This window comes from Dactylosporangium sp. NPDC049742, from assembly GCF_040674675.1.
Lineage (GTDB): Bacteria > Actinomycetota > Actinomycetes > Mycobacteriales > Micromonosporaceae > Dactylosporangium > Dactylosporangium maewongense.
The window spans coordinates 65,685-115,502 of the sequence record NZ_JBFANF010000039.1 but is presented as its reverse complement, the minus strand read 5'-3'; the positions used below and the strand labels follow the sequence as shown (position 1 = coordinate 115,502).

Below are 49,818 nucleotides of genomic sequence, written 5' to 3'. Positions count from 1 at the left end.
CCCACGCCAACCCCTGGATCTGGGGACGGCCCGCACCACCGAACCGCACACTCCGCCACAAGTTCGTGTACCACCTTTAACGAACGTTGCACTAGTGCTGTGACCACTGATGTTCACCGGGTTGGTGGTGTTGTGGTTCCTCGCCGCACGGGTGCGTCGAGCGACTCCCCACCGTGATGGGGTGGGCCTCAGCCGGCCAAACCGACTCCTGCCGCCCCCATCATGTTCACCGTCGCGTCGCCGGGTGTGGCGGCATGACGGTGCGGTGGGGGTCGGCGGGGGTCACGCCGGGACAGTCCGGCACCGGGAAGGTGTCGTCCTGCTCGACGGTGCGTGAGCGCCTGCGGCAACACTGCTGCTGCCGCTGGGGTGCTGGTGCCGCCGCCCGCGGAAGCCCCGGTATGCCCCGGGTGCGGGTGGCGATGGTGGCGGCCGCGAACAAATCACGGTGCCCGGAGAGATTGCGATGCCGGCAGGTCATGGTCCGACCGGCCGGTTTGGTGATCTTCCGGCGGCAGGTGGGGCAGGTTGAGGAGGTGCCGCGTTCGTCGACGAGATGGACGGTGATCCCGGCGAGTTCGGCCTTGTCCCGCAGCACGGCGATGGCGCGGCCGACCTGCCACTGCCGCAGCCGCAGGTTGTGCCGGCGCCCCGCGGGCAGGTTGAGGACGCCGCGGGGGTTCGCCGACGGTCAGCGTCCCGATCCGCAGCCGCACCGCCCAGTCGATCACGGTCTTCGCCGCCTCGTGCTGTGCCTGCCGGATCCTGCGCTGGTGCCGGCCCTCGACGAGGCGGGCGCGGCGGCGGGTCTTGCGCCACCGCCACGACCCGCGCTGCCCGGGTTTCGGCGCCCGGCCGGCGGTCGCTCGACGCCGCTGTTTCGTGTCGGCCAGGTGCATGCGATGCTCCGCCCGGACCGCCCGCCCGGACACCAGTAGCCCGTGCCCGCCGGGCCCGGCGACCGCGTGCGGGTGGATGACACCGAGGTCGACGCCGGCGACCCGGGCCGGGTCCGGACCTGCGCCTGCCGGGTGCACGGTGACGGGGGCTTCGGCGGTTGACCTCGACCCACAAACCGGCCACCCTCAGCCAACAGGGTCACCGACCGGACCTGCTCCGGCGGGTACGGCACAACCCGGTCCAGGCGCAGCCACAGCGGCGCACACCCACGCGTGACCGGCAGCCGCAGGCGCCGCCCGTCCAGGGTGAAGGTGCCGTGGTAGTAGCGGACCGGCAGCAGACCACGTCGCCTGCGCGGGAACCGCGCGGACAGGTCCCCGGCCTTGCGGCGCTTCGCCGCCGTGAACCACGCATCCGAATACCGGCGCGGCACCGACCTGGCCCCGATCGAGTCGAGGTCACCGAAGGTGCCTGGCCCGGCCGTGGACAGCTCCCGGCACAGCGCCTGATACGACACCACCGGCGGCGCGTCATGCCGCCACGGCCAATGGTTGACCTCCAGCACACACGCCCACACGTCGCCAGCCGAGCGCAGCAGCCCGAAGCACCGCTCCCGCTGACCACGCGTGGTCCGCAACCCGACCCGGCAGGTGCGATGCACCACCCGAGCAGCAGCAGGATCACGACGGCGAGGCATACGAACACTCAAGCACGGGGGTACGACAGAAAATCCCGGCCGATGTCAGGGGCACGATACTAGCAACTGCGTTGCTAGTTGCGGTACTGTCCGACACATGTCGGTCAGTCGATCCCTGCTGGGTCTGCTCGAAGGGCAGCCGCAGTACGGGTACACGCTGCGCCAGCGGTATGACCGCTGGTTCGCCGGCGGGCATCCGGTCGCCTCCGCCCAGGTGTACTCGTCGCTGCGCCGGCTCGCCGACGCCGGGCTCACCGAGCAGGTCGGCGTCGAGCCCGGCGGCGGCCCGGACCGGCGGCTCTACGGCATCACCGGCGCCGGCGTCGAGGAGCTGGAGCGCTGGCTCGCCGAGCCCGAGCTGCCCGACCTGCGCGCCGCCCGGCAGGTCCTGTTCGCCAAGATCGTGGTCGCGCTGCTGACCAGCCGGCAGCCGCAGCGGATCCTGGAGCGGCAGCGGCAGACGCACATGGCCCGCATGCGGCAGCTGCGCGAGGTCCGCACGGCGGGCGAGCCGATCGAGCAGCTCGACGCCGACTTCGAGATGTTCCACCTCGAGGCCGACCTGCGCTGGATCGACGCCGCCGGGCCCCGCATCGACCGCATCCGGGCGAGTCTCCAGGAGCACCCGTGCTGACGGGCCGGGGGCTGCGGCTCGCGTTCGGCGCCGCGCAGGCCCTCGACGACGTCGACCTGTCCGTCGCGCCGGGCGAGGTCGTGGCGGTCGTCGGGCCCGCCGGCTGCGGCAAGTCCACGCTGCTGCACGTCTTGTCGGGGGTACTGGTCCCCGACGGCGGCCTGGTCACCTTCGAGGGCCAGGAGCTGAACGGGCTGTCCGACGACGCCCGCAGCGCGATCCGCCTGCGCCGCTTCGGCTTCGTGTTCGAGTCCGGCGACCTGATCCCGGAGCTGTCCCTGCGGGAGAACGTGGAGCTGCCGCTGCGCCTGCAGGGCCGCCGCGACTCCGCGGCCGGGCTGCTCAAGGAGCTCGACCTCGTCGACGTCGCCGACCGGTTGCCCTGGGAGGTGCCCGACGACCAGGTGCTGCGGGCCGCCGTCGCGCGGGCGCTCGTCCACGACCCCGCCGTCGTCTTCGCGGACGAGCCGGTCATGGCCGTCGGCGACGCCGCCGGGGAGCTGCTCCTCGACGCATTCACCGGTGCGGCCCGCCGCCGCGACGCCGCGATCGTGCTCGCCACGCGGCAGGCCCGCGTCGCCGCGTACGCCGACCGCACCGTCTTCCTCCACGACGGCCGGCCCGCCGACTCCCCGATCTGAGGACTTAACGCTTCCCCACGATGGATCCGGAGGATTTCTGACTCAGGCCGCATGCAACCCGCTCCAGGAGGAGGTGATCGCATGTCTTACGCCATCAACATCAGCACGGTCACGCTCTGCCGTGGCGAGGATGACCCTCGCAGCATTCTCGTCGCGTCCGGCGGTGTGACCGCAGGTCGTGCAGACGAACGTTCGCACACCCAGCCCGAGTGGTTGCGTGGCTCTTGCGAAGCACCCGGAACAGGTCATGGTCGTGTAGGCGGGCGGCACCAGCACCACCTTCCGGCCCGCCCGCGCGCCACGTTCGATCAGCTCCCGCTTCGCCGCGCCGATAGCGGCGTCGGCGGCCTTGCGCGCCATCGTGGACCTCGCCAGGAACACGGGCTTGAAGTCCTCCACAGCGATGATCTGATGGTTGTCGACCACGCTCTTGGCCCAGATGCGGGCGGTGTGCCGACTCTGCCGGGCGACCTTCCTGTGCAGCTTCGCGGCCTGCCGTCTCGCCCGCAGGTAGCCGCTACTGCTGGCGTGGCCGTTCAGCGGTCGGCGGCGGGCCATCCTGCGTTGCGCTTTCGCCAGTTCAGCGGCGCACCGCTTGCGGAACCCGTGGTGCGGCAGGTCGTAGGCGGGGTTCGTGGTCGTCGCGGTGGTGGTGACACCCCAGTCGATGCCGATCGACCCGGTCACCTCAGGCGCATTCGCGCTTTCGCGGCGGACGACGAACGACGCGTACCAGTGCCCGAGGCAGTCCTGGAACACGCGAACACTGGACGGCTCCGACGGCAGGTCACGGGACCACACCACCGGGATGACGATGCCGCCCGCGAGCCTGAGACGCCCGCCGTTGAGCGTGAACCCACGCACCGTGTAGTCCAGCGTCGGCAACGTCTTCGAGCGCTTCTTCGGGCGGGGCCGGCCCCTGCCCTTGATCGTGAACGAATGCGTCAGGGCGAGGCCATAGGTTCGCAACACCTGCTGCTGCACGACCTGCGACCCGCTGCGAAGCCAAGCATTCCTGGCCCGAGCCTCGGTGAGGAGTCTGCACAGTTTCGCGAAGGTGGGCTTACGGCCGCTGCGTTGCTGGTGAACGGCTTCGTTCCACAGCCAGCGACAGCGGCCCCACTCGGCCATGAGCGCGGCAACCGCCGTCGCACCCGGACGCAGACGGTAGGTGTACCGCACCACATCTTCCACACGAAACAGCATATGACAACAAGTTGTAGCGAGCCGGGACGGACGAGGTCAACCCGCGGCTGCCGGCGCTGTGAACCAACTCGTACTTCGTCGCCACGACCGGCGGCGCAACCTTGGAGGTCGTCAAACGCTACGTCGAGCATTGGCGCAACGCCTAGAGCACTTCCGTGCCTCCCCAAGGCTGAAGCCGAGGGCTTCTCGAGAAACTTCAGGTGACATGGCACCCGACACGGAACCCTGGCTGCGGCTCGGTGTCCGGCTCACGTTGACCGGCGGGCGCCGGGCGTGGGCCCGGATGGCGGTGATGGCGTCCGGCACCGCGATCGGCGCCGTGCTGCTGCTCGGCGCGCTCGCCGCCCCCGGCGTCATCGCGGCGCAGGACCACCGCGAGACCGCACGCGACATCATCGCGGGCCCGGTCGACAAGGACGGCGGGACGCGCTTCGCCATGATCCAGGACAGCATCGGCGGGCGGGAGCTCGTCCGGTTCGCGGTCGCGGCCATCGGAACCCGGGATCCGCAGGTGCCACCGGGGCTGGCGAAGCTCCCGCTGCCGGGCCAGGCCGTCGTCTCGCCCGCGCTCGCCGAGCTCATCCGCACCGACCCGCGGGCCCGCGCCCGCTTCTCGCAGCGGGTCGTCGGCACGATCGGCCCCGCCGGCCTCGTCGCCCCCGACGAGCTGCGCGCCTGGGTGGGTGTCGACCCCGCGGCGCTCGCCGGCGCGCCCGTCATCATCGGCTTCGGCCCCAGCGGCGAGCCGCCCATCCCGTGGGAGAAGTACCAGGTCGGCGAGCGGATCGTCACCACCGCGCTCACCCTGTTCCTGCTGTTCCCGCTCGGCGTGCTGCTCGCCACCTGCTCCGCGGTGGCCCCCGGCGTGCCGAGCCGCCGGTCCGCCACGCTGCACCGTATGGGCGCCAGCCGCCGCCAGGCGGAGCTGGTCGAGGCGGCCGAGATCGGCGTCGTCTCCGCGCTCGGCGCGCTGCTGGGCACCGGCGTGTTCCTGCTCCTGCTGCGGCCGCTGTCGGGCGGCTGGCACCTGGGCCGGTTCCACTGGTTCGCCGCCGACGTGCACACCCCACCCGCGATGATCGCCGCGGTGGTGGCCGGGCTGACGCTGCTCGCCGTCTATCTCGACGACTACGGCTGGCCTCGGCCGACCCTCGATTCTCCGGCTCCGCGCCCGAGCGCGGGCCGTCTGCTCACCCCGGTGCTCGGTGTGGCGTCGGCGGCATCGGTACTGGTGCCGGGGTTGCCCTTCGCGGCGCAGGCAACCCTCTTCACCTGCGGCATCCTGCTGTGCGCCGCGGGCCTACCGGCGGCGGTGCCCGTGCTCACCGCCTGGCTCGGCCGCCGCCTCGCCGCCGTGGGCCCGTTGCCGGTGCGCCTGGCCGGCCGGCGCCTGGACCACACGCCGTCCCACGCGCCGCGGCAGGTCGCGTCGGTCGCCGTGGCGATGTTCCTGTCGGTGGTCGGCCTCGCCGCCGCTGCCGGCTACGCCGAATGGACCGGCCCGAGCCCGCGCAACGGCACCCCGGAGGCGACCTACGTGATCGTCGGCCCGGAGGCCGGGCTGGCGGAAGCACCCGGCGTCGACCGCGTGATCGGGTCGTCCGGCGACGGCGGACACGCCACTGTCACCGTCTCCACCGATCCGGCCGACGCTGAGGCGTTCGCCGCGTACGTCGCCGCGCACCTCCCGGCGACCTACCTGGAGCGAGCCGGCGACGTCCGGCCCGTCCCGCTCGGCGGGCCGCTGGAGTCGGCGCACGGCTTCGACCGCTCCGCCGGGCTGGTCCTGCTGTCGGTGACCCTCGCCGTCGCCGCGCTGCTCGCCGGGGCCGCGTTCGGGGTCGGCGCCATCGAACGGTTCCTGCAGCACCGCCGGCGCAACGCCCGTCTCCTCGTCCTCGGCGCGCCGTGGCGCACGGTCGCCGCGGCGGAGTTCCTGGCCGCCGCGGTCCCGCTCGCCGTCGCCCTGGCCCTGGCCTGCGGCTGCGCCGGCGTCGTGCTCGCCGCCTGGACCCGGACCCTGTCACTGTCCACATCGGACATCCTGGGTGCCACTGCCCCGGCGCTGTGGGTCGCGGCCGCGCTGCTGGGCGTCCTGGCCGCGATCGCGCCCGCCGCCGTCCGCCGCCGGGCCACCGCCACCGACCTGCGCCGCGCCTAGGATCGGTAGCATGACGATCCTGGTGACCGGCGCGACCGGCAACGTGGGCAGGCTCGTGGTGCGGCGGCTCGTGGCACAGGGAGCGCGGGTCCGCGTCCTCACCCGCTCGCCCGGCACGGCACGGTTTCCGGATGGCGTCGAGGTGCTCGGCGGTGACCTCGACGACCCGGCATCGCTCGCCGGCGCGCTCGCCGGGGTCTCCCGGATGTACCTGTTCCCGGTCGCCCGCACCGCCCGTGACGTGGTGGAGCTGGCGGCGCGGGCCGGCGTCGAGCGGATCGTCACCCTGTCCTCGGGCGCCGTCACCGGCGGCTACGACACCGACTTCCACCTGCCGGTCGAGCGGGCCGTCGAGGGCTCCGGCCTGCGGTGGACGCACGTGCGCCCCGGCGAGTTCATGCTCAACAAGCTGTGGCTGTGGGGACCGTCGATCCGCGCCGAGGGCGTCGTCCGCGAGCCGTTCCCCGACGCCGCGTGGTGCCCGGTCCACGAGGCCGACATCGCCGACGTCGCGGCCGTGGCCCTGCTGGAGGACGGGCACCACGGCAGGGCGTACGACGTGAACGGCCCCGCGGTGATCACCCGCCGGGAGCAGGTCGACGCGATCGCCGCGGCGACCGGCCGGCCGGTGCGGCTCGAGGTGGTGACCGCGGGGCGGGCCCGGGAGCTGTACCGCGCGCAGGGCGGTTTCGCGGCGGCCAACGCCGACTTCCTGCTCGGGTTCGAGGACTACTCCGGCAACGCGCCCGCCGCCGAGGCGGCCTCCACCGATGTCGCGGCACCCTCCGCCGGCGTCGAGGCCGCCGCGCCGGTCCCGGTGGAGCTGCCGACGGCGACGCCGGTGACCGGGCGGGCGGCCCGCACGTTCGCGGAGTGGGCCCGCGACCACGCGGCGGACCTCAGGGACCTCAGCTGACGACCGGCGTGTTCTGGCAGGCGGTCAGCAGCCAGCGGCCGTCCTCGAGGGCCATCACGTAGACGGGGCTGCCCTCGGCGGCGCCGTCCGGCGACACCGTCGTCTGCCGGACCCGCGCAGCGGCCACGTCGGGCCGGATGAACAGGACGTCGACCAGCTCGTACGTGACGGTCGTGCCGCGCATCGCACCGGGCAGCACCTTCCGCGTGAACTCGCCGATCTCGTCCCGGCCGGTCAGCCGCTTCCCGTGCCCCGTGGTCCAGACCGCGTCGTGGCGGAACAGCGCGACGAAGTCGTCGACCGCCTCCCGCCGCTGCGCGTCCTGCACCCTGCCGACGACGTCCCGGATCGCTGCGATCGCTGTGTCCATGCCGGACACCCTCCGACCTCAACCGGGCTTCAGGTCAAGCCCCGTCGGCGGCGAACGCGTCGTTGACGGTGGGGAAGATGGCGACGCGCTGGTCCAGCCCCGCCAGCATGAGGATCCGCAGCTGCAAGGTGCCGGAGGCGACGATGAGGCACAGCCGGAGCCCCTTGGCGCCGCAGGCGTCGGCGAACTGCAGGAGCAGCCGGACCGCGGCGGCGCTGAGGAACTCGACGGCGAGCAGGTCGACGATGACGAGGCTGGGCGGCGGCATGGACACCACCGCCGCCCAGCAGTCGGTGTGCACGGCCCAGCTGGTGTCGGCGTCGACGTCGCCGACGATCCGCAGGATGAGGGCCTCGGGGGTGACGACCGGTGTGACGATGGCCCGGGCACGGTCAGATTCCATGGTTCACCGTTCTGACGTGCTGAGCAGAGCCGGTCGTGGTGCCGATCCTCAGTCGGCCTCGGGGTCGAGTGTGTCATGGTCGAGGGCGACCAGCGACATGATCGTTTCCGCGGGAGCCCCACGGGCGCGTAGAGCCGCAGGCTCGTGTCGTTGTCGCGGTGCAGCGCGGTCAGCCGGTGCAGTGCCGCGACGCCGGCGCTGGCCAGACGGGTGACGCCGGTCAGGTCGACGGTCAGCGACCGGGTGCCGGTGGACCCGGCGTTGCGGATCGCGCGGTCGAACTCGGCGACGGTGGCGGCGTCGACCGGGCCGTCGATGCGGATGCGCGGGTCCGGCGCCGACGGCTGCTCCAGGACCAGCAGAAGCTCGGTGCGGGCGGGCGGCCGGGCGGACGCCCAGGCGAGGTCGCCGGCGGTCAGCAGCCGGGCCGGCTGGCTCACCTGGTGCGACACGGTGGCGGTGGTGCCCTGCTCGTCGTGCTCGATGCGCAGACTGTCGACCAGCTGGGAGGTCATCTGCAGGCCGAGCCCGCGGTCGGCGGACGGCAGCAGCTCGCGCTGCAGCGCCGTGATCACGTCGCGGGCCTGCTCGTACCGGCGCTCGGCATCGGCCGTCCGCTGCTGTTCGGCCTGCCGTTCCCGCACCTGCTCAGTCACCTCGACCACGTCGGCGTCCACCCCGACCACCTGACCATCCGACCCGTGCCGCGGGTGCAACCTCAGGTCGACATAGGAATCGACCTGCTCCCCCGTGTCCTGCCGGGTCAGCTGCGCCCGGAAGTTCCGCACGTACACCTGCTGCCCCGTTGCGAGCACCCGGGCGCCCGATCGGGCGACGATCCGGTCAGCCGGACAGGACGGCGGACAGGGCGCTGGCCTGGGTGCGCCAGTCCGCGGGGGCGGACGAGGAGGCGGCCCAGCGGGAGCTGACCCGGTTCAGGGGGTCGCGGCCGTTCCACACGGTGTTCGCCTGCGTGGTGCGGAACGACTGGAACTGGGTGCCCGCCTCCGCCAGGTACCCCATGAAGATCCCCTTGAACTGCTTGCCGTTGTCGTCGCAGGTGGACGGTGCGACGTCGCAGGCCTCGGTGAGCACGCCGGAGCGGACCAGCGGCGAGGCGAGCGCGGCCGTGCCGAGCTGGCGGGCGCGGTCCTGGTAGGCGGCGGTGCCGGTGGCGCGGTAGAGCTCCATGGCGGCGCCGATCGCGAGGCCCTGGTTGTAGCTCCACACGGTCTGCCCGTTGTTGGCGCAGCCGGTGGTGAGCCCGTCGTTGACCAGCCCGGAGGCGTTGATCATGCCGCTGGCGGTGAACCAGTTCCACGACGTGACGGCGCGCTGCAGCCAGGTGGTGTCGCCGGCGAGGCGGTTGTGCAGGGCCGCGGTGAGCCGCACGTACAGGCCGATCGTGACCGCGTTCTTGTAGGTGCGTTCCCGGTCCCACCACACGCCGCCGCCGCAGGTGGACGTGTCCCAGAAGCCGTGGACGTAGGCGGCGATGGTGACCGCCTCGTCGAGGTAGGCGCGGTCGCCGGTGAGGTCGTAGGCGGCGACCCAGGTCAGGCCCCACCAGGCGCTGTCGTCGATGGAGCGGCTGATGAAGTGCCCGTCGATCGGGTCGGAGGAGCGGGCGCCGGCCGGGAACGCGACCCGGTTCACGTCGAACGTCCGGCGGACCGTCCACAGGTATCGGGTGTCGCCGGTGCGGCGGGTGTAGTCGATGACGGTGCGCAGCGCGACGGCGGAGTTCCACCAGCTCGACGGCCACCACGCGGTGTTCGGGTCGTAGGAGTGCATCAGCGCGTCGGCCATCGCCGAGGGTCGGTTCGAGGACGGGCGCGCCCACGCGGTGCAGGTGACGGATCCGGCCCGCCCGCAGGCCCGGATCGCGCCGCCGTACAGCAGCGACACGGGATCGGCGGTGTTGAACCTGGCGGTGCGCGCCGCCGTGGTGCGGCCGAGCAGCGAGCCGCCGGGCCAGGACGCGCCGGCGTCCCACGAGCGGTCCAGCCACACCTCGTCGCCGGCCTGCCCACCCGACATGGTGCCCCACGCCATCCCGGCCGCGTCCAGGTGCAGCCCGAACGTCCGGCCGTTGAGGCTGGTCGTCCTGACGGTTTCGGCGTCGGTACCGCCGGAGGCCCCGTCGCACGTCGGTGCGCACAGCGGCAGGTGGCTCCAGCCGGTGCAGGTGACCCCGCCGGCGTCGCCGCACGCGCGGATCACGCCCCGCTGGTGGTGCGACGGGTCGCCCGCGTTGTACATGAGGGTGCGCGTGCCGGTCCAGGTGCCCGGGATCGACGCCTTGCCGAGCAGCCCGTCCCAGGTGGCGCCGCCGTCGAAGGACCGGTCGAGCCACACCGAGTCGCCGACGACGCCGGCGTCGATGCTGCCCCACGCCATGCCGTCCACATCGGACACGTGCAGCACGAGGCGGCGGCCGTTGATCACGACCGTCGGGACGGGGAACGTCTCCTGCCGGGCGAGGGACGGGTCGCGGGTGTCGCAGTACAGCGCGCAGATCGCGGCCGCGGCGTGCGCGGCCGGCCCGGGCAGCACGATGAACCCGAGCAGCAGCAGGGATACCAGGACACGTCGCATGAGGTCACCTCAGCACTCTGACATCGGTGGTCGTCAGGGCCCGGTTCCAGACCCTGACCCGGTCGATCTGGCCGGGAAGGAAGTCGGCGGCGGCACCGTTCCACCTGCCGCGGCCGATCGCGAAGGCCCCGCTCGAGGCCCACGCCGAGGGTTTCGTGGCGGTCGCGGCGAGGACGCCGTTGACGTAGAGGCGCAGCTGCCCGGCGGCGGCGTCGCGGACCCCGACGAGGTGGGTCCAGCCGCCGGCCTGCGGCGGGAACGGCGACACCGCGCGGGTCGCGGCGGCGCCGGCGGTGTCCGAGGCGAGCATGGCGAAGGCCCACGCGTTGTCGGCGGCGGAGTACTGCAGGTAGAAGCCGCTGCCCTGGGCGCCGTCCTGGCTCAGCACGGTCGCGAAGTTGGCGGTGGACGTGAGGTTGACCCACGCGGCGACCGTGAAGCTGCCGGCGGTGTCCACAAGGGACGCGGCGGTCGCCGCCGAGCCGCCGGTGAGGGTGAGGGCGCCGCCGCTGTACGTGGCGCTCCCGGACAGGGTGAGGCCGGTCTCGGCGGCGTCGAGCTCGAACGCGCGGACCAGGCCGGCATTGTTCCCCGCGGCGGCGGCGATCTCGGCGGCGGTGAGCGCGTGGCCGAACGTGACGACGTCGTCGACGCCGCCGATGAAGAAGTCGGCGGGCGCGCCGTTCCACTTGCCGCGGCCGACGGCGAGCCCGCCGGTGGCGCGCCAGGCGGTGGTGTAGCCGACGCTGCCGTGCGGGACGCCGTCGACGTACAGGCGGAGCTGGCCGGCGTCGGCGTCGTACACCCCGGCGAGGTGCGTCCAGGCGTTGAGCGTGGGGACCACTGTGGACAGTGCGCGGGTCGCGGCGGCGTTGTCGGTGTCGGCGGCGGGCATCGTGAAGGCCCACCGGTTGTCGGCGGCGGAGTACTGGAGGTAGAAGCCGGACAGGCGGGTGCCGTCCTGGCTGACGACGGTGCGGAAGCCCGACAGGCTGCCGGGGTTGGCCCGGGCCATCACGGTGAAGCTCGTGTCGGTCCGCGCGACCTGCCGGGCGGTGACCGGCGCCGTCGCGCCGGTCAGGTTCAGCGCGCCGCCGCTGACGGTGCCGCCGGCGCCGAGGTCGTTGCCGTTGCCGCTGGCGTCCGACGGCCCGGTGGTGAAGGGCCACGCGCCGGTGAGACCGTTCGGCACGGACCGCAGCGACATCAGCGCGAGCGCGCCGCCCATGACCGGCCGGGCCGCGAAGCCCTGCTGGTTGCCGGAGTCGGTGTCGTGCCAGTCGGAGAACGGCACCCGCGACGTGGTGGTGTCGGCGTACAGGTACGCCTTGGCGATGAGCGCGTCGCGGGCGGCCGGCTGCGCGGCGAGGAAGCCGGCGGTCCACAGCTCCCAGTCGACCTTCGTGTACCCGTGCCGCGGGTCGAGCGGCACCCCGTAGGCGTGCTGCTGCGACAGGTACCAGGCGGCCTCCTCCGCGGCGATCGCCGGCGGGACCAGGTTGGTGCCGAGCAGCCGGTCGGCGAACCCGTTGTACTTCAGGCTCCACGTGGTGTCGGCGCCGTCGTAGGTGAGCTTCAGGTGGGTGCGGCCGCCGTTCTGCGCCATCGTCGCCCACTGCCCGATGTAGGCCTTCGCGGTGGCGGCGTAGGTGGTGGTGACGCCGGCGGCGCGGGCGATCGAGTCCATCGCGGCGATGCCGACGATGCCTTTCAGCGCCAGGTTGACGCTGTGGGCGATGAAGCCGGTGAAGTCGTCGGTCTGGTTCTGGTTGCCGGGGTCGGGCAGGTTCGCGACGAGGTAGTCGGCCCACTGCCGCAGCTTCGCCAGGTGCGCGGTGGCGTAGGCGGTGGCCTTCGCGGCGGGCATCCGGGCGATGAGCGCGGCGACCATGATGAGCATGTTCGCGGACTCCTCGACCGGCATGTCCTCCTCGTCGGTGCCGATCCGGCCGAACGCGTTGGGGTAGACGCCGAGGTCGTGCGGCGCGTGCGGCTTGTCGAAGCCCCGCAGCTCGGTGTAGTCGAACAGCGGCGCGAGCAGCAGCTCCAGGTAGCGCGGGCTGAGCGCGAGGTACGCGGGGAACGCCGGGTACATGACGTCGACGGTGCTGAAGTCGCCGTTGGACGAGATCTCCTTCAGCGTGACCCACGGCGCGCCGCCGCGGCTGACGAGCTCGGTGCCGCCGAACGCCTGCCGCAGCACGAGCGAGCACAGCGCCGCGTACTGGGTGCCGCCCGCCTGCTGCGCGGCCGCGGTGACGGCGGCGTCGGTCGCGGCGGCGCCGGCCCGGGCCGCGTCGCGGTCGGCGCGGAACCAGCGCAGCATGTCCTGCCAGGTCGCCCACTGGGTGCGCCAGTACGGGTCGAGGTTGGCGCCCAGGTAGGACACGGCCGGCGTGCGCACGTGCCCGATGACGCAGACGACCGCGGGGCTGCCGGCGGCGCCGACCTGGCCGAGGTCCCGGCTGAACGCCAGGACTGGCCACGCGTTGTTGATGGCCCGCGGCTGGTTGCTGTCGGCGGTGTTGAGCAGGGTCGCGTTGCCGGCGCCGCGGGCGCGCACGGTCGCGTCGGCGCCGGTCTGCCAGGTGAGCCCGGCGACCTCGTCGGTGGAGAAGACGACGGTCCCCCAGGACGCCTGGTCGCCGGCCTCGCCGAGGACCGTCGGACCGGTCGGTGCGCAGGTGTGGACCCGCTGGTCGCCGACGACGGCGGTGCTCCAGCCGATCTGCTTCGTCCGGTCGCCGTGCGCCCACTCGCCGGAGATGTCGAGGTAGACGCTGACGGCGTGGCTGCCGCCGTCGGCGGCGGTCGCGGTGACGCTCAGGTAGCTCATCGGCACCGACTGGCGGCGCAGGTTCGCGGGGTCGACCGGCGACAGGAACTCGACCTCGAGGCGGACCGCGCCGGCGGTGATCGTGAACGTGGAGCGGGTCGCGGTGACGACGAGCGCGGTCTGCGTGGCGAGGGGCCAGCCGCCGCTCGGCGAGCCCATGAACACGAACGGCTGGCCGTCGACCCGCACGATGCCGGTCATCGCGGTCGCGGCGCCGGCCCAGAACGTGGGCCAGTTGCCGGGCAGCGTGTCGGCGCGCAGCCACGTCGACAGGTACGGCGACCGGACCGCCAGGGGCGTGGCCGGCGGCCGGATCGGGCTGAACGTGGACGCCGCCAAAGCACTGGCCGCGTCGGCGTCCAGGGTGACCCCGGCCGCGCCGGCCAGCCCGGCGAGCGCGGCGAGCCGGAGGACGTCCCGGCGGGACGCGTGTGGCATCGATGTCACGTTGGGCTCCCATGGCGGTGGAAGGGCCGACGGATTCGACATCAGCAAACAATTCCACACGCAAACTGTCAACAGTCCTTATCAATATTCACGAAAGCCGACGGCCACCCGCGCGACAGCGGCCGGCCCGGCGGGGTTCGTACGATCCGCCCGTGGAACGCGTCGCGGTGGTGTACAACGACCGGTCCGGGGCGTTGCTGGGCGGGGACCCGCCGGCGGAACGGCTCGTCCGGCGGTTCGGCGAGTCGGGCGTGACGGCGCAGGTGCGCGCGTTCGCGCCGGAGACCCTCGGCGCCGACGTCGAGGAGCTGCTGAAGGGCGGGCCCGACGCGGTGTTCGTCGCCGGAGGGGACGGCACCGTCCGGGCCGTCGCCGAGCGCATGCTGGGCGGCGACGTCCCGCTCGGGGTGCTGCCGGCCGGCACGATGAACGTGCTCGCCCGCGACCTCGGCGTGCCGGAGGACCTGGACCGCGCGATCGGGGCGCTCCTGGCGGCGCCGGTCCGCCGGATCGACGTGGCGACGGTGAACGGCGTGCCGTTCCTGTGCAGCTCGACGCTGGCGATGATGCCGCACCTCGGGCGGCTCCGGGAGCACGCGCGCGGGCGGCGCGGCGCCGGCACGGTGCGGCTGCTCGGACGCGGTTGGCGGCTGCTGCGGCGGTACCCCCGGCTGCGGCTGACGATCGACGTCGACGGGCGCGTGTACGAGGCGCGCACCAGGGCCGTCGTGATCTCCTGCAACCCTCTCGACGCCGGGCCGGCCCCGATGCCGGGCCGGCAGCGGCTCGACGCCGGCACGCTCGCCGTCTACGTCACCGAGGACCGGACCGGTTGGGACCTCCTGCGGGTCGCCGGCAAGCTGGTGCGGGGCACCTGGCAGCGGGATCCGGGGGTCCACACGTACATCGGCGAAACCGTGCGCGTGAAGACGCCGGCGCTGGCGATGATGAGCGTCATGAGCGACGGCGAGACCGCCCAGCTGACGGTGCCGCTGCACTACGAGCTGCGGCGGCGCGCGCTCGCCGTGCTCGCACCGAGGGACCGGCCGTGACGACGATCGCGCAGATCTCCGACCTGCACTTCGGCCGGCACGTCCCGGCCATGGCGCAGGCCGTGCTGGCCGAGCTGCGCGCCGCCGCGCCGGCGCTGGTCGCGGTGTGCGGCGACCTGACCCAGACGGCGAGCGACGCGGAGTTCCGGGCGGTCCGCGCCTTCCTCGACGAGCTGCCCGCCCCGGCGGTCGTCGTCCCCGGCAACCACGACCTGCCCGGCTGGCGGGTGTGGACGCGGTTCGCCCGGCCGTGGCGGTCGTGGCGCCACCACCTCGGCACCGACCCGGACGGCCTGGTCACCTGGTCCGGCGCCGGCGTCACCGCGGTCGGGGTCACCACCGCGCGCCGGTGGGGACCGCACCACGACTGGTCCCGCGGGCGGCTCGACGCCCGGCAGATCGCCGCCGTCGCCGCCGCGTTCGACGAGACGCCCGGCGGCGACCTGCGGGTGCTCGTCGCGCACCACCCGTTCCTGCTGACCGCCGCCGGGCGCGCCCGCGGCCTGGTCGGACGGTCCAGCCCGGCGCTGCGGCACCTGCGGGGGCGGGCGGACCTGCTGCTCGGCGGGCACGTGCACCTCGCGTACAGCGGCCTCGTCGACGGCCTCGTCGTCGCGCAGTCGGGCACCGCGTTCTCCGACCGCCTCAAGGGCGAACCGAACAGCTTCAACCTGATCGAGGCCACCGGCGACCGGCTGACCGTCACGGCCCGGCGCTGGACCGGCGACCGGTTCGAGTCGGGCCGGCACGACGCGTACACCCGCGACAACCACCGATGGAAGACCATCGCTTGAACGACGCTCTACAGTGTCGGCATGGCGTTGCGGGGTCGGCAGGTGCTCGTGCTGGTCGCGGCGGTGGTGGCGGCCGTCGCCCTCGCCGTCGCGGGGATCGTGCTGGTCGTGGCCAAGGTCGGCGGCGGGGCTCCCGTGAGCGTGACCGCGACCGCTACCGGGGACGGCGACCTCGAGGTGACCCGGGCGCTGCTGCGGGCCCGGATGAAGGCCGCCAAGCTGCGCGACCCGTCGGTGACCCGCGACGGCGACCGCAAGCTCGTCCTGACCGCCCGCGGCGCCACGGCCGCGCAGCTGAAGGCGCTGACCGCGCCGGGCCGGCTGCACTTCCGGCGGGTCGCCGCGGCCGCCGACGGCTCCGGCGCCGCCACCTCCTCCCTGCCCGCGCCGACGTCGACCCCACCGGTCGCCGCGTCCCTCGGCGACGCCTACACCGCGGCGTCCTCGGTCACCACCGAGCAGGAGGCGCAGGCGCTGCCGGCGTCGGTACGGGCGGCCTTCGCCTCCTTGCCGCCGGCGGACGTCGCGACCCTCCCGGCCCGGATGCGGCTGCTCATCCCCGAGATCCGCTGCGAGCAGCTCTCGGCCCGCCCCGCCGACGTCGCCGGCGAGCCCGTCGTCGCCTGCGAGGGCCCCACCAAGATGCTGCTGGACCCGGCCACCATCACCGGCGCCGACATCGCCTCGGCCGACGCCGCCCGCTCCGAGCAGGGCATGTGGGTGGTGGTCGCGTCGTTCCGCCCCGACGCGCAGGCCAAGTTCACCAACCTGTCGAAGCAGCTCTTCGACGCCCAGGAGCGCCTCGCCATCGTCCTGGACAACACCGTCATCTCCGCCCCGCAGATGGCCGGCGTCATCCCCGGCGACGTCCAGGTCACCGGCAACTTCACCGAGTCCAAGGTCCGCACCCTCGCCGCCCAGCTCAGCGGCGGCGGCGAACTCCCCGTCACCCTGACCGTCGGCTGATCCCGGCGGCGGCTGGGCCCGGCGAGGTCCTCGCGGTGCTGCTGCTGGACCTCGACGGGTTCAAGCCGGTGAACGACACGCACGGCCACGCCGCCGGCGACCTGATGCTCACCGCCGTCGCGCGGCGCTTCGCCGCCGCCGTGCGCCCCGGCGACACCGTCGCCCGCCTCGGCGGCGACGAGTTCGGCGTCGTGCTCGCCGCCCTGGGCTCGCCGGTGCAGGCGGACGAGATCGCCGCCCGCCTGGTCGCCCGCGCCGCCGAGCCGGTCCCGTCCGACGGCCGCGACCTCCGCGTGGGGGCCGGCGCCGGCATCGCGCTCGCCCGCGGCCCCGGCCACCCGCCCGACCGGCTGCTCGAGTCCGCCGACGACGCCCTGTGCGAGGCGAAGGCCGCCGGCCGCAACCGGGCCCGCCGCGCCAGGACGACGGTCCCTGAACGGCGCGGGCTCAGCTCGGGTCGGTAGGGGGGCGGCGTTGCCAGGCTCGGGGGGCGGTCCACTTGCGGAGCATCGCGGCGAGGCGGAAGGCGAAGACGAACACGGCCGCGGCCACCGCGACGGCCGGCATGGGCAGGCCCGCCTCGTGGGCGGCGGCGACCGCGACGGCTCCCGCGGCGGCGGGGATCGCGTACAGGTGGGTGTCGGCCTTGACGAGGGCGGGCGTCTCGCGGGCGGTGATGTCGCGCAGCACGCCGCCCCCGACGGCGGTCGTGATGCCCAGCAGGACGGCCTGGATGGGGCCCAGGTCGTGCTCGAACGCCTTCAGGGTGCCGGTGACGCAGAACAGGCCCAGTCCGGCGGCGTCGAAGACGAGGACCGTGAAGGACAGGCGCCGGGCGAGCGGGTGGATGAAGAACGTGACGGCCGCGGCGGCGAGGGGGATGACGAGGTAGGTGAGGTTCGCGAACGCGGGCGGCGGCGTGTCGCCGATGATCACGTCGCGGAGAATGCCGCCGCCGAGCGCGGTCAGCAGCGCCAGGATCACGATGCCGACGACGTCGAACCCCTTCTGAATGGCCATGAGCGCGCCGGAGGTCGCGAACACGTACAGCCCGGCGAGCTCCAGGACGATGACGACGGCACCTGCTGACATGCCGACCAGTGTCGCCGGTTCAGAAGTTGTGGTCGGCACCGACCGGCAGCAAAAGGCTCCTCGGGGTGCGGCGCGGGCGGCCTGCTGTACGTCACCGTCGAAGGCAGACCCGTCGCGATCCTGTCACCGGTCACCGGCGGGGACGTGCCCGGCGCCGCACGGCTGGAGGGCGCCGTCCGGCACGTCGTCGTCTCCGGCGGCCGGATCTGGACCACCGACGGCACCACCCTGCGCGCCTACAGCCCCTGAGCCGGCCCGCGCGTCCGCGTCCTGCGGGGTGCGGGCGCCGGTCCGGGTGGCGCCGACGCCGGCGGTGACCACCAGGGCGACGCCGACGACCGCCACCGGTCCGGGCGCCTGGTGCAGCAGGAGCGCGCCGGCCACGAGCGCCAACGCCGGCTCGAGGCTCATCAGCGTGCCGAAGGCGCCGGCGGTGAGCTTGCGCAACGCGTACATCTCCAGGCTGAACGGCACGACGCTCAGCAGGACCGCCAGCCCGAGCCCCGCGGCGAGCACGGGCCAGGAGAGGCCGGCGACGACCGCCGGGCCGGCGACCACGGTGGAGACGAGACCGGCGACGGCGGTGGAGACGGCGAGGCCCGCGTAGCCGCTGACGTGGTCGCCGACGTGCTGGGTCAGCAGGATGTACCCGGCCCAGCACACGGCGGCCGCGAGGGCGAACCCGATGCCGGCCGGGTCGGTGCCGCCGTGCCACGGCTCCGTCAGGAGCACGACGCCCGCGCCGGCCAGGACGGGCCAGACCAGCGTCGCGCGCCGGCCGCGGACCGCCGCCACGCCGAGGGGGCCGAGGAACTCCAAGGCGGCGGCGGTGGCGAGCGGGATCCGCGCGACCGCGGCCATGAACGACAGCATCAGGCAGGCGGTGACGACCCCGAGCGCGACGGTGGCCAGGAGGCTGGCGCGGGTGAAGTCCCGCCGCCGCGGCCGCACCAGCACGAGCAGGAGCAGCGCGGCGCAGACGAGGCGCAGGCAGACGGCGCCCGACGGGCCGACGCTGTCGAACAGGCCGACCGAGGCGGCCAGCCCGATCTGGATGCAGACCATGGAAGCGATCGCGGCGAACATACCGCGAAGTAGACGCCATCCGGATCGTCCACGTCCACGTGTGATTCGCTGATGTACCGTTCGCAAATGCTGAACAATGACCGCCTGCTGCTGCTGGCGGAGCTGGCCCGGCTCGGCTCGATGCGGGAGGTCGCCGACGAGCTCGGCACCACCACCTCGACGGTGTCACAACAGCTGGCGGTCCTCGCCAAGGAGGCCGGCACCGCCCTGACCGAACCCGACGGGCGACGGGTCCGCCTCACCCCGGCGGGCCGCCGGCTGGCCCGGCACGCGGTGACGATCCTCGCCGCCGTCGAGGCCGCGCGGCTGGACCTGGACCCGTCCGCCGAGCCGGCCGGCACGGTCCGCGTCGCGGGCTTCGCCACCGCGATCCGCCGCTCCCTGCTGCCGATCGTCGCCGCCATGCCGTCCCGGCACCCCGCGCTGCGCGTCCTCATCCACGAGCACGAGCCGGCCGAGGTGCTGCAGCTGCTCGCCGGCGACCGGGTCGACCTCGGCCTCACGTACGACTACAACCTCGCGCCGGCCCCGCTCCCCGACACCGTCGAGGCCACCGCCCTGTGGACCAGCGAGTGGAGCCTCGGCGTGCCCGCGGGCCGCGCCGTCCAGGGCACCGCGCTGGAGGTGTTCCGGCACTTCGAGGGCACCCACTGGCTCGTCAACTCCCGCAACACCGCCGACGACGACGTGGTCCGCACCGTCGCGTCGCTGGCCGGCCACACCCCGCTGATCGCCCACCGCGCCGACAGCCTCGACCTGATCCAGGACCTGATCGTCGCCGGCCTCGGCATCGGCCTCCTGCCCGCCGACCAGCCCACGGTCCCCGGCGTCACGCTGGTGCCGCTGCGCTCCCCCGAGGTGACGATGCGCGCGTTCGCCGTGACCCGCCTCGGCCGCCGCGCCTGGCCGCCCCTCGCCGTCCTCCTCGACCTGCTGGCTACCGCAGCGCGCTGAGGACCGCCGCCAACCGGCCGCGGGGCCGAGGTTGTCCCAGTCGACGACGACCAGGGCGCCGTCCGGGTCGCTCAGGACGTTCTCGGGGTGCAGGTCGCGGTGGCAGACGACCAGGGCGCCGGCGCGGCCGGGGTCACGCCGGCGGACAGGTCGTCCACGGTTCCCCGGCGCTCGGCGAGCGCGTCGGTCCACCGGCCCGCGGTCGCCGGCCAGGAGCTTGGGACCGGCGGACACCTGGATGTCGCCGGTCCAGTCGTACGCCTCGCGGGCGTGCCCGATCATCGCGGGTTGCCGGCGCCGTCCGTGCCGTCGGGCAGGGCGTGGCCGGTGGTGCTGTCGACGTGGGCGGGGACCGTGCCGTCGTGGCGGTCGCCGGTGGTGACGGTGCCGGTCGGCTCGAACATGAGGATCGCGCCGCCCGGGGACGACGGGCGGTGCTCGACGCCGCGCGGCACGACGAACGTGTCGCCCTTGTGCAGCCGCACGACCCGCTCGCCGTGCTCGTCGCGGACGGCGACGTCGAACTGCCCGTCGAGCACCAGGAAGAACTCGTCCGTGTGCTCGTGCACGTGCCAGACGTGCTCGCCGAGGGTGTGCGCGATCCGCACGTCGTAGTCGTTGACCCGGGCGACGATCCGCGGGCTGTAGACGTCGTCGAAGGAGGCGAGGGCTTCGGTGAGGTTCACGGGCTGCATGCCTCCCATGCTCCACCCGCCGTCTTGTACGTTCCTTACGTCGCCTGCTGGGCCGCGATCTGGATCAGGTTGCCGCACGTGTCGTCGAACGTGGCGACGGTGACCGGGCCCATCTCCGTCGGCTCCTGGGTGAAGACGACGCCGAGGGCGCGCATCCGCTCGTACTCCTTGTGCACGTCCTCGACGGCGAACGACGTGAACGGGATGCCGTCCTCGATGAGCGCCGCCCGGAACGGGGCGACGGCCGGGTGGTTCGCCGGCTCGAGGAGCAGCTCGGTGCCGTCGGGGCGTTCCGGCGACACCACGGTCAGCCAGCTGAACTCCCCCATCGGCACGTCGTGCTTCTTCACGAAGCCGAGCACCTCGGTGTAGAACTTCAGCGCCTTGGCCTGATCGTCGACGAACACGCTCGCCATGTTGATGATCATGTTTGCTCCGGCTCTCTCGGGATCAGCCACCGCTCGACGATCTCCCGCAGCGGGCGCGTGTCGAGGTGGTGGTACTTGTACCGCCCCTCCCGGCGCGCCACGACCAGCCCGGCCGCCTCCAGGAGCTCCAGATGCTGGGAGATCGCCTGGCGCGACGAGCTGATGTGGTGCTTCATGGTGAGGCGGCTACAGAGTTCGAACAGTGTCTGCCCGTCGCGGTCGGTCAGCTCGTCGACGATCGCGCGGCGGGTCGGATCGGCGAGCGCCTTGAAGACGTCGCCGCTCATCTCGCTCATGACCCACTCATGATAGGCAAGCAGCTACTTGCATATCAAGTCTCACAGCACCGTCGGTGCCGTGATCGTGAACCGCGCCTCGACCCCCGCCCGCACCCGCTGCCGCTGCGGATCCAGCTCGAGCGGCGCCGGTCCGCCGTACGACGCCCGCTTCATCGCCCCGGCGTCGTACCCCAGGACCTGTGGGAACGACTCCGAGCCGCGGCTCAGCCCCGGGTCGGACAGCTCGAGGAGGTCGACGACCTGCGCCCCGAGCGCGTCGGCGTACTCCTTGCCGCGGACGATCGCATCGGCGACCGCGTCCCGCCGCACCTCCTTGAACACCGGGCTGTCGGGCCGCAGCGACCACACCGGCCCGTGCACGTGCGTCTGGTCCTGGTTCGCGACGGTCAGCAGCATCTCCCCCAGCGCCGCGAAGTCCTTCATCACCACCGTGGTCGACACGCTGCCGGAGTACGCGGTGACCCGCTCACCCTTCTTGCCCATCTCCGGGTGTACGTGCAGCCCGCTGGTCTCCCGCCGCTCGATCCCGTCGCCGTACCGGTCGAACAACCCGCGCAACGCCTCGACCCGCTCCCGCAGCCGCGTCAGGGTCGCCTCCCGATCCTTGTCCCGCGCGACCACCGTCACCGTGAACTCGGCCAACTCGGGGTCGACCTCACGCACCGCTTCACCACGCACCGCAACCACCGTCATCCCGCGAGCCTAACCACCACCCGCCCCCACCAGCGCCCCACGATCCCGCGCGATTCCGGTAGCCAGAGCCAGCAGAACGATTCGGGATCATGAACTAGCGACGCGAGAGCTGAGTGCCTCACCGACCTCATGGTCGTCGCTCGCCGTCATGCCGCGCGGCGGCGAGCGCGCCAAAGTCCGCCAGCAGGCCGATACGCAGCGCGGCGCGGGATGCCTACGGCCCCTCCACAGCCACACCTTCCGTCACTCTTCGTAGTGAAAGACCGGGTGACCCGGCGCGACAGCTGCCCCGCCGTCTGCGCCGCTTCGCCCGCGCAGGCGCGGGCCGCCGTCCGTCAAGCGGGCCAGTCGTCAGGCGGGCCCAGTCGTCAGGGCGGACCCAGCCGTCAGGCGGGCCAGTCGTCCAGGACGTAGCGGCGGATGAGGGCCGCGTGGGACAGCGGCGTCGACAGGTCCGTCACGTCGCCGTTGGTCGTGTAGTCGAGCAGGACCACCTCGCCGCCCTCCGCGAGCCGCCGCAGCTCCCCGACCTGCTCCGCCGCCCGGTGCTCCAGCACCCAGCGATACACCGGTAAGTAGATCTGGCGGCGGGCCGTCTCGTAGTCCAGCAGCGTGTCACCCGTCAGCCCGCGCCGGTGCCCGTGGACCTGCCCGAACCGGCGGACCGTCCGCTTCAGCCCGGTCATGCCCGTCGCCGTGAGCTTCGCCGGGTCGACGTCGGCGGTGTCGAACACCTTCAGCGCCTGCCAGATGCCCTCGACCGACGCCCCGTCCGTCCCCGGGCTGAACGGCACCGGGATGCCGCCGTGCGGATAGAACGGGCTGAGCCGCACCCACGGCTGCGGCCCCCGCGACGTCACGTCCAGCACCGTCGCTCCCGGGAACGCCGCCGCCAGCGAGGCCGCGCCCCGCCGCCTGCTCGCCACATGCACCGTCATGGAAACACCCCTCCCCGTCACACGCATCATGCCCAGGGGGTACGACAATTTTGGGATGGATGATCCGTACGACCTGGTCAGGTTCGTGGTCGCGCAGGAGGACACCTACGACGACGCGCTCGACGAGCTGCGCCGGGGGCGCAAGCGCGGCCACTGGATGTGGTTCGTGTTTCCGCAGGTGGCGGGGCTCGGGTCGAGCCACATGGCGCAGCGCTTCGCGATCTCGTCGCTGGACGAGGCCCGCGCGTACCTGCAGCACCCGGTCCTCGGTCCGCGCCTGCACGAGTGCGCCGAGGCGATGCTCGGTAACACGGAGGCGACCGCGCGGCAGGTCCTCGGCGACATCGACGCGATGAAGCTACGCTCGTCGATGACCCTGTTCCAGCTCGCCGCACCGGAGGACAACGTCTTCGCCCGGGTCGTCGACCGCTTCTTCGACGGTGCCCCCGACGCCGAGACGATCCGCCGGGTCTGAGTCAGGCGGGGCGTTCGAAGGGCAGTGGCATGCCGGCGGCGTCCAGGACGCGGACGTACCCGTCGACGATGGCCGCGAGGTGGTTCGCGGCGTAGGCCAGCTCCTCCTCCGCGGCGGCGGTGTCGCCGGAGCGCAGCAGGTCCAGGGCCCGCTGCACCTCGCCGGTGAGGACGGACAACGAGTCACCCTGCACCAGGACGCCGGGGTGGCGGCGGCCGGGCAGTCGTAACACCGCGTAGTTGTGCTGACCCGTCATCATCTCGACCTCGACCCGCGCCACCTCCCGATGGTACGGCGGGTGCACGCCGGAGCAGGGTCGAGGCGCTGGCACGTTTCCGGGATTTGTCGGCGTACGGAGTTGCCTACCTTCAATTCCAACAGCACACAGACTTTTCCAGGGAGCACACGATGAGCGACTTCGACTACGGCCACATCGAGACCGGCGAGAACCACGAGGCGCTGGACCAGCTGCACCAGGTCGACGCCAGCGAGCAGAACTACGACTCACAGTTCGGCGTGTACGAGCAGGACCACGCCTCCGCCGAGAGCACCAGCTTCGACCAGGGCCACCACATGTCGTACACCGACCCGAGCGGCGCGCAGTACGAGGAGTCGGACTACACCTCCTACGACCACAGCGCGGCTGAGACGGACCACGTGTTCGCCGCGGAGGGCTCCGAGTCGGCGTCCTCGAGCGAGTACCACGAGCTCGACGCTCTGCAGGCCCGCCTGGACAGCGCGTTCGCCTCGGCGACCCAGATCAGCGGCGTCTCGGCGTAACACCAAGCGAAACCCCTGGCGTGAGGCCGGCCACCACCACGGTGACCGGCCTTCGCCATGCCCGCGCTTAGGACGCGTGGCCGGCGGGTATCGCTGACCCATGGCGCAGTATGAGGTCAACGAGGACGCGGTGGCGTACGCGCGGAAGCTGATCGACGCGCGGCAGTACGTGCTGGACAGCGACTGGGGCGCGGCGCAGCCCAAGGCGGCCGACGACAACGCGTTCCTGGAGAAGCACACGTGGGACGAGTACGCGCGGTGGCATCTCGGGCTGACCGTCGGCCCGGGTGAGGAGACGAAGGCGCGTTACGCGTTCGCCTACGGGGACCTGCGGCGGCTGCACCGCACCGGCCTGATCGCCTGTGTGTACCGGGCGTCGGAGTGGCGCCACAAGGAGGTCGAGCTGGCCGCGCACGACCTCCTCCAGTACCTCGACGAGAAGACCGCCAAGTAGCGCGGAGCTACGGCAGGCGGACGAACGCCACCACGTTCTCCGTGCGCGGCAGCGCCTGCAGGTGCACGGAGACGCCCGTGTGGCCGGCGTTCACGACCTGGTTCCCGCCGATGTACAGCATCACGTGGCCGCCGTTGTTGGTGAAGACGAGGTCACCCGGTTCCAGGGCTTCCCGGGTCACCCTCTGTCCGATTTTGATCTGATCGTACGTGATGCGGGGCAGCTGCACACCGGCGGCCTGCCAGGCTCGCATGACCAGCCCGGAGCAGTCGAACGTCTCAGGTCCAGCGGTCGCGAACTTGTACGGCTTGCCGACCTGCGCCTTGGCGTAGGCGATCGCGGTGGCGGCCCGGGCGGCCCGGGTGGAGCCGGTGATCGTCAGCGTCTGACCGATCCTGATCAGGGTCGAGGTGCCGAGGTTGTTGAGCCGCTGCAGGTCGGCGACCGTGGTCCCGTTGCGCCGCGCCAACCCCCATAGCGTGTCTCCCGCCTGTACGACCACCGTCTGCGCGACGGGTTGAGCGGGAGCCGGCGCCGCGTGCGCGACCGCCGCCGGGGCGAGGGCAGCTACGGCCGCGGTGAGGACGGCTGATGCCTTGAGCCAGGGTGCATCCATGCAACGGAACATAACGAGCCATACTTGGAAATGTCCCTCATATCCGAATATTCGCATCAGCGGGCGGGCGGCCGCGTTCGAAGCGGTGGAACGCCGCCCAGCACGCCGCGAGCACCACCGCGAACGCCGGCAGCCACAGGATCCGCGCCGCCATCCACCCCGGCGTGTCGGGGATCGTGTGCAGGCCGGGCCGGGTACCGTCGACCAGCAGCGACACCGCGATCATCGCCGTCTGGTGCCACAGGAACACCGTCATCGCCGACAGGTTCAGCAGCGCGACGCAGGCCCACACGACCGGCCGGCGCAGCACCGCCCGGAGCGGCTCGAGCAGCAGCAACGCCAGCCCGCACTGGGCGAGACCGAAGGTGACCGCCGCGAGGGTCGGCGGGTTGAGGTTCGACAGGCCCTCGCCGGGCACCCCGACCATCGACGCGGGGTAACCGAACCAGCGGATGAGCACCGCCGTCGCCACGGCCCCGCCGGCCAGCAGCGTCCAGCCGGTCCGCCGTACGTCGAGCGCGCCGCGGGACCAGGCCGCACCGAGGCAGAACGGCACCAGCCACCCCGCGGCCAGGTTGACCCAGCCGAGCCACTCGGGGCCGAGCGGGCCGAAGCGCAGCACGTCCACGGCGATCACCACGCTCAGCGGCCACTGCCAGTGCAGCCGCGACACCAGCGGCGCGACGGCGGTCAGCGCGGCGAAGACCAGCAGGAACCACAGCGGCGACAGGACCAGTTTCACCAGCGTGTGCACGGTACGGTCGGCGGCGCCGGCGGCCAGCATCGCCGTCACGACGACCGCCCACACGCCGAGCAGCGGTGGCACCGGCCGCAGCAGGCGGGTCAGCCGCGCCGCGAGCCACCGGCGGTAGGGCAGCGTCCGCGGCCGGCCGGCGGTGTACCCGCCGACGAGGAAGAACACGGCGAGCGTCTGGAACAGCCAGGACACGGGTGCCAGGTCGGGCATGAACCGCAGCGGGCTGGCGCCGCGCACCTCGCCACCGTCGGTGACCAGCGCCGTCACCATCCAGTGGCCGAGCACGACCCCGCCGATCGCGAGGGCGCGCAGCCCGTCGACCGCACGGTCACGGGTCGGCGGGGTCCTGTCTTCCAAGCGCTGCGCAAGGGCGAGCAAAGCCATGCGGCGACGCTACGGTTGACGCACCCGCACCGTCGTCACGCTGCGGGACTGCATCGCAGTACCACCCCGGTACTACATCGCTGGACGGCGTCCGGTACCAAGGTGGGCATGAATCGTCTCTGGTGGTGGTGCGGCGGGGTCGTCGGCGCGGTCGTCCTGGTGACCGGATACCTGATCGCGACCGACTTCCCGGCCCGGTCCGACGCGCTCGCGGCGCGCCAGCCCGGCACGTGTGGGCTGCTGACCGCCGGCGCGAACGCCCCCTACGGTGTGGTCGCCTCCTGCATGATGCTCGGCCGGCGCACCCCGCCGGGCGGCGACCCCGACGGCACCGTGTTCGTCGTGCTGGAGACCGACCGCGGGCCGGTCGCGCTGCGCGTCGAGTACAACGGCGAGGGCGACGCGTACACCGCCGACGCCGTGGAGATCCCGGCCTATCTCGCGCCCGGCATCTCCGGCGACCTCGGCAACCGCATCAAGGACGGCATCAACCAGCGGGGCGGCCTGCGCGCCGAGCCGTGGCGGGTGCACGGCTGAGCACCGGGCGGCTGAGCACCGGGCCCTGGGACCCAGGGCCAAAGACCTAGGAGTCCGCCAGCCCAAGGCCCGAGGCCGCGACCCACCCGCCCGTGCCAGGCTGAACCCATGGAAACGCAAGCGAGCATGACCAGGCTGCTGCACCCGCACGTCGCACCCCAGGCGGGCGGGGCGCCGCTGGTCACGCCGATCCACCAGACCAGCACCTATGAGCTGCCCCGCACCGACGAGGCCGCGCGGATCGCGGCCGCGGTGGCGCCCACCGGCTACTACACCCGGTATGGCTCGCCCAACGCCCGCGAGGCCGAGGCGATGCTCGCCGACCTCGACGGCGCCGAGGCGGCCCTGCTGGTCGGCAGCGGCATGGCGGCCGTCAGCGCCGCCCTGCTGTCCACGGTGGCCGCCAACCCCGGTGAGATCCTGGCCCAGAAGAGCCACTACACCGGCACGCTGACGCTGCTGCAGGAGATGCTGCCCGCGTTCGGCCGGCAGGTGCGGCTGGTGCCGCAGGAGGAGCTCGCCGCCGCGGCCGGCAAGGAGACCCGGGTCGTCTACGTCGAGACGCCCAGCAACCCGACGATGAGCCTGACCGACCTGCGCGCCGTGCGGGCCGCCGCCCCCGACGCGATCATCATCGCCGACAACACCTTCGCCACGCCGTACAACACCCGGCCCCTCGACTTCGGGGTCGATCTGGTCGTGCAGTCGGCCACGAAGTACCTCAACGGGCACAGCGACGTCACCGCCGGCGTCGTCACCGGGTCGGCCGCCCTGATCGCGAAGGCGTGGGAGACCGCGCGGGTCCTCGGACCGGTCTGCCATCCGTTCGAGGCGTGGCTGCTCGCCCGGGGGCTCAAGACGTTCCCGCTGCGGATGGCCCGGCACAACGCCAACGGGCTCGCGGTCGCGCGGTTCCTGGCCGAGCATCCGGCGGTGCGGGCCGTGCACCACCCCGGGCTGCCCAGCCATCCGCAGCACGACCTCGCGGTCCGGCAGATGCGCGGGCACGGCGGCATGCTCGCCTTCACCGTGGCGGACGCCGATGCTGCGGTAGGGGTGCTGCGCGCGACCAGGTTGTGCCGCAACGCGGTCAGCCTCGGCGGCCCCGAGACCCTCATCACGCACCCGGCGTCGCTCGTGTTCGCGCACCAGAGCGCCGAGGAGCTCGCCGCGTCGGGGGTCGACGCGACGATGCTGCGGCTGTCGGTCGGACTCGAGGAGCCCGAGGACATCGTCGCCGACCTCGCCGCCGCTCTGTCCACAGTGGACTGATGATCCAACTGGCAAGCGGTGGCAAACGGTTGTCGGCGTGAAGAACGCGCTGCTAGCGTCGGGTTTCATCCCCATTGGAGATGCTCGATTCCACCGCCAAGGAGTTGCTATGAGCATCAGGTCCATGCTGCCCCGTGCCCTGCGAAGTCCGGCGCGGCGCGTCCTCACCGTCGCCGTCGCGGCGACGGTCATCGCCACCATCGGAGGGCTCGGCACCGCGGCCGCGGCGGACGACCCGCCCCGCACCCAGTACCACGAGATGCACGCCAACTGCACCGTCACCCACCGGCTCGGCGACGACCCCATCGTGTTCCCGGGGCTCGCCGGCGCCTCCCACAACCACTCGTTCATCGGCAATCCCGCCACGAACGCCAACTCGACCCCGGCGTCGCTGGTCGGCGGCGCCACCTCCTGCGAGGACCAGGAGGACGCGTCCGGCTACTGGTTCCCGACCCTGCTGCAGAACGGCAACCCCGTGCTGCCCGACAAGCCGACCGTGTACTACAAGTCCGACGTCAAGGACTACCGCACCGTCAAACCGTTCCCGGCGGGCTTCAAGCTGCTCGTCGGCGACGCCCGCACCCCGGACGCGGCGCACTTCACCGGCAACTGGCAGTGCCCGGGATACAAGGGCAACGAGATCCCCGCGTCCTGCCCGTCGGGCTCGTCGCTGGTCGTCCGCATGACGGCGCCGAGCTGCTGGGACGGCGTACACCTCGACACCGCCGACCACAAGTCACACATGACGTGGCCGGTCAGCGGGGTGTGCCCGGCCACGCACCCGGTGCCGCTGCCGATGCTGGAGATCAAGCTGCCCTACAAGCTGCCCGGCGGCAACACGTCGAACCTGGCGTATTCGTCGGGGGCCAGCTACACGTTCCACTACGACTTCATGAACGGGTGGGACGCGGCACGGCAGGCGTATCTGGTGACCTACTGCATCAACGGCGGGCGCCAGTGCAACGGCTACGGGGAGGACCCGAATAAGCCCTGATGAGACGGGCCCGGAGGCGCGACCGGCCTCCGGGCCCCATCCGGCACGTGTTCGTTGGCGACCCGGGGAATCCGGTCGCCATCGTCGCTCGGGGCGGCATCCCCGGCGTCGCTCCGGAGGCCCGGCCCGTCCGGGATGCGGCGGTGGGTCCCCGCGGGGCGGAGACGCGGTCACGGTGTTCCTGTCGGCGTCGGCGGCTGCGGTACGGACGGCGCGCCGCCAACGGCGCTTGACTATTTCGGGTTGAGACGAAATAGTCGGGGCGTGACGGAGGACGACGCTGATGAGGTGTTGCGGGCGTTCTCTCATCCGGCGCGGCGGGAGATTCTGCGGCACTGCTGGCACGAGCGGCAGTCGGCGGGGGCGCTCACGGCCGCGTCGGGACTCGCCGCGGCCAGCGTGTCGGAGCATCTCAAGGTGCTGCGCAAGTGCGGTCTGGTGACGCTGCACAAGGAGGGCACATTCCGGTGGTACAGCACCGACCGGGCCCGTGTGGCGGACCTCGCCGCCTGGCTGCATGACTTTCCCGATGCCACGCTCGAGGAGCAGCCATGACCAGCCCGATCGTCCACTTCGACATCCACGGCGCCGCGCCTGAGAGCGCGCAGCACCAGTTCTACGCCGGCCTCTTCGGCTGGCAGGTCAGCCCGCGCGGGCCCGGGTACGCGCAGGTCAGCACCGGCGAGGGCGGCCTGCGCGGCGCGCTCGTCGACGCCGAGACGCCCTCGGTCACCGTGGGCGTGGCCGTGCCCGACCTCGACGCGGCGGTCGCGCGGGCCGTCGCGCTCGGCGGCGCCGTGACGATGCCGCCGACCGACAACGGCTGGGTCGTCAAGGCGCAGGTCACCGACCCGTCCGGCAACCCGGTGACGCTCATCCAGGACCGGGCCTAGGAGATCGCCGCCACCAGCTTCGGGAACGTGCCCTTCCCCACCTGAATCAGGCGGCTCTGCAGGTCGCGGACCTGCGCGTCGGTGAGGGCCTTCCCGCCCGCGCCGACGATCAGCGTGATGGTGCAGACCAGGTTCGAGTCGACGCCGACGAGCGTGAACGTCGGCGCGGCCGGCTGCTGCAGGTCGGCGTAGGTGAACGCCTGCTCCCCCACGCCCGGGACGTCGGTCACGGTGCCGTTGAGCGCGGCGGAGTCCCGCAGCTGCTTGGCGACAGCGGAGCCGGAGGCCAGGTCCTTGTAGACGGTCGGCATCGCCATCACCGACGCCGTCGTCACCGTGTTGCCCGACTTGTGCATCCGGCTCACCGTGCAGGAGGCGGTCCCGGCGTACGTGTTCAGGTTGCGCGACGGCGTCGGGTCGCCGACGGCTGCCTCGTACTGGCTGGTGATCGCCGTCAGGTCGATGGTGGGGCAGATGTTCTGGGGCAGCTTCGTCATCTGGAACCTGCCCGGCCCGCTCGCCTGCCCGCCCGTCGTCGAGGTGCCGCCCGGCCCGCCGCCGCCGCCCTTGTCGCCGTTCTTGAGCAGCACGTACGCGACCACGCCGCCACCGAGGAGCAGCACGACGACGAGGATGAGCCCGAGGCCCACCGCGATCCCGCCGGCCCGGCCGCCGCCGCCGCTGGCCGGACGCTGACCCGGCGGCTGCCATCCGGGTGCCGCCGGTGGCAGCGGGGTGGGCGTCGCCGACGGTGGCCCGCCGGGCGTCGCGGACGTGGGCGCGGACGCGTACGGGCTGGCGGACACCGGCATCGGCGCCGGTCGCATGCCACCGGCGACGGTGGAGTCAGGGAACGCGGCGGCGGGCATCCCGCCCGTGTACGCGCCGGTGTCGTAGATCCCCGTCGTCGGCGGCGCCGAGGTCGGGCGCCCCGGGAACGGCCCCGTCGCGGGTGGACCCGACGTGGAGCCTCCCGGGAACGGCCCCGTCGTGGGCGCACCCGACGTCGGCCCTCCCGGGAACGGCGCCGTCGTCGGCGGACCCGCCGCCGGGCCTGCCGGGAACGGCGCCGCCGAGAACGGGGTGCCGGACACCGGGGCGCCGGTGGTCTGGTGGCCGGGCTGGAACGCGACCGGTGCGGGCGAGGCCGGCGCCGCCCCCGGGAAACCGTGCGCACCAGTAGGCTGCGTCCCCGCCGGCTGGAACGGCTGCTGGCCCGGACCTGGCCGGTTCGGCGTCGCGGGCAGGCCGGACACCGGGGATCCCGGGACCGCGCCGGCCGGGCTGCCCGTCGCATGCAGGGCGCCTTCGGCGACGACGAGCTCCGGCTGCTCGGCGACGATCGGCGCGATCCCGATCGACTCGTGCAGCATGGTCGCCACGAGCGGGATCCGGCTCGACCCGCCGACGAGGAACAGCCCCGCGATCGCCGACGCCGGCACGGCCGCCTCGGTCAGCAGCGACCTGGTCATCGAGACCGTCTGGCGCAGCACCGGCCGGGCGAGCCCCTCCAGCTGCTCGCGTCCCAGCGGCACCTCCTTGCGGAGCGCGGGCACCATGACGACCGTGCCGCTGGCCCGCGACAGCATCTCCTTCGCCGAGCGCACGTCGTCCCACAGCTGCCGGCGGCCGGCCGCGTCGGACCACAGCGTGCCGTACGTGGCCTCCAGGAACGCGACGACCGTGGCGTCCACGTCGAGCCCGCCGACGTCGTTGAGCCCGTCGGACGCGACCGGTTCGAAGCCGTGCGGCGACCGCCGGAGGACGGTGACGTCGCAGGTGCCGGCGCCCAGGTCGTACACGACGACGCAGGCCCCGACTGGCACCTCGCCGCCGCGGGTGGCGGCCAGGTAGGTCGCCGCCGCGACCGGCTCGCCCACGAGGTCCACGTCGGCGAACCCCACCTGCCGCGCCGCGTCGACCAGCACCGCGCGCCGGCCGGCGCCCCAGTTGGCCGGGTGCGTCAGCGTGACGGCCGTGACCGGCCCGGCGACCCTGGCGGCCTCCGTCGCGACCCGCTGCAGCACCGCCGCCACGAGCTCCCGGACGCCGACCTCCGCGTCGCCGAGCAGCACGCTGGTGTCGTCGACGCGCCGCTTCGGGTTGGGCTCCAGCCGCTCGGGCGCGCTGCGCGCCAGGTGCGCGGCGTCCCGGCCCGTGTGCAGCCTCCCGTCCGGCCCGAGCAGCACCGCCGACGACAGCAACGGCGACCCGTCGAACAGCAACGGCTGCACCCGCCCGTCGGGCCGCCGCAGCATCGCGATCGTCGTGGACGTGCCGAAGTCGACCCCGAGCCGGAAACCTGTCACGGTCGGCGAGCCTAACCGGTCCCACCACCCGGCGGTCGCCGGACTGTCCCCCACCTGACGCGGCGGAACAGTCCCCCACCGGACACCGCGAAAGGTTCTGGCGCAGATTCCGGATGCGGTTACAGCGCGTGCTGTGTCGCCTCAGAAGGTTAGGTTGATCGAGTGGGTTCACTCGAGGCGGGCTACCGCGAGAAGATGCTCAAGAGCTGTGCAGGGCGGGTGGCCCGGAACGGGTGCAGGTACCGGCGTACGGTCTTGTCACTGCCGCGATAGCCCATGGCAGTGATCTCTTCGCTGAGGCGGGCAGCGTCGGTGTGCCCGGCGTCGAGCCGCTCGTTCAGACATGGCTTGAACCGATCGAACAGGCTGCCGCGGTTGCGGGCCTTGGCCAGCAGCTCATCGAGGCTCTCCGCGCGGGCGAAGCGTTGCACGGTCTTGCGGTCCAGCCGCAGGGCGCGGCGGATCTCCGAGATCGACTCGCCATCGGCGAGCATCTGTTGGACCGCCGCGTACGCAACTGCCCCACCGGACGCCGCGGCTGTCCCAAGGGGCACCGCGAGAACTGCCTCCACCGGCCACCCGAGGTCACGTCCAGGGGCCTCGACCGCGCTCCTACCAGCCGAGCGTGCCGGGGCCTCCCTTGATCGGGCCGGTGATGTCGCTGGTGAGCCAGCCGCCGTAGAAGTCGCCCGGCTGGGGGGTGACCCGCTCGCCGTCGACGGTGCACTCGTCGAACCTGGACGGGTAGAACGCGAGCATGCCCCGCAGTGCCTCGTAGCCGCTCGACGGCTCCTCATACGACCACGCGCCGCCGGCCACCCCCGCGACGTCCCAGTAGGTGGCGACGCCCTTGAACTCGCAGAACGTCTGGTGCCGCGTCGGCTGGAGGGGCACCGCCACGTCGGCGGGCGGCACGTAGTACACCGGAGGATGCGACGTCTCGAGCACCCGCAGCGCCGCACGCGTGTCCGCGACGACCTGCCCCGCGTGCCGGACGACGATGTGCCGCGCCGTCCGCTCGACCCGGGGAGGCCTTGGATAGTCCCACACCGACTCCGTCATACCCCCATCATGCCGCCCAGGTACGACAGAAAACCCGGTAGCGTGCGGGAATGGCGACCGACCGGGCGGATCTGCTCCGCGAGCTCAACGGCGACGTGTGGCAGCCGCTGCGGGCCGCGTACGCCGCCCGGGACGCCGAGGCGTTCCTCGCCCTGCACGCGCCCGACCTGATCCGCGCCAGCGCCACCAACCACACGATCTTCGGGCTGGAGCGGTACGCGGCGCAGGTCAGGCCCTGGTTCGCCGGGCTGGCGGCGCGCGGCGACCTCGTCGAGATCACGTTCCGGTTCACCGAGCGGCTCGTGAGCGCCGACCTGGCCGGCGAGCGCGGCGTGTTCAGGATCGTGCTGCAGCCGATCGGCGGCGATCGGATGGTGCTGTACGCGCGGTTCCACACGCTGTCCCGGAAGGTCGACCTGCGCTGGCGGATCGCGGTGGACTACGACACCAACGACGGCGGGTCGGTCGACGCCAAGGCCTTCGACGCCGCCGTGGCGGAGGGCGACGTGGAGCGGTTCACGGGCTGAGACGCCCGAGCCACGCCGCCACGGCATCGACGTCGGCGCGGGTGAGGCCGTGCCGGGCGTCGACGGCGTGCAGCAGGGCCGGGGCGGGGTGGTGGGCGGCGACCCAGTCCCGGTCGGCGGCGCCGATCTCGTCGTCGAGCCAGGCGAACGGCCGGCCGGCCGCGAAGGCCACGAGCCCGGGCGTCTTCCAGTGCACCCGGCCCGGCGGGTCCTCGTCGGGGAAGTCCACGACCGGCAGCCGGGGCAGGCCGAGCCGCGGCGCGACGACCTCGTTGGCGTCTTCCATCCACGTGGTCGCCCAGACCAGCTCGCACGGCAGCGCCGCGAGCCAGGTGCCGTGGGCGGGATCGAGGCGGGACAGCAGCGGATTGCCGCCGCCGGTCGCCGGGGCGGAGCGCGCAGCGACCGCACCGAACGGGATCAACGGACCGTCGACGTCGAGGAACAGCACCGGCAGCACCTGGGCAGCGTAGCCGCGCGGCGAGGCGCGACAAACGGCCGCAGGCCCATGACCCGCCTGCCCCGCCGAAAGCGGGCCAGGGGGCTCCTCAGCGGCGGATCGGGTGCAGGCGGATCATGCCTCGGCTGTCGCCGGTGGCGAGCCAGGCGCCGTCGGAGCTGAAGGCGAGCGCCTGGATCGGGGCGCCGGTCGGGCCGGTGGTGGCGATCCGCCGGCGGGTGCGGGCGTCGAGCAGGACGACCCGGCCGGTGGCGTCGCCGGAGGCGATGAGAGCGGCGCGCTGGTCGTACAGGAGCGACGTGATCCGCGCGGTGTGGCCGAGGTCGCCGGCGGTGGCGGTGAGCGTGCCCGCGGCCGGGTCCCACAGCTCGACGACGGCCGCGCCACCGGTGAACGCGGCGACCGCCAGGACCCGGCCGTCGGGGCTGAACGCGAGGCGGGTCGCGGGGCTGGTGGTCAGCGCCGCCAGGCGGTGGCGGCCGGCGACGGCGTGGACCTCGACGGTGCGGTCGTGCGCGAACGCGGCCCACCGGCCACCGGGGTCGAGCACGGCGTCGGCGGTCGTGCCGGCGGCGGGGTCCGGCTGCTGGTCGAGCGGGCCGAGCTCGGTGCCCGCGGCGAGGTCCCACAGGCGGTAGCTCCCGCCGGCGAAGCCGACCGCGACCGGGGTGCCGCCGCTCTGGAAGGCGATGTCGGCGATCCCCGCGGTCGGGCGCTCGGCACCGGTGGTCGCCGGGACCGCGGTCGTCGCTCCGGTCGCGGTTGCCGCGTCGGTACGCCACGTGCGGCCGGACTCGTAGCCGCCGGACGCGAACGTGGTCCCGTCAGGGCTGAACCGCACCGCGCGGACGGGGTTGGTGTGGCCGGTGAGCGGGCCGCCGCGCTCGGCGTGGCCGGCGACGTCCCAGAGCCGGACGGCCGAGTCGCCACCGCCGGACAGCAGGGTGGCGCTGTCGGGCGCGAACGCGAGAGCGAGGATCGCGCCGCCGTGGCCGGGCAGCTCGGTGGCGGCGCCGAGCCCGGTGGCGGGGGTGGCGTCGGAGGTGAGGCCGCTGGTGGGGGCGGCGCCGGCGGGCTGCTCCTGCCGCGACGGGCTCGGGCCGGGCCACCAGGCGGCGACCGCGGCGACCCCCGCGGCGAGGGCGGCGAGGGCCGCCCACACGCCGCCGCGGCGCACCCAGTCCGCCACCGTGCGCGCCGGCCGGACCGCCGGGCCGACGGGGTCGATCACCGGCTCGCCCTCCCAGGCCGGCTCCGTCAGCGGCAGCGGCTCGAACACCACCCCGTCGAGCGGCAGCCGCGGCTCCGGCAGCCCGGCGGTCGCCGGCTCCGGCAGCACGAGCCCCGGCGGCAGCGCGTCGAACGGCGCCGTCGGCGGCACGTCAAAGAGCACGTCAAAGGGCACGTCAAAGGGCACGTCGAACGGCGCGTCGAACGGCACGCTCGGCTGCCGCTGGCCGGGAATGTGCGGGTCCGCAGGCAGGTCCGTGCGCGGGTCGCCGGGCGGCCGCGCGTGCAGGCTGCCGGCGGCGACCACGAGCTCCGGATGGTCCAGGACACTCGGCGCGATGCGGGTCGCCCGGTGCAGCAGCGTCGCCGCGAGCGGCACCCGCGAGCCGCCGCCGACGAGGAACAGCCCGGCGACCTCGCCGGTGTCGATGCCGGCCGTACGAAGGGTCCGCAGCGTCACCTCGACGGTCCGCCGCAGGTACGGCAGCGCGAGCGCCTCGAACTCCTCCCTGGTCACGTGGATCGTCGCGGCCGCGACCGGGATCCGCAGGTCACCGGTCGCGTGCCGGGACAGCTGCTCCTTGACCGCCCGCGCGCCGTGCCACAGCTGGTGGCGGGCCTCCTGGTCCGGCTGGGTCTGCGGCCGGTCCAGCCGCTGCCACACCGCGGGCCCCGCGGTCTCCCGGGCCAGGCCGACGACGGCCGCGTCGAGGTCGAGGCCGCCGACGTCGGCGATCCCGGCCGACGTGACGACCTCGAAGCCACCGCCGGTCGCCCGGACCGCGCTGACGTCGAACGTGCCGGCGCCCAGGTCGTAGACGACCAGGCACTGTCCGGGCGGGAGCTCCTGCCGCAGGGTGCCGGTGAGGTACGCGGCGGCCGCCACCGGCTCCGGCACGAACCGGACGGCGCCGAGCCCGGCCCGCTCCGCGCTCTCGGCGAGGACGGCGAGGCGGGTCGGTCCCCAGGTCGCCGGGTGGGTCAGCACCACGGTCGGCGGCCGCACGCCGGTGGACCGTTCGGCCTCCACGGCGACCCGGCGCAGGACCGCGGCGACCAGGTCGACGACGGTCACCTCCCGCTCGCCGAGCAGCACCGTCCGCTCGTCGACGCGGCGCTTCGGGTTGGGCTCGTACGCGGCGGGGAACGCGACCGCCGCCCGCTCCGCGTCCGCGCCGGTCAGCAGGTCGCCGCCGGGAACGGCGAACACGGCCGAGGACAGCAGCGGGCTCGCGTCGAACAGCAGCGGCCGGGCGACCCCGTCGGCGCCGGCGAGCATGGCGACGGTGGTGGAGGTGCCGAAGTCGATGCCGAGCCCCGCCGCGCCGTCCGTCACCACCCGATGACCTTACGAAGTCATGGCTGTTCAGCGGTACACACGAACGAGGTACCCTGCGGGCCGGCCCGGCGAGCCGCTACGCTCTGCGTCTTGTCGCTCCCCCGCCGACAGCGAAGAGGCACGTCTTGGACGAACAGCTGCGCCCGCCGGCCGCGCCGTACGCGGCGCCCTTCGTGCCCAGCCCTTCGCCGGGCCCTTCGCCGGGCCCTTCGCCGGGCCCTTCGCCGGGCCCTTCGTCGGACGCTTCGTCGGATCTGGAATCGCCCAGCGGGGTCCGGGGCGACCGGCTCGCCCAGGCCGCGGCGCAGGCCGGGCAGGCCGCTCAGGTCGCCGCCCAGGCGGCGCAGGTCGCGCAGGCCGCGGCGCAGGCGGCCGCCGTCCGGGTCGCCGGCGCCGCCGGGACCGCGACCCGGCACACCGTCGCCGGCGCCAAGCGGGCCGCGAGCAGCGTCGGCCGGTTCTTCATCGGCATCGGCTTCTTCTGGCGCGGGCTCGCGCTCTTCGTCCGCAGCCCCCGGCTGTGGCTGTGGGCGCTGCTGCCGGTCGCGCTGACCGCGGTCTGCCTCCTCGGCGTCGAGAAGGGCGTCTCGATGGTGATCAACGCCGCCGTCGACTGGCTGCTCGGGTTCGTCGCGAGCTGGCCGTCGGCGCTGCGCTGGGCCCTCGGCTGGGTCATGCGGTGGGTGGCCGAGACCGCGTTCCACCTGCTCATCACGGCGCTGACGGTGCCGGTGACGATGTTCTTCGGCGCGTTCTTCCTGCCGTTCATGACCCGGAGCGTGGTCGCTCTGACCGGCGGCGGCGTCACCCCGCCGTCCTGGTGGCGGGCGTCGCTGGTCTGCCTGCGCCAGACCGCCGTCGTGACGCTGGTCCTGCACGTCGGCTGGCTGGTCTTCCTGCCGTTGCTGCTGCTGCCCGGCTTCAACATCGCCGTCGCGTTCGGGGTCGGGCTCTTCTTCAACGGCTTCCTCGTCGGGGTCCTGGTGCTCGCCGTGTCGCTGCACCACCACGGCGTCCACGGCGCGAAGCAGCACCTGCGGTTCGCGTGGCGGCACCGCTCGTACGTCACCGGCTTCGGCATGATGAGCGTGATCGCGCTGATCCTGCCCGTGCTGTCGCTGCGGTTCCTCGTCATCGTGCCGATCCCCGAGATCTTCGCCGCGCCCGGCGCCGTGCTGTACCTGCTCACGGCGCCCGCTGTGCTGGTCGGCGCGGTCCTGCTGCACCGCCGGATCCTGGCGTCCACGCCGCCCCCGCAATGGGTCGATCCGGGCCTGCGGTACGGTCAGCGCCATGTCGGCAGTGGCCACCTTCAACTCCCTCAAGGCAGCTTCGGTCCCTGAGTTCACCCGCGATCCCGCGGCCGTGCTGGAGAAGCTCGGCACGCCGCTGCGCGTGTCCTTCGACTGGTCGGCCTACGTGATCCTGCCGGTGCTGGAGCTGCTCGGCGACCGCGGCATCACCCTGCACACGTCCGACTACGACCAGCTGCTCGACGACGTGCCGGAGGACGACGACAAGTTCACCGTCCTGCTGACCCCGGGGCACCGCTCCTTCCTGCCGAGACTCGACCCCGACACCTTCGGCGACGCGGAGTTCCGCGACCGGTTCGCCGAGGACCGCATCGACATCGACCCCGCCGACGCGGGCGCCGCCGGGCGTGACGTCATCGTCCTGCTCCACGACTGCGTCGCCGACGTCGCCGACGACGAGGTCATCGTCATCCGCATCGGCTGAGTTCCGTTCACCAGAACCGCAGCGCGTAGACGACCGTCAGCACGGACCCGCAGGCGATCACGGCCGCCCGGACCGCGCCGGCCCGCATGACACCGGCGGCGCGCCCGCCGAGCCATCCGCCCGCCAGCGCGCCGGCCAGCATCGCCGTGGTCTCCGGCCACGCGACGATGCCCGTACCGGCGAAGACCACCACCGCCGTGAGGCCGGCCGCCGAGGCGAGGACGTTCTTGCGGGCGTTGACCCGCCGGGCGTCGGTGCCGGCGCCCATCGTGAGCAGCGCGCTGAGGATGACCCCGAGGCCCGCGCCGAAGAAGCCGCCGTACACGCACGCGACCCACAACGACAGGCGGCCCGCCTCCCCGCGGAGGCGCAGGCGGGGCGCGGCGGCGAACAGGACGGTGCCGGCGGCGACGAGGACGGGCACCGCCGCCTGGAACTGCCGGGCCGGCAGGACCAGCAGCAGCAGCGACCCGGCCGCACCACCGGCGACCGCGACGGCGACCTCACCCCGGAGCCGGCGGTCGGCGGCGGGGCGGCTGTCCCGGTCGGCGACGGCGGCGGCGAGGTGACTGGGCGAGAGCGCCACGGCGTTGGACGCGTTCGCCACGACCGGTGGCAGGCCGGCCGCCATGAGCGCCGGGAAGGTCAGCAGCGTCGCCCCGCCGGCCAGCGCGTTGACGACGCCACCCAGCAGTCCCGCCCCCAGCAGCACGATCAGCTCCACGCCGCCGATCCTGGCCGCTTCGTCACCACCTGTCTGGAACGAAAGTGCGGTACCGCCCCGGCGTCGTGCCGAACACGGCCCGGAACTGCCGGCCCAGGTGGCTCTGGTCGGCGAACCCGGACCGGGCCGCCGCCTCGGCCGGCGCCATTCCCGCCCGGAGCAGCCGCCGCGCGACGTTCAGCCGGGCGACCACGCGGAACGCGTGCGGCGTCATCCCGGTCTCGCGGGCGAACCGGCGGATCACGGCCTCCCGGGACAGCGTGAACCGTGCGGCGAGCGTCCGCAGGTCGGCGTCCGTGCCCATGACGGCCGCCGCGAGCGCCGTCGGCCGGGCTCTGCGGCCCGGGACCGGCGCCACTGCCAACACCGCTGCCAGCACCGCGCGCAGCGCCGCCGCCATCGCCGGTGGCGGCAGCCGCTCGACGCCGGCCGGCACCGGCACGACCACCGGCGCGGCGCCCTCGAACACGCCGGCCGGCAGGTACACGTTGACGCTGTCGTCACCCGCCGCCATCGGCGCCGCGGCGTGCGCCAGGAACGCCGGGACGACGATCGCGTGCCCCGCCTCCGCCTCAACGGGCCCGGCGGGACCGCCGAACGCCCGCCGCCCCGACGTGACCACCGTGACCTGCACGGCGTCGTGGAAGTGCGCCCCGATCAGCAGCGGCCCGGCCCCGATCGTGCGGGCGACCTCGATGTCCCCGATGCTGCTGTACCGCCACTGCCGCACCGCGCCACCCTAGTTCAGAAATTCGTGTGCTCCGGATGTCGAGAACGCCCGGCCGGCTCCGTCCCAGAGCGACCGACGACGCTGACCAAGGAGCGACCACCATGCGACCCACCGAGATCACCGAGATCCTGAACCGGCCGATCAGCCAGGAGCTGCTGTCCCGCGACCTGTGCCGCCTGGCCTACATCGCCAAGGACGGCACGCCGCGCAGCATCCCGATCGCGTTCACCTGGAACGGCTCGGAGATCGTCATGTGCACGTCGACGAACGCCCCGAAGCTCCACGCGCTGCGCGCCAACCCGATGGTCGCCCTGACCGTCGACACCGAGGTCCACCCGCCGAAGATCCTGCTCGTCCGCGGGCGGGCCGAGCTGGACGTCGTCGACGGCATCCCGGACGAGTACCTGCAGATGAACGGCAGCTATGCGATGACGCCCGAGCAGCGCGTCGAGTGGGAGGCCGAGGTCCGCTCCCTCTACGACGGCATGGTCCGCATCGTCGTCACCCCGACCTGGGCGAAGCTCATCGACTTCGAGACCACCCTGCCCTCCGCCGTCGAGGAGCTGGTCCACCGGCGCGCGGTCAGGCGAGCCGCCGCAGAAACGAGCGCAGCAGGGTGAGCCAGGCGCCGGGCTGGTCGAGGTGGACGTCGTGGCCGGCGTCGGGGACGACGACGTGGTCGACGCCGGGGCGCAGGGCCAGCATCCGCTCCACCTCGCCCTCGGGGCCGGTGCCGGCCGCGCCGCGGACCAGCAGGGTCGGGGCGGTGACGGCGGCCCAGTCGTCCCAGCGGGCCTCGCCGGCGACGCCCCTGATCGCCGCGGTCATCACCGCGCCGTCGAAGCGGGGCCAGAAGGCGCCGTCGCGTTCCTCCAGGTCGGCGGCCCAGGCGGCGGCGAGGGAGCGGCCGCCGAGGAACTCGACCGCGGCCTGTCTGGTCGGGAACGGCACCGGCCACGACGCGAACCACGCCTCCAGGCTGCTCGGGTAGTCGCCGTCGTCGCCGCCGACGCCGCCCTCCAGCATCAGCAGGCCGCGGACCCGGTCGGGGTGCCACGCCGCGACGAGCATCGCGGTGTGCGCGCCCATCGACTGGCCGGCCAGCACGGCCGGGCCTCGAGCGAAGGCGTCGAGGACCGCGAGCACGTCCTCGACGTAGGCGCGGCGGGACACGTCGGCGGGGTGGCGGGTCGAGTGCCCGTGGCCGCGCTGGTCCGGGACGATCACCGTGTACGAGTCGAGGAGCCCGAGCGCGGTCGGCTCCAGCTCGGCGGCGCTGCCGGCCAGGCCGTGCAACAGGACCACCGGCGGACCGTCACCGCCGGCGAGGGCGGACAGGGTCACGTCGGCGCGGGTCACGGTCACGCGTCGTAGAGCCGGCATCGTGATCATCGTAGGCTCTCATGATGACCGCATCCATCGAAGGGTTCCTCGGCGCGGCGGAGCGGCTCGGCGTGCACAGCTTCGTGCTGCTGCGCGGTGGCCGGACCGTCGCGGAGGGCGCGTGGCACCCGTATGAGCTCGACCAGCCGCAGACGCTCTACTCGCTGAGCAAGAGCTTCACGTCGACGGCCGTCGGCCTGGCCGTCGCCGACGGGCTGCTGTCCGTCGACGACCTGGTCGAGGACCACCTCCCGGGCAGGGACCTGCGCGGCATGCGGGTGCGGCACCTGCTCACGATGACCACCGGGCACGACAGCGAGTCGGGTGACTCGATGGCCGCGGACCCCGACGACGACTGGGTCCGCGGGTTCCTGAGCCACCCGGTCGTGCACGAGCCCGGCACCCGGTTCGTCTACAACAGCGGCGCCACCTATGCGCTGTCGGCCATCGTGCAGCGGCGCACCGGCGAGACCGTGCTGGACTACCTGCGCCCGCGGCTCTTCGAGCCGCTCGGCTTCGGGCCCGCCACCTGGGAGACCTGCCCGCGCGGGATCGTCACCGGCGGCTGGGGGCTGACGCTGCGCACCCGCGACCTGGCGGCGTTCGGGCAGCTGTGCCTGCAGCGCGGCCGCTGGCAGGACCGCCAGCTGGTGCCGGCCGAGTGGATCGACGCGGCCACCGCCGAGCAGGTCCCCAACGTGGACCCGACCGGCTCGCAGGAGTCCCTCGACTGGCAGCAGGGTTACGGTTTCCAGTTCTGGCGGTGCCGGCACGGCGCGTACCGGGGCGACGGCGCGTTCGGGCAGTTCATCGTGGTCTCGCCGGGGCTGGACACGGTCGTCGCGGTCACCTCCGGCACCACCGACATGCAGGCCGTGCTCGACGCCGTCTTCGCGCACCTGATGGAGGCGCCCGCCGCGGACGTGCCGCCCCTGGCGCAGCCCGCGCTCACCGGCACCGCCGAGCCGCGCGCGGACCTTCCGGGCCGCTTCCACACCGCCGACCCACCCGCACCGCCCCGCCGTCACCATCGTCCGGAGATCGACCAGCCTTCCCGGATTGTCGGTTTCGCCGTGGTACGAGCGGCGAACGGCTGGCTCGCGGAGCTGCACGACGAGCACGGCGTCCACCGGTTCGCGTGCGAGCCCGGCCGCTGGACCTCGTCGACCATGACCACCTCGGACGGCGTGGTCAACCCGGTCGCCACCACGGGTGCCTGGCTCGGGCCCACCACGTTCGAGCTGCGGGTCTGCCACACCGCGGATCCGGCGACCCGCTCGTACACCGTGGAATTCGACGACACGGGCGCCACCATCGCCCCGTCCGACTCGGTCGGCTTCGAGTTCACCGAGCACCCGGTGGTGCGCGCCAGGTCGTGAAGGTCCCGGAAAAGTGCCAGGTGGCTCCGTTGCGGGGGCGGCGCGATCGTTGATCCGTCAGGGTCAAGTGCAACCGATCGCGCCGCCCCTTCTCGTCGTTCCTTCGCGTCGTCCCCTGAGGAGCCGTCATGCGCCGCCTTGCCGTCACCGCCGCCACCGCCCTGCTGACCGCCGCGACCCTGACGGGGTGCGGCGTCCTCGACAAGGCCACCGACACCCCGACCCCCACCGGCGGCGCGGCCGCCGCCGCGTCGAGCGTCCCCACCCCGACCTCCACCCCCACCAAGTCGGCTGCCGCCGTCAACCTGCCCGACATCTGCACCCTGCTGACGAAGGCCGACGTCAACCGGCTCACCGGCCAGCGGGTCACCCTCATGACCAACGAGGGCGGCGCGACCTCCGGCGCCCGCTACTGCCAGTGGCAGCTCAGCTCCGGCCAGCTCGACGTGACCGTCAACATCGAGACCCGCGACCAGTTCGACGTGCAGAACAAGGACGCCAAGCAGGTCGACGGCATCGGCGAGGCCGCCTACTCCCTCGCCGGCCACCTGTACGTCTACGCCGGCGGCAAGGTCGTCGACGTCTACGCCACCTCCGCCTCCACCGACGCCGCCAACCTCAAGGTCGAGCAGCGCACCGCCGAGGCCGTCCTCCCGAAGCTGGCCTGACCCCCCCCAGAGCTCCCCAGGGTCCCCGCCGGCTCAGTCGGTGGGGGTCAGCCCGGTCGAGGCGCGGAACGAGCCGTCCATCTCGAACGGCACCGACTCGTGCTCGTGCGTCACCAGCCAGCGCCCGTCGATGCGGCGCAGCCCCAGCGTCACCCGGAACCACAGGCTGAAGCTCTCCGTCGAGCCGCGGGGCACGGCGGTCAGGCAGTCGAGGCTGGTCGCGAACGCCACGTCGCCATCCGTGGTGATCTCCAACCGGGTGACCTCGCGGCGCGGCGGCGCCTCGAAGGTGGCCATCCAGGCCTCCACCACGGCGGGGTCGCGGCCGTCGCCGGGCTGGCGCAGGGGCGGGGCCAAGTTGAACTCGACGTAGCCGGGCGCGTAGTGCGACAGGATGGCCTTGGCGTCACCGGTCTGCAGCAGTGCGGCCTTGCCCTCGATGACTTCCCGGATCTCGTCCATGACGGGTCCTACCTTTCTCTCTTTCCCGGGATGTCGAAGCCGGGCCGGCCGGTTTCGACATCCCGGTGAGAGCGAAGGGGAGAAACCATGAAGTACATGATCCTGATCCAGTCGAACCCGCAGTCCCTCGCGGTCTGGGAGACGCTGACCGACCAGCAGCAGACCGACCTGGGCCTCGGTCACCTGCGGCTGACCGAGGAGATGCGCGAGGCCGGCGTGCTGGTCGTCAGCGAGGGGCTGGGCGACCCGGCCCTCGCCACCCAGGTCTCGGTGCGCGACGGCAGGACGATCACCTCCGACGGCCCGTACGCCGAGGTCAAGGAGCACCTCGCCGGCTTCTACCTGATCGACGTCGCGGACCTCGACGAGGCGGTCGCCTGGGCCGCGAAGGCGCCGGACGCCGCGTACACCCGGGTCGAGGTGCGCCCGGTCCTCGACATGAGCGAATGGGAGCTGTGACCGGGCTGCCGGACCTGTTACGCGAGTGCGCGCCGCAGGTCCTGGCCGCCGTGGTGCGCCGCTACGGCGACTTCGAGTCCTGCGAGGACGCGGTGCAGGAGGCGCTGATCACGGCCGCCCGGCAGTGGCCGGAGACCGGCGTACCGGAGCATCCGCGGAACTGGCTGATCACCGTGGCGAGCCGCCGGCGGGTGGAGCTGCTGCGCAACGAGACGGCCCGCCGGCGCCGCGAGGAGGCGGTCCAGCACGAGCCCGAGCCGCAGGTCCGCGGCGACGACGAGCTGGCGTTGCTGCTGCTCTGCTGCCATCCCGCGCTGAGCGTGCCGGCGCAGGTCACGCTCACCCTGCGGGCGGTCGGCGGGCTCAGCACCGCGGAGATCGCCCGGGCGCTGCTGCTGCCGGAGGCCACCGTCGGCCAGCGGATCAGCCGGGCCAAGCAGCGGATCCGCGACACCGGCACCCGGTTCGAGCTGCCCGAGCCGGGCGAGCTCGGCGAGCGCCTCACCGCGGTCCGGCACGTGCTCTACCTGATCTTCAACGAGGGCTACACCGCCAGCTCCGGCGACGCCCTGAACCGGGTCGAGCTGACCCGGGAGGCGGTCCGGCTGACCCGGCAGCTGCACCGGCGCCTGCCGGACGACGGCGAGGTGGCCGGGCTGCTCGCGTTGATGCTGCTCACCGACGCGCGCCGGCCCGCGCGCACCGGGCCGGACGGCACGCTGGTCCCGCTCGCCGAGCAGGACCGGCACCGCTGGGACGCGGCCGCGATCGCCGAGGGCGTCGCGATCATCACCCACACGCTGGCGCGGGCCCCGATCGGCCCGTTCCAGCTGCAGGCCGCGATCGCGGCGGTGCACGACGAGGCGGCCCGCGCCGAGGACACCGACTGGCCGCAGATCCTCGCCCTGTACGGGCTGCTGCACACCCTCGCCCCGAGCCCGATGGTCACGCTGAACCGGATCGTCGCGCTCGCCATGGTCGACGGCCCGGCGGCCGGGCTCGCCGCGCTGGACCGGGTCGCCGGGGATCCCGTGCTGGCCCGGCACCACCGGACGGCGGCGGTGCGGGCCCACCTGCTGGACCTGGCCGGCGACCGGGCCGGGGCGCGGGAGCAGTACCGGCTGGCGGCGCGACGCACGCTCAGCCGGCCCGAGCAGCGCTACCTGGAGTCGCGGGCCGCCCGGCTCCCCTTCGGATGAAGGTCGTCAGCGGCCCGGGCGCTGCCAGAAGTCGTCGGGCAGGGCGGCGGTCTCGGCGCCGGAGCGTTCCAGGTCGGCGGCCCAGGGAAGCATCGCCTGGAAGGGCGGGGCTCCGGTGGCGGCGAGCTCGCGGATCACGGCGACGTTGCGGGCGACGCGGTTGAGGATCGCGGTGCGGATCGGCGAGCGGTCGGCGGGGTACCCGTACGCGTCGAGAAGCAGGTGGAAGCGGTGGCGGCGGTCGGGCTGCGTGGGGAAACCGACCTGTTCGGTGAGGTCCGCCGGGAACAGGGGGACCCAGGTCAGGGCGGAGAAGGCGAGGTCGTCCTCGGCCGGGCAGGGGCTGGCGGTGTCCCAGTCGACGAACCCCACCAGGGTGTCGCCGGACCAGACGACGTTCCACGGCGACGCGTCCAGGTGGCCGATCAGGAGGTCCGGCTGCCAGGGGCGGCCGGTGAACCAGACGGCGTCCGCGGGCGGCCGGAACGCCGCCGTCACGGTGTGCAGCTGCCGGAGCCACCCGCCCACCTGGCGGAGGGCCTCGTCGGAGCGCAGCCAGGCCGGCCATGGGCGGGGGTCGCCCAGGGTCTCGCCGGGCAGGAACGTCAGGCGTTCGCGGCCCTGGTCGTCGAGGCCGAGGGTGCGTGGCGCACCGGCGAAGCCCGCGTCCTCCAGATGCCGCAGCACCGTCTGTACGGTCGGTGTCCACGGCTGGGCGGGGCGGCGGACCTCGTCGCCGACGCGGACGGCGCCGAAGCTGCGTCCGCCGGGAAGCCGGTGTTCGGTCATCCGCCGGTTCTACCGCGCCCGGGACGGCCACCGCGACCGAATAATCACGGCAGCGGGGTCGCGTGCAGGGTGATCCTGGTGAACGAGCCGACGTGGATGTGGTCGCCGTCGGCGAGCGGGACCGGCTGCTCCGGCTGGATCGGGTCGTCGGCGCCGTTGACGAACGTGCAGTTGGCCGAGCGCAGGTCGACCACCGCCCAGGTGCCGCCGGGCTGGGAGACGAGCAGGGCGTGCAGGTGGGAGACGGCGACGTCCTCGGGCGGGCCGGCGAGGTCGATGTCGGGGTAGCTGCCGCGGGAGCGGCTGCGGCGGCCGATGAGGACCTGGTCGCCGGTGAGGGGGAAGCGGCGGTCGGGGCAGAAGCGCGGGTACGCGATGGTGGGGTCGGCGCCGTTCCATGCCTGGACGCGGTCGAAGTGGGCGCGGTCGGCGGAGACCACCACGTGCCAGCCGGCCGGCTCCGATGCCTCCGCCTCCGGGACCTCCGGCAGCGCCGCCTCCGCCTCATCCTGCGGCGCCGCTTCAGCGACCGGCGGCGGGGCGGCGGACGGGACCGCCAGGGTGTCGTAGCCGTCGACCTCGCAGAAGCGGCCGGTCAGCGGCGTGCCGCACTCGGGGCACACCGCCGGCCGCTGCGGCGAGGCCACCACCGGCGACGGGGGCGACGGGGGCGGATCCATGGCCGCGCCGCACTCGTCGCAGTAGTCGGTCGTCTCCGACTCGTGTCCCTTCGGGCAGACGGCCACGGTGGTCTCCTTCAGTTCGGGCGTACGCGCGTCGTCTTGCGGGACCCGAGCGACGCGATCTCCGCGTCGATGTCGACGTCCTTGTTCTCGGACCGGCGCTTCAGCTGCACCGTGCCGGTCACGGCGTCCTGGACCTCGACGACCCGGGCGAGCAGCTGCACGGTGTCGGAGCGGCCGGACTCGGTGGCCAGCTGGACGGCGCGGCCGAGGCGGGCGGTCGCGGTGACGGTGTCGCCGGCCTCGCGGGCCGCCAGACCCTCCTGGATCGCGGCGGCGAGCTCGGCGGCGCCGGTGTAGTGCGCGACGCGGCGGTTGAGGCGGGTCGACTTCTCGTCCTCGTCGGTCCAGACCGCACGGACGAGGCCCTTGGCGAGGACCTCGTCGCCGCGCACGACGCTGACCCGGGCGGCGAGCTTCTCCTCGCCGAGCACACCGATCGTGCCGGGGTCCAGCTCGACGGAGAGGTGGTAGTCGCGGCTCTCCGCGCCCCACGCGCCGATCGGGTAGTCGCCGACGCGGGCGCTGACGTCGGTACGCCGGGCGGTGAGGTCGAGGATCTCGGGGTGGACCTGCTTGACGAAGCGGATCGTGGCACCTGCGGGGGTCCACACGCGCAGCGTGACGCCGGCGACGGTCTTGCCCATCGCGGCCTCGATCATCGAGCGGAAGTCGGCCTCGAGGCCCGCCGGGTCCTTCATGCCGTCGGCGGTGCCGAGCAGCGCGTCGGCGACCTTGATCAGCTCGGCGGCGCTCCAGTTCTGCCCGACGCCGCGGCTGTCGCAGACGAACAGGCCCTTGCACTGCTCCAGGGCCGCGTCGAACGTGCGGGCCGACTCGCCGTTGCGGCCGTCGGTGAGCAGGATCGCGTGGCGGATCTCGGCGCGGTCGGCGAGGAACAGCTCGCGGGCCAGGGTGAGCCAGGTGCCGATCTGGGTGCCGCCGCCGGCCTTCAGGTGCTTGATCGCGCCCTTCGCCGCGGCCCGGGTGGCGGGCCCGGCGACGGCGAGGGCCTGCTGGTCCGGGTACACCATCTGGGCCCAGTCCGTGCCCGCGACGACCGCGAACGCCACCCCGTCGCGCAGCGTGTCGACGGCGACCGCGGCGGCCTTGCGCGCCTGCACGAGCCGCTCCCCGCTCATCGACCCGGAGCAGTCGATCATGATCACCTCGGCGGCGGGGGCACCGGAAGCCACCCCCAGACCGCCGCCGACCGTGACGGTGACGACCGCGTCGGCGACCGTGGCACCCACCGGCAGGTACTCGTTCTGGAAGACTTCCGCTACGACGTCGGTCATGGCCGGGCCTCTCCTCGGTCTGCTGAGTGGATCGGGACGGCGGCGACGGTGATGTTGTCCGCGCCGCCGGCGTCGCGCGCGAAGGTGGCCAGGGTGCGCGCCAGCTCCCTGGCGCCGATCGTGCCGTCGATGTCGTCGCTCCAGGTGGTGTACCGCGTGAGCCCGTCACTGGCGAGCAACAGCACGCCTCCCGCCTCCGGCCGCAGGGTGACCAGGTGCGGGTCCCCGGCCGGCGCGTCGGCGCCCAGCCACCGGGTGAGCGCCACCGCCTGCGCCGACAACCGCAGCGCCGCGGCGTCCACGCCCGCGGCGGCGAGCTGCCCGGCGAGGGAGTCGTCGACCGTGAGGCAGCGGGCGCCCCCGTCCGCGTCGAGCCAGTACGCGCGACTGTCCCCGACCCACCCGACGGTCACCTGCCCGTCCTCGACGACGGCCGCGAGGAACGTGCAGGCGGGCGCGTCGACAGGCACCGTCGCGAGCTCGGCTACGGCGCCGGACGCCGCCCGGTACGCCCCGGCGATGTCCCCACCGCCGACGAGCACCCCGATCGCCTCGACGACGGCGACGGTCGCCGCGGTGTCGGAGTCGGGCGAGCTGGAGACCCCGTCACAGACGACGACGGCCCGCCGCCCGCCGGCGACCCCGATCGCGTACGCGTCCTCGTTGCGCCCCTTGCGCAACCCCCGATCCGTGACGGCCGCGACCCCGGGCAGCTCGTCCTCGGCGTGGTCGAGGCCGACCGTCCGCCGCGCCCCGCAGGCGTCGCAGTAGCCGTCCTCACCCACCGCTCCCCCGCACCCGCCACAGGGCCCGTCACCAGCCTTCGACGACCGCCAAACACCCCCGGCCGCCGCCCCACCCATACGCCGATCAATGTGACCCGCGTCCAATTGACCAACGTCTGCGCGAGAGGCACCCAGGACAGGTTCAGACCCCTGCCCAGACACACGCTGATCAATGTGCTGTAGATCAAATTGACCAACGTCTGCACGGGAGGCACCCAGAGCAGGATCAGACCCCCGCCCAGACACACGCTGATCAATGCGACCCGCGTCCAATTGACCAACGTCTGCGCGAGAGGCACCCAGGACAGGATCAGACCCCCGCCCAGACACACGCTGATCAATGCGACCCGCGTCCAATTGACCAACGTCTGCACGGGAGGCACCCAGGACAGGATCAGACCCCCGCCCAGACACACGCTGATCAATGTGCTGTAGATCAAATTGACCAGCGTCTGTGGAAGTGACGGCAGGAGCAACCGACGCATCCGATCGGCCAGCGTCCGCGGGAATGGCAGGAGCAACCGACGCATCCGATCGGCCAGCGTCCGCGGGAATGGCAGGAGCAAC

General features: G+C 73.4%; 54 protein-coding genes and 3 pseudogenes. 26 read left to right on the top strand and 31 right to left on the bottom strand.

From position 1 onward, the window contains the following. Positions 1 to 226: 226 nt before the first annotated feature. Positions 227 to 598, bottom strand: a complete 372-nt coding sequence (locus tag AB0J72_RS37335) for a zinc ribbon domain-containing protein (RefSeq protein WP_363407520.1) — start codon at positions 596 to 598, stop codon at positions 227 to 229. Positions 599 to 689: 91 nt separating this feature from the next. Beyond that, positions 690 to 1,037, bottom strand: a pseudogene (locus AB0J72_RS37330) (hypothetical protein); the annotation flags it as partial. 657 nt (positions 1,038 to 1,694) lie between these two features. On the opposite strand from AB0J72_RS37330, the gene AB0J72_RS37325 reads away from it, so the two are divergent. Beyond that, the gene (locus AB0J72_RS37325) at positions 1,695 to 2,231 is read left to right on the top strand and encodes a PadR family transcriptional regulator (RefSeq protein WP_344499646.1); all 537 of its coding nucleotides are present in this window, start codon (positions 1,695 to 1,697) and stop codon (positions 2,229 to 2,231) included. Continuing rightward, positions 2,225 to 2,872 carry an ATP-binding cassette domain-containing protein gene (locus AB0J72_RS37320; protein WP_363407517.1) on the top strand — a complete coding sequence of 216 codons (648 nt, stop codon included), beginning with the start codon at positions 2,225 to 2,227 and terminating at the stop codon, positions 2,870 to 2,872. The genes AB0J72_RS37325 and AB0J72_RS37320 overlap by 7 nt, the downstream gene beginning before the upstream one ends. A gap of 42 nt (positions 2,873 to 2,914) precedes the next feature. Here AB0J72_RS37320 and AB0J72_RS37315 read toward each other — a convergent pair whose 3' ends face one another. Then, on the bottom strand, positions 2,915 to 4,066 hold the full coding sequence (locus AB0J72_RS37315; protein WP_363407514.1) for a transposase: 1,152 nt from the start codon (positions 4,064 to 4,066) through the stop codon (positions 2,915 to 2,917). A 56-nt stretch (positions 4,067 to 4,122) separates the two neighbouring features. Between AB0J72_RS37315 and AB0J72_RS37310 the strand changes: the two are divergent. The 3 genes and pseudogenes from AB0J72_RS37310 to AB0J72_RS37300 form a co-directional block, all read left to right on the top strand. Further along, positions 4,123 to 4,224 (top strand): annotated as a pseudogene (locus AB0J72_RS37310) (IS200/IS605 family transposase); the annotation flags it as partial. 59 nt (positions 4,225 to 4,283) lie between these two features. Next, complete coding sequence (locus tag AB0J72_RS37305) at positions 4,284 to 6,239, top strand: hypothetical protein (protein WP_363407511.1); 1,956 nt, start codon at positions 4,284 to 4,286, stop codon at positions 6,237 to 6,239. A gap of 10 nt (positions 6,240 to 6,249) precedes the next feature. Beyond that, the gene (locus AB0J72_RS37300; protein ID WP_363407509.1) at positions 6,250 to 7,155 is read left to right on the top strand and encodes an NAD(P)H-binding protein; all 906 of its coding nucleotides are present in this window, start codon (positions 6,250 to 6,252) and stop codon (positions 7,153 to 7,155) included. On the opposite strand, the gene AB0J72_RS37295 is transcribed toward AB0J72_RS37300, so the two are convergent. From AB0J72_RS37295 to AB0J72_RS37275, 5 genes and pseudogenes are all read right to left on the bottom strand, one after another. Next, a complete protein-coding gene (locus AB0J72_RS37295; protein ID WP_363407506.1) occupies positions 7,148 to 7,525 on the bottom strand; it encodes an SgcJ/EcaC family oxidoreductase in 378 nt (125 codons plus the stop codon). The genes AB0J72_RS37300 and AB0J72_RS37295 overlap by 8 nt on opposite strands. 34 nt (positions 7,526 to 7,559) lie before the next feature. Next, the gene (locus AB0J72_RS37290; RefSeq protein WP_363407503.1) at positions 7,560 to 7,928 is read right to left on the bottom strand and encodes an STAS domain-containing protein; all 369 of its coding nucleotides are present in this window, start codon (positions 7,926 to 7,928) and stop codon (positions 7,560 to 7,562) included. A 185-nt stretch (positions 7,929 to 8,113) separates the two neighbouring features. Beyond that, positions 8,114 to 8,443, bottom strand: a pseudogene (locus tag AB0J72_RS37285) (STAS domain-containing protein); the annotation flags it as partial. 328 nt (positions 8,444 to 8,771) lie between these two features. Next, a complete protein-coding gene (locus AB0J72_RS37280; protein WP_363407500.1) occupies positions 8,772 to 10,526 on the bottom strand; it encodes a glycoside hydrolase family 76 protein in 1,755 nt (584 codons plus the stop codon). Between the two features lie 4 nt (positions 10,527 to 10,530). Further along, complete coding sequence (locus AB0J72_RS37275; protein WP_363407497.1) at positions 10,531 to 13,800, bottom strand: DUF5127 domain-containing protein; 3,270 nt, start codon at positions 13,798 to 13,800, stop codon at positions 10,531 to 10,533. 161 nt (positions 13,801 to 13,961) lie between these two features. On the opposite strand from AB0J72_RS37275, the gene AB0J72_RS37270 reads away from it, so the two are divergent. Genes AB0J72_RS37270 through AB0J72_RS37255 form a run of 4 tightly spaced genes read left to right on the top strand, consistent with a single transcriptional unit; the run spans position 13,962 to position 17,085 of the window. Then, positions 13,962 to 14,861 (top strand): diacylglycerol kinase family protein, encoded by a 900-nt coding sequence (locus AB0J72_RS37270; protein ID WP_363407495.1) that lies wholly within the window; start codon positions 13,962 to 13,964, stop codon positions 14,859 to 14,861. After that, on the top strand, positions 14,858 to 15,655 hold the full coding sequence (locus tag AB0J72_RS37265; protein WP_363407492.1) for a metallophosphoesterase: 798 nt from the start codon (positions 14,858 to 14,860) through the stop codon (positions 15,653 to 15,655). Before AB0J72_RS37270 ends, AB0J72_RS37265 begins: the two co-directional genes overlap by 4 nt. 21 nt (positions 15,656 to 15,676) lie before the next feature. Continuing rightward, positions 15,677 to 16,621, top strand: coding sequence for a hypothetical protein (locus tag AB0J72_RS37260; protein WP_363407489.1), 945 nt, complete (start codon positions 15,677 to 15,679; stop codon positions 16,619 to 16,621). Next, on the top strand, positions 16,618 to 17,085 hold the full coding sequence (locus AB0J72_RS37255; protein WP_363407529.1) for a GGDEF domain-containing protein: 468 nt from the start codon (positions 16,618 to 16,620) through the stop codon (positions 17,083 to 17,085). Before AB0J72_RS37260 ends, AB0J72_RS37255 begins: the two co-directional genes overlap by 4 nt. On the opposite strand, the gene AB0J72_RS37250 is transcribed toward AB0J72_RS37255, so the two are convergent. Further along, positions 17,069 to 17,713, bottom strand: a complete 645-nt coding sequence (locus AB0J72_RS37250) for a trimeric intracellular cation channel family protein (RefSeq protein ID WP_363407486.1) — start codon at positions 17,711 to 17,713, stop codon at positions 17,069 to 17,071. The genes AB0J72_RS37255 and AB0J72_RS37250 overlap by 17 nt on opposite strands. A 123-nt stretch (positions 17,714 to 17,836) precedes the next feature. After that, a complete protein-coding gene (locus AB0J72_RS37245) occupies positions 17,837 to 18,799 on the bottom strand; it encodes an EamA family transporter (protein WP_363407483.1) in 963 nt (320 codons plus the stop codon). A 66-nt stretch (positions 18,800 to 18,865) separates the two neighbouring features. On the opposite strand from AB0J72_RS37245, the gene AB0J72_RS37240 reads away from it, so the two are divergent. Next, positions 18,866 to 19,753: a LysR family transcriptional regulator gene (locus AB0J72_RS37240; RefSeq protein ID WP_363407480.1), complete on the top strand. Its 888-nt coding sequence runs from the start codon at positions 18,866 to 18,868 to the stop codon at positions 19,751 to 19,753. 278 nt (positions 19,754 to 20,031) lie between these two features. On the opposite strand, the gene AB0J72_RS37235 is transcribed toward AB0J72_RS37240, so the two are convergent. The 5 genes from AB0J72_RS37235 to AB0J72_RS37215 form a co-directional block, all read right to left on the bottom strand. Further along, complete coding sequence (locus AB0J72_RS37235) at positions 20,032 to 20,448, bottom strand: cupin domain-containing protein (RefSeq protein WP_363407477.1); 417 nt, start codon at positions 20,446 to 20,448, stop codon at positions 20,032 to 20,034. 35 nt (positions 20,449 to 20,483) lie between these two features. After that, the gene (locus AB0J72_RS37230; RefSeq protein ID WP_363407474.1) at positions 20,484 to 20,876 is read right to left on the bottom strand and encodes a VOC family protein; all 393 of its coding nucleotides are present in this window, start codon (positions 20,874 to 20,876) and stop codon (positions 20,484 to 20,486) included. After that, on the bottom strand, positions 20,873 to 21,172 hold the full coding sequence (locus AB0J72_RS37225) for a metalloregulator ArsR/SmtB family transcription factor (protein WP_360562505.1): 300 nt from the start codon (positions 21,170 to 21,172) through the stop codon (positions 20,873 to 20,875). Before AB0J72_RS37225 ends, AB0J72_RS37230 begins: the two co-directional genes overlap by 4 nt. Before the next feature lie 42 nt (positions 21,173 to 21,214). Continuing rightward, positions 21,215 to 21,868: an SIMPL domain-containing protein gene (locus AB0J72_RS37220; protein WP_363407470.1), complete on the bottom strand. Its 654-nt coding sequence runs from the start codon at positions 21,866 to 21,868 to the stop codon at positions 21,215 to 21,217. Between the two features lie 386 nt (positions 21,869 to 22,254). Continuing rightward, a complete protein-coding gene (locus AB0J72_RS37215; protein WP_363407467.1) occupies positions 22,255 to 22,806 on the bottom strand; it encodes a hypothetical protein in 552 nt (183 codons plus the stop codon). A gap of 55 nt (positions 22,807 to 22,861) precedes the next feature. Here AB0J72_RS37215 and AB0J72_RS37210 point away from each other — a divergent pair, with 55 nt between their 5' ends. Beyond that, positions 22,862 to 23,281 carry a DUF1810 domain-containing protein gene (locus AB0J72_RS37210; protein ID WP_363407464.1) on the top strand — a complete coding sequence of 140 codons (420 nt, stop codon included), beginning with the start codon at positions 22,862 to 22,864 and terminating at the stop codon, positions 23,279 to 23,281. 1 nt (position 23,282) lies between these two features. Here the strand turns inward: AB0J72_RS37210 and AB0J72_RS37205 are convergent, their stop codons facing one another. Continuing rightward, complete coding sequence (locus AB0J72_RS37205) at positions 23,283 to 23,561, bottom strand: hypothetical protein (RefSeq protein WP_363407461.1); 279 nt, start codon at positions 23,559 to 23,561, stop codon at positions 23,283 to 23,285. A gap of 128 nt (positions 23,562 to 23,689) precedes the next feature. Between AB0J72_RS37205 and AB0J72_RS37200 the strand changes: the two genes are divergently transcribed. After that, positions 23,690 to 24,061: a hypothetical protein gene (locus AB0J72_RS37200; RefSeq protein WP_363407458.1), complete on the top strand. Its 372-nt coding sequence runs from the start codon at positions 23,690 to 23,692 to the stop codon at positions 24,059 to 24,061. 100 nt (positions 24,062 to 24,161) lie between these two features. Then, positions 24,162 to 24,515, top strand: a complete 354-nt coding sequence (locus AB0J72_RS37195; protein WP_360562514.1) for a hypothetical protein — start codon at positions 24,162 to 24,164, stop codon at positions 24,513 to 24,515. A 7-nt stretch (positions 24,516 to 24,522) separates the two neighbouring features. On the opposite strand, the gene AB0J72_RS37190 is transcribed toward AB0J72_RS37195, so the two are convergent. Both AB0J72_RS37190 and AB0J72_RS37185 read right to left on the bottom strand, forming a co-directional pair. Continuing rightward, complete coding sequence (locus tag AB0J72_RS37190) at positions 24,523 to 25,131, bottom strand: LysM peptidoglycan-binding domain-containing C40 family peptidase (RefSeq protein WP_363407455.1); 609 nt, start codon at positions 25,129 to 25,131, stop codon at positions 24,523 to 24,525. A 37-nt stretch (positions 25,132 to 25,168) separates the two neighbouring features. Next, the gene (locus AB0J72_RS37185; RefSeq protein ID WP_363407452.1) at positions 25,169 to 26,272 is read right to left on the bottom strand and encodes an acyltransferase; all 1,104 of its coding nucleotides are present in this window, start codon (positions 26,270 to 26,272) and stop codon (positions 25,169 to 25,171) included. Between the two features lie 108 nt (positions 26,273 to 26,380). Between AB0J72_RS37185 and AB0J72_RS37180 the strand changes: the two genes are divergently transcribed. The 5 genes from AB0J72_RS37180 (at position 26,381) to AB0J72_RS37160 (ending at position 29,968) form a co-directional block, all read left to right on the top strand. After that, positions 26,381 to 26,809, top strand: a complete 429-nt coding sequence (locus tag AB0J72_RS37180) for a hypothetical protein (RefSeq protein ID WP_363407449.1) — start codon at positions 26,381 to 26,383, stop codon at positions 26,807 to 26,809. Between the two features lie 108 nt (positions 26,810 to 26,917). Next, entirely contained in the window at positions 26,918 to 28,081 is a 1,164-nt protein-coding gene (locus tag AB0J72_RS37175; RefSeq protein WP_363407446.1) for a PLP-dependent aspartate aminotransferase family protein, read from the top strand. 109 nt (positions 28,082 to 28,190) lie between these two features. Further along, positions 28,191 to 29,075, top strand: coding sequence for a DUF1996 domain-containing protein (locus AB0J72_RS37170; protein ID WP_363407443.1), 885 nt, complete (start codon positions 28,191 to 28,193; stop codon positions 29,073 to 29,075). 264 nt (positions 29,076 to 29,339) lie between these two features. Then, positions 29,340 to 29,630 (top strand): metalloregulator ArsR/SmtB family transcription factor, encoded by a 291-nt coding sequence (locus AB0J72_RS37165; RefSeq protein WP_363407440.1) that lies wholly within the window; start codon positions 29,340 to 29,342, stop codon positions 29,628 to 29,630. Further along, a complete protein-coding gene (locus tag AB0J72_RS37160) occupies positions 29,627 to 29,968 on the top strand; it encodes a VOC family protein (protein WP_363407437.1) in 342 nt (113 codons plus the stop codon). The genes AB0J72_RS37165 and AB0J72_RS37160 overlap by 4 nt, the downstream gene beginning before the upstream one ends. Here the strand turns inward: AB0J72_RS37160 and AB0J72_RS37155 are convergent. The 3 genes from AB0J72_RS37155 to AB0J72_RS37145 form a co-directional block, all read right to left on the bottom strand. Next, positions 29,965 to 32,277 carry an Hsp70 family protein gene (locus AB0J72_RS37155; RefSeq protein ID WP_363407434.1) on the bottom strand — a complete coding sequence of 771 codons (2,313 nt, stop codon included), beginning with the start codon at positions 32,275 to 32,277 and terminating at the stop codon, positions 29,965 to 29,967. The two genes, AB0J72_RS37160 and AB0J72_RS37155, sit on opposite strands and share 4 nt — an antisense overlap. A gap of 182 nt (positions 32,278 to 32,459) precedes the next feature. Beyond that, positions 32,460 to 32,771 carry a hypothetical protein gene (locus AB0J72_RS37150; RefSeq protein ID WP_363407431.1) on the bottom strand — a complete coding sequence of 104 codons (312 nt, stop codon included), beginning with the start codon at positions 32,769 to 32,771 and terminating at the stop codon, positions 32,460 to 32,462. A gap of 118 nt (positions 32,772 to 32,889) precedes the next feature. Further along, complete coding sequence (locus AB0J72_RS37145; protein ID WP_363407428.1) at positions 32,890 to 33,339, bottom strand: DUF427 domain-containing protein; 450 nt, start codon at positions 33,337 to 33,339, stop codon at positions 32,890 to 32,892. A gap of 50 nt (positions 33,340 to 33,389) precedes the next feature. Here AB0J72_RS37145 and AB0J72_RS37140 point away from each other — a divergent pair, with 50 nt between their 5' ends. Then, complete coding sequence (locus AB0J72_RS37140) at positions 33,390 to 33,866, top strand: DUF4440 domain-containing protein (RefSeq protein WP_363407425.1); 477 nt, start codon at positions 33,390 to 33,392, stop codon at positions 33,864 to 33,866. Here AB0J72_RS37140 and AB0J72_RS37135 read toward each other — a convergent pair. Further along, complete coding sequence (locus AB0J72_RS37135) at positions 33,856 to 34,317, bottom strand: HAD domain-containing protein (protein WP_363407526.1); 462 nt, start codon at positions 34,315 to 34,317, stop codon at positions 33,856 to 33,858. The two genes, AB0J72_RS37140 and AB0J72_RS37135, sit on opposite strands and share 11 nt — an antisense overlap. Positions 34,318 to 34,414: 97 nt before the next feature. Continuing rightward, the gene (locus tag AB0J72_RS37130; protein ID WP_363407422.1) at positions 34,415 to 36,895 is read right to left on the bottom strand and encodes an Hsp70 family protein; all 2,481 of its coding nucleotides are present in this window, start codon (positions 36,893 to 36,895) and stop codon (positions 34,415 to 34,417) included. A 125-nt stretch (positions 36,896 to 37,020) separates the two neighbouring features. Between AB0J72_RS37130 and AB0J72_RS37125 the strand changes: the two genes are divergently transcribed. Further along, entirely contained in the window at positions 37,021 to 38,238 is a 1,218-nt protein-coding gene (locus tag AB0J72_RS37125; RefSeq protein WP_363407419.1) for an EI24 domain-containing protein, read from the top strand. Continuing rightward, positions 38,189 to 38,632, top strand: coding sequence for a hypothetical protein (locus AB0J72_RS37120; RefSeq protein ID WP_363407416.1), 444 nt, complete (start codon positions 38,189 to 38,191; stop codon positions 38,630 to 38,632). The genes AB0J72_RS37125 and AB0J72_RS37120 overlap by 50 nt, the downstream gene beginning before the upstream one ends. A 7-nt stretch (positions 38,633 to 38,639) precedes the next feature. Here the strand turns inward: AB0J72_RS37120 and AB0J72_RS37115 are convergent, their stop codons facing one another. Together AB0J72_RS37115 and AB0J72_RS37110 are read right to left on the bottom strand one after the other, a co-directional pair. Continuing rightward, positions 38,640 to 39,356, bottom strand: coding sequence for a sulfite exporter TauE/SafE family protein (locus AB0J72_RS37115; RefSeq protein ID WP_363407413.1), 717 nt, complete (start codon positions 39,354 to 39,356; stop codon positions 38,640 to 38,642). A gap of 22 nt (positions 39,357 to 39,378) precedes the next feature. After that, complete coding sequence (locus AB0J72_RS37110) at positions 39,379 to 40,086, bottom strand: AraC family transcriptional regulator (protein ID WP_363407410.1); 708 nt, start codon at positions 40,084 to 40,086, stop codon at positions 39,379 to 39,381. A gap of 101 nt (positions 40,087 to 40,187) precedes the next feature. Between AB0J72_RS37110 and AB0J72_RS37105 the strand changes: the two genes are divergently transcribed. After that, positions 40,188 to 40,706 (top strand): pyridoxamine 5'-phosphate oxidase family protein, encoded by a 519-nt coding sequence (locus tag AB0J72_RS37105; RefSeq protein WP_363407407.1) that lies wholly within the window; start codon positions 40,188 to 40,190, stop codon positions 40,704 to 40,706. On the opposite strand, the gene AB0J72_RS37100 is transcribed toward AB0J72_RS37105, so the two are convergent. Further along, on the bottom strand, positions 40,669 to 41,469 hold the full coding sequence (locus tag AB0J72_RS37100) for an alpha/beta hydrolase (RefSeq protein ID WP_363407404.1): 801 nt from the start codon (positions 41,467 to 41,469) through the stop codon (positions 40,669 to 40,671). The genes AB0J72_RS37105 and AB0J72_RS37100 overlap by 38 nt on opposite strands. 23 nt (positions 41,470 to 41,492) lie before the next feature. Between AB0J72_RS37100 and AB0J72_RS37095 the strand changes: the two genes are divergently transcribed. Both AB0J72_RS37095 and AB0J72_RS37090 read left to right on the top strand, forming a co-directional pair. Next, positions 41,493 to 42,848 (top strand): serine hydrolase, encoded by a 1,356-nt coding sequence (locus AB0J72_RS37095; protein WP_363407401.1) that lies wholly within the window; start codon positions 41,493 to 41,495, stop codon positions 42,846 to 42,848. Positions 42,849 to 42,976: 128 nt separating this feature from the next. Further along, positions 42,977 to 43,516, top strand: a complete 540-nt coding sequence (locus AB0J72_RS37090; RefSeq protein WP_363407398.1) for a DUF3558 family protein — start codon at positions 42,977 to 42,979, stop codon at positions 43,514 to 43,516. A gap of 33 nt (positions 43,517 to 43,549) precedes the next feature. On the opposite strand, the gene AB0J72_RS37085 is transcribed toward AB0J72_RS37090, so the two are convergent. Then, complete coding sequence (locus AB0J72_RS37085; protein ID WP_363407395.1) at positions 43,550 to 43,978, bottom strand: nuclear transport factor 2 family protein; 429 nt, start codon at positions 43,976 to 43,978, stop codon at positions 43,550 to 43,552. Positions 43,979 to 44,065: 87 nt separating this feature from the next. Here AB0J72_RS37085 and AB0J72_RS37080 point away from each other — a divergent pair, with 87 nt between their 5' ends. Together AB0J72_RS37080 and AB0J72_RS37075 are read left to right on the top strand one after the other, a co-directional pair. Beyond that, positions 44,066 to 44,437: a YciI family protein gene (locus AB0J72_RS37080; RefSeq protein ID WP_363407392.1), complete on the top strand. Its 372-nt coding sequence runs from the start codon at positions 44,066 to 44,068 to the stop codon at positions 44,435 to 44,437. Next, the gene (locus AB0J72_RS37075; protein ID WP_363407390.1) at positions 44,425 to 45,636 is read left to right on the top strand and encodes a sigma-70 family RNA polymerase sigma factor; all 1,212 of its coding nucleotides are present in this window, start codon (positions 44,425 to 44,427) and stop codon (positions 45,634 to 45,636) included. Before AB0J72_RS37080 ends, AB0J72_RS37075 begins: the two co-directional genes overlap by 13 nt. Positions 45,637 to 45,642: 6 nt before the next feature. On the opposite strand, the gene AB0J72_RS37070 is transcribed toward AB0J72_RS37075, so the two are convergent. The 4 genes from AB0J72_RS37070 to AB0J72_RS37055 are packed head-to-tail and all read right to left on the bottom strand — an operon-like array spanning position 45,643 to position 49,251. After that, positions 45,643 to 46,425 (bottom strand): phosphotransferase, encoded by a 783-nt coding sequence (locus AB0J72_RS37070; RefSeq protein WP_363407387.1) that lies wholly within the window; start codon positions 46,423 to 46,425, stop codon positions 45,643 to 45,645. A gap of 44 nt (positions 46,426 to 46,469) precedes the next feature. Then, positions 46,470 to 47,171: an FHA domain-containing protein gene (locus AB0J72_RS37065; protein ID WP_363407384.1), complete on the bottom strand. Its 702-nt coding sequence runs from the start codon at positions 47,169 to 47,171 to the stop codon at positions 46,470 to 46,472. 11 nt (positions 47,172 to 47,182) lie between these two features. After that, entirely contained in the window at positions 47,183 to 48,466 is a 1,284-nt protein-coding gene (locus AB0J72_RS37060; RefSeq protein WP_363407381.1) for a VWA domain-containing protein, read from the bottom strand. Beyond that, entirely contained in the window at positions 48,463 to 49,251 is a 789-nt protein-coding gene (locus AB0J72_RS37055; RefSeq protein WP_363407378.1) for a protein phosphatase 2C domain-containing protein, read from the bottom strand. The genes AB0J72_RS37060 and AB0J72_RS37055 overlap by 4 nt, the downstream gene beginning before the upstream one ends. Positions 49,252 to 49,818: the final 567 nt, after the last annotated feature.

Excerpts from the sequence above, each read along its gene's own strand:
- AB0J72_RS37325 (WP_344499646.1), top strand. The coding sequence starts at position 1,695 with ATGTCGGTCAGTCGATCCCTGCTGGGTCTGCTCGAAGGGCAGCCGCAG.
- AB0J72_RS37305 (WP_363407511.1), top strand. The coding sequence starts at position 4,284 with ATGGCACCCGACACGGAACCCTGGCTGCGGCTCGGTGTCCGGCTCACG.
- AB0J72_RS37300 (WP_363407509.1), top strand. The coding sequence starts at position 6,250 with ATGACGATCCTGGTGACCGGCGCGACCGGCAACGTGGGCAGGCTCGTG.
- AB0J72_RS37295 (WP_363407506.1), bottom strand. The coding sequence starts at position 7,525 with ATGGACACAGCGATCGCAGCGATCCGGGACGTCGTCGGCAGGGTGCAG.
- AB0J72_RS37290 (WP_363407503.1), bottom strand. The coding sequence starts at position 7,928 with ATGGAATCTGACCGTGCCCGGGCCATCGTCACACCGGTCGTCACCCCC.
- AB0J72_RS37280 (WP_363407500.1), bottom strand. The coding sequence starts at position 10,526 with ATGCGACGTGTCCTGGTATCCCTGCTGCTGCTCGGGTTCATCGTGCTG.
- AB0J72_RS37275 (WP_363407497.1), bottom strand. The coding sequence starts at position 13,800 with ATGCCACACGCGTCCCGCCGGGACGTCCTCCGGCTCGCCGCGCTCGCC.
- AB0J72_RS37260 (WP_363407489.1), top strand. The coding sequence starts at position 15,677 with ATGGCGTTGCGGGGTCGGCAGGTGCTCGTGCTGGTCGCGGCGGTGGTG.
- AB0J72_RS37250 (WP_363407486.1), bottom strand. The coding sequence starts at position 17,713 with ATGTCAGCAGGTGCCGTCGTCATCGTCCTGGAGCTCGCCGGGCTGTAC.
- AB0J72_RS37245 (WP_363407483.1), bottom strand. The coding sequence starts at position 18,799 with ATGTTCGCCGCGATCGCTTCCATGGTCTGCATCCAGATCGGGCTGGCC.
- AB0J72_RS37240 (WP_363407480.1), top strand. The coding sequence starts at position 18,866 with ATGCTGAACAATGACCGCCTGCTGCTGCTGGCGGAGCTGGCCCGGCTC.
- AB0J72_RS37235 (WP_363407477.1), bottom strand. The coding sequence starts at position 20,448 with ATGCAGCCCGTGAACCTCACCGAAGCCCTCGCCTCCTTCGACGACGTC.
- AB0J72_RS37230 (WP_363407474.1), bottom strand. The coding sequence starts at position 20,876 with ATGATCATCAACATGGCGAGCGTGTTCGTCGACGATCAGGCCAAGGCG.
- AB0J72_RS37225 (WP_360562505.1), bottom strand. The coding sequence starts at position 21,172 with ATGAGCGAGATGAGCGGCGACGTCTTCAAGGCGCTCGCCGATCCGACC.
- AB0J72_RS37220 (WP_363407470.1), bottom strand. The coding sequence starts at position 21,868 with ATGACGGTGGTTGCGGTGCGTGGTGAAGCGGTGCGTGAGGTCGACCCC.
- AB0J72_RS37215 (WP_363407467.1), bottom strand. The coding sequence starts at position 22,806 with ATGACGGTGCATGTGGCGAGCAGGCGGCGGGGCGCGGCCTCGCTGGCG.
- AB0J72_RS37210 (WP_363407464.1), top strand. The coding sequence starts at position 22,862 with ATGGATGATCCGTACGACCTGGTCAGGTTCGTGGTCGCGCAGGAGGAC.
- AB0J72_RS37200 (WP_363407458.1), top strand. The coding sequence starts at position 23,690 with ATGAGCGACTTCGACTACGGCCACATCGAGACCGGCGAGAACCACGAG.
- AB0J72_RS37195 (WP_360562514.1), top strand. The coding sequence starts at position 24,162 with ATGGCGCAGTATGAGGTCAACGAGGACGCGGTGGCGTACGCGCGGAAG.
- AB0J72_RS37190 (WP_363407455.1), bottom strand. The coding sequence starts at position 25,131 with ATGGATGCACCCTGGCTCAAGGCATCAGCCGTCCTCACCGCGGCCGTA.
- AB0J72_RS37185 (WP_363407452.1), bottom strand. The coding sequence starts at position 26,272 with ATGGCTTTGCTCGCCCTTGCGCAGCGCTTGGAAGACAGGACCCCGCCG.
- AB0J72_RS37180 (WP_363407449.1), top strand. The coding sequence starts at position 26,381 with ATGAATCGTCTCTGGTGGTGGTGCGGCGGGGTCGTCGGCGCGGTCGTC.
- AB0J72_RS37175 (WP_363407446.1), top strand. The coding sequence starts at position 26,918 with ATGGAAACGCAAGCGAGCATGACCAGGCTGCTGCACCCGCACGTCGCA.
- AB0J72_RS37170 (WP_363407443.1), top strand. The coding sequence starts at position 28,191 with ATGAGCATCAGGTCCATGCTGCCCCGTGCCCTGCGAAGTCCGGCGCGG.
- AB0J72_RS37160 (WP_363407437.1), top strand. The coding sequence starts at position 29,627 with ATGACCAGCCCGATCGTCCACTTCGACATCCACGGCGCCGCGCCTGAG.
- AB0J72_RS37150 (WP_363407431.1), bottom strand. The coding sequence starts at position 32,771 with ATGCTCGCCGATGGCGAGTCGATCTCGGAGATCCGCCGCGCCCTGCGG.
- AB0J72_RS37145 (WP_363407428.1), bottom strand. The coding sequence starts at position 33,339 with ATGACGGAGTCGGTGTGGGACTATCCAAGGCCTCCCCGGGTCGAGCGG.
- AB0J72_RS37140 (WP_363407425.1), top strand. The coding sequence starts at position 33,390 with ATGGCGACCGACCGGGCGGATCTGCTCCGCGAGCTCAACGGCGACGTG.
- AB0J72_RS37120 (WP_363407416.1), top strand. The coding sequence starts at position 38,189 with ATGTCGGCAGTGGCCACCTTCAACTCCCTCAAGGCAGCTTCGGTCCCT.
- AB0J72_RS37105 (WP_363407407.1), top strand. The coding sequence starts at position 40,188 with ATGCGACCCACCGAGATCACCGAGATCCTGAACCGGCCGATCAGCCAG.
- AB0J72_RS37100 (WP_363407404.1), bottom strand. The coding sequence starts at position 41,469 with ATGCCGGCTCTACGACGCGTGACCGTGACCCGCGCCGACGTGACCCTG.
- AB0J72_RS37095 (WP_363407401.1), top strand. The coding sequence starts at position 41,493 with ATGACCGCATCCATCGAAGGGTTCCTCGGCGCGGCGGAGCGGCTCGGC.
- AB0J72_RS37090 (WP_363407398.1), top strand. The coding sequence starts at position 42,977 with ATGCGCCGCCTTGCCGTCACCGCCGCCACCGCCCTGCTGACCGCCGCG.
- AB0J72_RS37085 (WP_363407395.1), bottom strand. The coding sequence starts at position 43,978 with ATGGACGAGATCCGGGAAGTCATCGAGGGCAAGGCCGCACTGCTGCAG.
- AB0J72_RS37080 (WP_363407392.1), top strand. The coding sequence starts at position 44,066 with ATGAAGTACATGATCCTGATCCAGTCGAACCCGCAGTCCCTCGCGGTC.
- AB0J72_RS37075 (WP_363407390.1), top strand. The coding sequence starts at position 44,425 with ATGGGAGCTGTGACCGGGCTGCCGGACCTGTTACGCGAGTGCGCGCCG.
- AB0J72_RS37070 (WP_363407387.1), bottom strand. The coding sequence starts at position 46,425 with ATGACCGAACACCGGCTTCCCGGCGGACGCAGCTTCGGCGCCGTCCGC.
- AB0J72_RS37060 (WP_363407381.1), bottom strand. The coding sequence starts at position 48,466 with ATGACCGACGTCGTAGCGGAAGTCTTCCAGAACGAGTACCTGCCGGTG.